Raw genomic sequence first — 57,671 nt, forward strand, 5'->3', positions numbered from 1 at the left:
GCGATAACAGTCCGTTATCACGTGTAACTGATGCCAGTCATGTGTATAGTGCGGCTGGTTCATATGCTGTGCAATTGCGGGCTACTTCTGCCTTTGGTTGTATTAATAGCGTAACCAAAACATTGCAATCGTTTTATAATAAACCCATCGCTGCCTTTACGGTTGCGCCCGATACTTTATGCCAGGGCAGTATTACGGAGTTTAGCGATGCAAGCACTACCAGCAACAGTCCTATACAGCAATGGAGCTGGGACTTTGGTGATGGCAGTGCTTCCGGTAAAAAAGACCCGGTGATAACCTACCAACAACCGGGCAATTATACAGTACAATTAAAAGTGACCAATGGGGTTGGTTGTGTTTCAGAACCATTCTCTAAAAAAGTGGTCGTATACCTGCAACCGGTTATCGATGCGGGACCCTCGTTCATTGTGCCCCAGGGAACGGTGGTGCAGTTCAATCCTACTGCCAATGATTCCACCGTACTCACTTTCCGGTGGTCGCCCGGAACAGGCTTGAGTAATCCAAATGTGTTACGTCCCCTGTTACAGGCGATGGTTGATGAAACCTATACACTCACGGCCATGGGTGAAGGACAATGTATTGCTTCAGATGAGCTGAAAGTAAAAATATTGAAACCCGTGCTGGTGCCCAATGCCTTCTCGCCCAATGGTGATGGTGTTCATGATGTATGGAATATCAAAAACCTGAGCGATTATCCCGGTTGTACGGTGGAAGTGTTTAACCGCTATGGGCAACGGGTATTTTACTCGGCAGGTTATGGTACACCCTGGGATGGAACGGTAAGCGGTAAGTCTTTGCCCATGGCTACTTATTATTATGTCATTCATTTAAAGAATGGTTTTGCACCTAGGACAGGGTCTGTGACGGTTATTAAGTAGTAGGAAGAAGGTTGAAAGGAAGACCTGTAAGGTGTATCATTCGAGGCTGAATAAGCAGTGGGCTTAATTGCACCTGACAGGTCTGGTTTAAAAATAAGACCTGTCAGGTCTGGTTCAAGCATAAGACCTGTCAGGTCTGTTCATCACGCTGACCTGGCAAGTTCAAAAGGCAGACCTTACAGGTCTATACAATTCAAAATCAAAAACTACACGCAATGAGAAAGAGCATATTATTACTGGCAATCTCCTTGGTAGCGCTGTCAATAAAAGCACAGGTCGATCCGCATTTTTCACAATACTACGTATACCCGGCCTGGCTGAACCCGGCGTTAACCGGCGCTTTTGATGGGGATTATCGCATCTCGGGGATCTACCGGTCGCAGTGGGGAAATATCAGCAGTCCGTTTACGACGCCGGGGGTAGCGGTTGATTTCACTACCAATAAAAATTCCAGTTTCGGCGCCAGTGTCCTGAATCAATCGGCTGGCGATGGCGGGTATAATTATCTCACTGCCTATGGGAGTTACGCGTACAATGGCGTGCGGTTTGGCCCGCAGGAATATCACCGTATTGTGATGGGGATGCAGATCGGGTTTGTGCAACGCCGCTTCAATCGCTCGAAGCTTTCCTTTGGTGATCAATGGAACCCGATAACAGGATACAACCCAGGCGCTCCGTCTGCAGAAGCGTTCAGTAGAACGTCCGCTACTTCTTTTGATGCGGCGGCTGGTATTTTGTACTACGACGCACAACCTGGTAAAAAGTTAAATGCATTCGGTGGCTTCTCGGTATCGCACCTTACCCGGCCTGATGATCAGTTCAGTGAATCGGGTGATGCCCGTTTGCCGATGCGGTTTACGGTCCATGGCGGGGTGCGTATTGCATTGTCAGATATACTCAGTTTAACACCTAATATATTATACCTGAAACAGGGAAAGGCGCAGGAGAAAATGCTGGGCGCGTATGTCCGCCTGATAGCAGCACCGGGGACGGATGTGATGCTGGGCGCTAATTACCGCTTTAAAGATGCGTTATCACCCTTTGTTGGCTTTGCACATAAAAATTTAGTGCTTGGAGTGAGCTATGATGTGAATACATCTGATCTGGGGAAAATGGCACATGGCTCCAACAGTTTTGAGATCTCTTTATCCTTTATTGGAAAGCGATCGGTTAAAACACCAGAAATAGAGTTTGTCTGTCCGCGCTTATAGTCATAGGTACACCAATGTCCTGGAAACCTGGCGGTTGGTTTCTACCAACTGCCTTATTTAAAACAATACCCTGTCAATATAAAAGAAGAAGTATGAAAAAGATCTTTATCACCGGGCTCATCAGTTGTTGCTTTTTTGCAGCCAGGGCCCAGTATACATACGATTATTTGCGTGCAGCAGATAATTACTATAAAAAAGCCGATTATTATTCTGCGGCCCAGTATTATGAAAAATACCTGGGCACAGCTGCGCAGAAATTAAAAAAAGAAGAATACAGTCCGTATACTGTTCCTTCTTCTGCCGTGAAAAAAAACAGTACACCGGTAAGCAGCCGCCAGCTGGCGCTGTATCGGGTGGCCGAAAGTTATCGCCTGTTGCATGATCATGCCAAAGCAGCTGCGTATTACAATCAAACCCTGGAAGCCAATGCTACCGAATTTCCACTGGCCCGCTACTATTACGCCGTGGAGTTGCGTGCACAGGCCAGTTATGATCAGTCAGAAAAAGAGTTTACCCGTTTCCTGGATGAACATACGGCAGATGACCCTTATACGGAATCAGCGAAAAAAGAATTGATGAGCCTGCGCTTTATTCAGACCCAGTTAAAAAAGAAAGACCTGAAACTGTACAACGTACAAAAGGCGGCCACTCCCCTTAATGTGGAAGGCGCCAATTATGCACCGATATGGTTGAACGATAATACCTTGTTATTTACTTCTACCCGTATTGACAGCACAAGTAAGGATCTGTCACATATTAACCGCGTATACACCACCCCGGTAACAGACGGCGTAACAGGTGCGATAAAGCCCCTGCCATTACCGCAAACCGGTAATGTGCACCAGGGTGTGGTGACCCTTACTCCGGAGGGGAATACACTCTTTCTCACCCGTTGGACAGTTACAGGCGGTAAAAAGATCTCGGGTATTTATAGCAGTCACAAAAATGGCAACGACTGGAGCGAACCGGTGTTGCTCGACAGTCTGATCAATGCTGCCGGTTCCAGCACGCAGCAACCTTTTGTTATGCCAGGTGGAAAATACCTGCTGTATGCCAGTGACAAACCCGGCGGATTTGGTGGGTTCGATCTTTGGTATGCCGAACTGGATGAAACTGGTAAACCGGTAAGTACAGCCAATATGGGACCGGTGATCAATACGGCTTTTGATGAACAGGCGCCCTATTATCATGCACCTTCTTCCACACTTGTTTTTTCTGGCAATGGCCGCGTAGGTATGGGTGGTTATGATTTCTATTACAGCAAAGGAAATATCGATGCCTGGGCGCAACCGGTAAACTTTGGTTATCCGGTAAACTCTGTAAAAGATGATATCTATTTTGTGAGTAAAGGCGGCGTGCGAAATGTGCTGGAAGATGTTTGGCTCAGTAGTGACCGGGAAGCAACCTGTTGCCTTGAACTGTTCTATTTGAGAAAAATCCTACCTCGTAAGCAGGTGAGCGGACAGGTTGTTGCCTGTGAAGATAAGCAACCGTTGCCTGGCGTAACTATCAATATTCTGGATACCATTCAAAATAAAGTGGTGTATACCCAAACCACTACAGGGGATGGTAACTACGCTTTTACCCTCGACGAATTTCAACCGTTAAAGGCCGTTGCTACCATAAGCGGGTATGGCAATGGGGCGTTGCCTTTTTATACCCCGGTTGATGAGGAATCAGATCAATTGATCAATCCGGCTATTTGTTTAATAAAGGATGTGCCACCGGTTAATGAGGCCATTGTAATAGATAACGTGTATTATGATTTTGATAAAGCCACGCTTAGAAAAGAATCTTATGAAGCATTGGATAAGTTATTAGGGTTGTTGACCACACATCCCGAGATCACCATTGAGCTCAGTGCGCATACGGATAACAAAGGCAGTGAGGAATACAATCAACGCCTGTCTGAAGCCCGCGCCCGCGCCTGCGTAGCCTATCTTATCAGCAAAGGAATTGATAAAAACCGCCTCCAGGCAAAGGGGTATGGTTCGTTACAACCTATTGCGCCTAATGTGAATGAAGATGGATCTGATAATCCGGAAGGTAGACAGAGGAACAGGAGGACAGAGTTTAAGGTGGTGGGTAAGAATTGACCAGTTACTTTAAGTTTTTAGGTTCGTAGGTTATTAAGTTATTAGGTTATTAAGCTATTAGGTTATTTGAGTAAGGATGGCCATTAATTTAAAATGCGTTCCAAATAAAGCGTCTGGGTGCCTGCAGTCAGAGACTTGAAACTAGTAACACAGAACTTAATAACCCAATAACCCAATAACCAGCATGTTATTTCAACTGCGATTTCTTACTTACTTATTGACTACTACTTACTGCCGTCTGCCGTTTCACGATAAAAACGTAAGCACATGAAAAAGATAATCGCACTTATTAGTGTAGTGGCCTGTATACAAACATACGGTCAGCAAAAGCCTCACTACACGCAGTATATCCTGAATCAATATATTATAAATCCTGCGCTCACGGGAATCGAGAATTATACTGATATAAAAGCAAGTCACCGCCATCAGTGGGCCGGTATACAGGATGCTCCGGTGACCTCGTATATAACCATTCATACACCTATCAATAAAAAAGATTACCGCACCACGGCCACTTCTTTTGATGTGGCTGGTGAGAACCCGCGGGGTAAACGCTATTGGGAAGAATACACCGCAGCCGAACCGCATCATGGGGTAGGCTTGCAGGTGATCAATGATCGGACTGGCCCATTGAATTACTTTTCTGCGTATGCTACCTATGCTTATCATATAGGTATAAGTGTACGAACAAGTCTGGCCGCTGGTTTTGGCGCGGGGTTTACCAATATTGGGTTAAATACCAGCAAGCTTGATTTTGGGAATCTGCAGGTTGACCCTGCTGTTTATAATAATGGACTGATCAATACAATCAAGCCCGATTTTATGGCGGGTCTGTATTTGTATTCTGGTGATTACTTTATTGGATTGGCGGCTCAACAGATCATTCCGCAAAAAGTAAGTTTTTCAGACAATACGGTAAAAACAACCAATGGAAAAATTGTACCGCATTTGTTTGCTACGGCCGGTTATCGCTTTTTGTTAGGAGAAGATTTCAATCTGATCCCTTCTATAATGGTGAAATATGTACAGCCAATGCCAACACAGATTGATCTGAACGCCAAACTGCAATTTAGAGATGTAGCCTGGTTTGGAGCAGGGTACCGGTACAACGATGGGTTTGCCGCTATGGTAGGTATGAATATCAGTCACAAGTTCAATATCGGTTACTCATATGATTATACTACTTCCGGATTAAACATTGTAAGCAAAGGATCGCATGAGATCATGGTGGGCTTTCTGCTCGGTAATAAATACGACGATGGTTGTCCGAGAAATGTCTGGTAAAGAGATGGACACTTAGATTTTATCACAATTACAACAATAAAAATCAAAATCAAAAACATGAAACGCACACATCAATGGGGCAAGCACCATTTTTTGTATTACCTGTTGGCTGCTACGTTACTGGTAGGCGCCTGTAAAAAAGGCGATCCCGGACCGCAGGGCGCAAAAGGCGACAAAGGTGATACCGGCGCAACAGGAGAAAAAGGAGCTGCCGGTAATAAGGGTGATGCCGGCACTGCCAATGTAATATACTCCGACTGGCTCGATGTTAGTTTTGTAAGCCAATCCGGCGGTGGTTTCTTTGCGCAGATCCAGGAAGCCAAAGTAACCGATGACCTGCTGTCGAAAGGGGAAATAAAAGTGTATCTAAACCTGGGAACAGCAGCCGAGAAATTTGTGATTGCGCTGCCATTCCTCTCCGGCACTACTCAGATCACCCCTTTTTATGAACCGGGTCTTATTGAGATGGCGTCCAATGCAAATGTTGGCACCATTACCGATCAGGCGTCGGGCAGTAAAGTTCAGCAATACCGGTATGTGCTGATCCCCGGTGGAACGCATGCACGTATGGATAAACAAATAAACTGGAATAACTATGAAGAAGTAAAAAACTATCTGGGATTAAAAGACTGATCCCTGTTTTGTAAACTGCAATTTTTGATTAAGCTGACTTCATCACATATAATGTAACCACAGAACTGCATTAAAATTGGTATGGGCAGTGCTTTTTCTCGTGCGTTACGTTTGGCCCCGGCAGATTCGTCGGGGCTTTTGTTTGAACGGTAACTAAAGGATATACCATCAATGTTTACAGTTTAAGCATTAATGCTTATTGTAAAAGTGGTTAACCAGTAAAATGTACAGGAGCCCGAACGGTCTCGAAATAGCAGTTAATGTATGCCGTTTATGGGTAGAAGATATTGTTGAATAGGGCATTAGACACAATAACCTTAGTATATAGGATCTGGGACAAGTCCATCAGGAACGCCATTCCGCCTCTGCGGGATGGCTTTTTACTTTGTCTACCAGGCCTTGGTCCACCGAATCTGCGGCCTGGCAGAAAAGGCGGTTATTCGCGTAGGCGAGTGAAGGGCATGACAATGCCAGGTATTGCTGTCCATAATAATGGATATGCAAAACGAATGCATGTATTGACAGTCTAATAGGGTTGTGCTTAAAAACGTAAGGGCAAAGGGCGGGGGAAGTTAAGAGAACCAGGGGCTAATCAATGACAATCGGCTGTACATAGTGATTGTCGCCATAACGCACAGCTACTTTGTATATGCCGCGGGGTAAATGATTCGGGAGCAAAATAGTGTGGTTTGAATAGAGATCGGCATGGTACAGGAAGTGTTTAAATACCTGTTGTCCTGCAAGGGAGTACAGCTGTACCGTAAAAACACATTGTTCTACGCTATACAATTGTAACCAAAATTTCTTCTGTGTTACCAGATTGGGATACACAGTGATGCGTTGAACGCGTTTTTTCGAACGGTCGTCAGTTAGTGTTGAGGTGTCCATAGAAGGTACTAGGATAATAGTAATTGTTGTGCGCGATGAAGTTAGTGCTTATCCTGATAGGTCACAATAGAAAACCTACGTGTTTTTTAACATTTACCTGACATTTCCTTCCACAGATAAGAGAAACATTAGAACGGGATTAGATATTCGCTTAATGGAGCATGGTATTTATCACATAAGGCAATGGGTTAATTGCGTTTTACGTTAATAATTGATAATGCGAATTTGTTCGCTGGTTACTTGCTTTTGTAACAGGTATTGTTTGAACCGGGAAATCAATGTTGCACCACCTGATAAATAGAAGGTGGCATTTTTCCAGGCCATCCAGCAATTAGGGTGCATGTCATCCATCCAGTGAATGGCATTGAGTGCAGGTTGCGCTGGCATTTCAGGTACACTGTCAACCAACAGTTTCAACATTGACAATACCGCTTCATATTCAGGATGTAATTCCAGTATGCCAAAGTATTCATGATCGTTTCGCAAAGCGATCTCTTTAAGTGCATTGAATATTTCAACGGTTGATTCATCGCCCACAAAGAAATGATGGGTAGCATGGTCGTTGTATAACTTTTTTGCCTGGATCACATGTAACAGCTCATGTTCAGTGGCAGCAGGTATTTCGATGTTCAGCTCATCGTCGGAGTGTTCATTGGCCTGGTGGTTAAATAGGTGAAACATTGTATATGTTTTGTTTACGAAACAGTTAATTTACCTTTACAAAATTAAAAAGGGATTAACTGCGCGTTTTTATACTATACGGATAAATATTTACATCAAACGGATTTTATGAGTGTCAAAGTGTATGACGAAAATGGTCACCAATATAAAGTTGGCGACGTGTTTTCGACTAAAATAGTGGAACAGCCCTTGGTTACGGAACGAAGAGAGATCTATAGCTTTCCTTTCGGTGATGCAGAAATGGTACAAATAGCCTTTGCGGGCATTTATATCGTGTATGGAGATATGGTGTTGAATAAAACCAAAAGGCTGAACTATGAAATAACAGGTGACGTAGACCTTGTTGAAATGCATTTTACCTTACAGGGCGGCAGTATAATGAAGAACCTGCTTTCAGGAAAAGAACATCATTTCAAAGCCAATCAGCATAACATGCATTACACGCCCTTGTTTGCAGGTACGGGGCAATACGGCGGTGAGCTTGAACGGTATAAATTTATTGAAGTACATTTTACTACCCGTTTTTTCCTGGAGCTGGCAAAAGACAGTAATCCATCGCATGGAGTTTGCGGATAAAGTTGCAAAAGGGAACGAAGACGACCTGAGCCGTGAGAACATGCCTATTTCGTTTGCCATGCACCAGTGTCTCCAGGATATTATGAATGTGAAAGTTACCGGTGGTTTGAAATTATTATTCCTGCAATCAAAATGTATTGAGCTGTTAACCTTACAGGCACAGATGTATGAAGACGCGGCCCGTTCTACTCAAACACCTTCGCTGATAGTTAAGCCGGGCCACGATACCGAGAGTATTTACTTTGCCAAAGAATACCTGGTACAGCATGCTGCCCAACCGCCTTCCTTAAGTGAACTGGCCCGTGTTGCAGGGATCAATGAATTTAAATTGAAACAGGGTTTCAAAGCCCTTTTTAATAATACCGTATTTGGTTACCTGACAGATTATAAATTAACCCAGGCGCGTGATCTGTTAGTTGCTAATGTGCCTATCAAAGATGTGGCCGACAGACTGGGCTATTCTTCGGTACAACATTTCAATAGTGCCTTCCGTAAAAAGTTTGGTGTGCCGCCAGGGAAAGTTAAGTAGTGAGTTGTGAGTTGTCAGTTGTGAGTGGGTTCGCGAATTTCCTTATCAACTCCATCAACCTTATTAACCCTATCAATTTCCCATTGCCCATTGCCCTTCGATCCAGTATAAATCAGTATATTCAGTATTGCAATTAAACTTAATTACAATGCCGATAGTTGTAAAAAGAATATACGAACCGGTAGCGGACAAAGATGGCTATCGCATTCTGGTTGACCGGCTGTGGCCCCGGGGCATAAAGAAAGAAAAAGCTGACATAGATACCTGGCTTAAAGAAGTAGCTCCCTCTACCGAATTGCGTAAATGGTACCATGCAGGGGAAGGAACCTTTGCTGAATTTAAAAAGAAATACCTCGCTGAATTAAAAGAGAATCCCGCATTGAAAGATTTGAGATCATTAGTAAAAGAACACAAGAAAATAACCCTGTTATATGCGGCTAAAGATGAAGCCCAAAATCATGCGCATATTCTGGCTGATCTTTTAAGTTGATAAGACCTGTAAGGTTCGCCATTTGAGTTAGCCTTTACAGAGAGAGCAAGCGATCCTGACAGGTCGGTTTAAATAAAGGGGGCTGACCTGTCAGGTCTGCCTCGTCATCTGACCCGGCGAGTTAATGAGGCAGACCTTACAGGTCAGCGACAAACTAATAAACTCAATAACTAACAAACTTTTGTATTCTCCAGATCTGGATAAACGGAAAGCAGTTGCCTGAACAGCAGTCATCCGGTTTTTGATTGGGGCGTCCGCAATCACACCAGAATTGTCGATTGGCTAACAGCATGTATTCATCCAACCCCCGGGCCATCCCAACCGCATGTGTGGCGGGTCCATTGGCCTGCATTACTTCCCAGCCATATTTACCAGGTACTTCTTCCAGTTTATTATTTACAAAATAACGTAGTGGATGTCGATGGGTTTGATCGGCCCAGTAGGCCTTTATTTCTGCGGGGTTGCGGTGATCGAGGGTCAGCAGCGCTGCATGATACCCATCGCAAACCGAAAGCAGGAAAATGCTAAAGCCACGTTCTTTGCCAACCCGCCGTAGTAAGGTGTTCCATAAACTTTTTTCCAGGGCCATGGGCGGTAAGCCGCGGGAAACAGGATCCGCTTTTGTAATAGGTACCCATTCGTCTTTGCGCAACGATAAAAAACGGACTGTATCATAGCTGCGTACATAATGATTATCGCGCAACCGTTTGGCAAGGGCAGTAATATCATTATCCTGCAACCCATTTAAAACGGAGTTACGGCTGTATAAACTATCGGGGATGGAAGATTCGCCGAAGATGAGGTAGTCGAGCCCAGCCCGCACCGTGTTGATGCATTTATGCCGGAACCCCGGGTGCCAGTTGGAGTCTTTAGGCTGCTCAGGCAGGGCGGTATTGGCGAGAAAGAATTGTTTTATCCTTTCCACATCATCCGTAGAGAATAAGGCTGTTCGTTGGACGGAATCTTTATATAAAATAGCGGGTGCGCTGACCGCCCGTTGGGGTACAATGATGGAACCAGACAATACAGCTACAATAACAAAACACAGGACCAGAACGTGTACTTTCATCAGGTATTGATGTTTTAGGAGCTCTTAATGGGCTGTAAAATTAAGAACAGCCAGGGGAAATTGTGCCATTATTTTTTCCCCGAAACCTTATTGATCTGTTCCTGGATCCCTAGTTTTTCCCGTTGCGTTTTAGCCAGGGCCTGTGCCTTTTCATAATTAGACAAAGCCAATTGATCATTGAGTCCATTGTACAGTTCAGCCATCAGCAAAAAATAAAAATGGCTGTTGTTGGTGGGCAGGCTGGCTGCTTCCTGTATGGCGGCTTCCCTTCCTTTTGCTTTGTACAAAGCAAAGATCCTGTTAAGGGCAACGCCTGGCGAATAATTGACCAGCAGCAATTGGTCATACAGTAACAGGATGTTCGCCCATTTTTCGGCAGTGTCTTCTTTAATGCAATGCCAGTAAGCAATGCCTGCTTCCAGGTGATAGGAGCTTACGTTGTTACCCGTGGCGGCATTGTTCAAAAATTGAATGCCCTGGTTGATCAGGGCAGTATCCCATAAAGCCGTGTCCTGCTGTTCGTACAGTATTTGCGCATCGTTATGGTTTACCCGGGCGTTGAAGCGGGAGGCATGAAAACACATCAGGGCCAGCAGGGCATTGGTGTTGGGCCGGTTGGTGCGTTCGTATTCAGTAAGCATTGCACCCAGGCGCATGGCCTCAATACAGAAATCCCGACGCAGCAGGGTGTTTTCCGTTTGGGAGTAATAGCCTTCGTTGAACAACAGATAAATGATGTGTAGTACATTGTCGAGCCGGTTATCCAGTTCGGCAGCCGGGAGGGTATTGTCGATAGGGATGAGTTGGATGTTTTCGTTCCGTAGTTTTTCTTTTGCGCGGAACAGGCGTTTGTTGATGGTTTCTTTATTCGTTAAAAATGCTTCGGCAATTTCATCGATGCCAAAACCGCAAAGGATGCGCAGGGCCAGACCGATCTGCGCTTCACTGGCAATGGCCGGGTTGCAAATGGCAAACAGCATTTGCAGCTGGCTGTCTTTAATATTTTGTTGGGAGAAATTGATGGCTTCCCATTCTTCGATACCGCTTTGTTGCGCTTTTACTTCAGGAATTACTTTTTGTTCGTAGATCTTATGCCGTCTGAAATGGTACAGCGTTTTTTGTTTGGCCACGGTATATAACCAGGCGGCGGGGTTGGGCGGTAGGCCTTTAAGGCCCCAGGTCTCAGAGGCGGTCAGAAAGGTATCACTTACTATGTCTTCGGCCATTTCAATATGGTCCAAACCAAACTGCTTACTGATAACCGCTACCATTTTAGCGAACTCCTGCTGAAATAGCTGTTTTAATGATTCGTGTTCTTTCATAAGATAATATAAAAGGGTGGCTCACCCTTTCAGGGTGGGTCACCCTATATCAAATAAGGTGAGCCGCCCTTGGAGGGCGACCCACCTTTACATTATTATTGAAACACCGCTCTTACCTCCACACTGCCGTCAAAATCAAGTGCAGGGCAGCCATGGGCCAGGGTTATAGCCTCATCAATATTTGCTGCTTTTATAATACAAAAGCTACCCAGGCGTTCTCTGATCTCTACAAAGGGACCATCAGTAACAACACCGCCTTTCCGCAATACTTTACCATCTGTTTCAAGGCGAACACCAGTGGTGCCTAATTTGCCCTGTGCGGCAATGCCGCCTACCCAGTCCTGCCATTTTTTGGCCAGTGCCTGCATTTCGGTGGGCGATACATTACTGAAATCATAACTGGGTTGACGAAATAGTAACATGAATTCTTTCATACGTTTTGTTTTTAGTCCCGCTGAATGCGGGAAGTTAGTATTTAAAATTTAAGAATGAGAATTGTGAATGATAGTGTTGCTTTTGTCAGTTGTGAGTTGTCAGTTGTGAGTGGTGAACCGACAATCAGCAATCGTGAATCGGCAATAGGTTCGCGAGCTTTAAGATTAATGTACGATTTTGTCAAACCTGTCAAGGGTGTTATCGATTACCGACTGCCGATTGCCGATTCAATGTCGTTTAGTTAAGCGAAACGGAGAGCTAAATCCTCCCGATGCATCGGGAGGCCGCAGCGTGTTGCACATAAAGACTGATGATAGGGGTGGGTATTAATTTGATTCACCTGGAATAAACCCACCCCTACCTCCCGCAAAGCGGGACAGGCTCTCCCAGGAGGGGATTCCTTAAAACATGCATTAACTAAACGACATTGATTGCCGATTAAGCATTCTGGAACATGCCAGGTGTATAAGTTCCTACAACCTCCGGTTGCATGAAAGCAATATTCACCCGGTTATAACCATTGATGGCTATCACTGCAAACGAAAGATCAATCATTTCTTCTTCTGTGAAATGTTGTAACGTTTCATTATGAATGGCTTCATCGATAGGGCCATTGAGTTTGGTAAGCGCTTCAGCAAAAGCCAGTGCAGCCCGTTCGCGATCACTGTAAAAATTCGTTTCTTTCCAGGCATCCAGTACCAGTAGCCGTTGTACATTTTCGCCATTCGCCAGCAGGTCTTTAGCGTGCATGTCGAGACAGAATGCACAACCATTGAGCTGCGATACGCGGTAATAAATTAAATTCAGAAGCGACTGTTCAACCGGTGATTTGTATAAATAAGCACCCAGGGTGTTTAAAGCTTTTAACCCGCGTTGTCCTTTTTCGTAAATGTTAACTACCTGTTTCATTTGATTCGATTTTGTTATAATTAATTGTTGTGTTATACAGTAATAATGACCGGGACAAAACCGATTGGACAGGTTGGACAAAATATTTTCTGACTGCCACCCAGTATAACCCCACCGTTGATATTCCGGCCAACCGGGGCGCTGGTATATATATAATACGTATCGCTGATAACAAAGAAAGCCGGTCAGATCCCGTACTGGTCAAATAGACCCCATTTATAGTCTTTCCCAAAAGCCCTTCCCGACAAGTCGGGAGGGGCTTTTTTGTGGGCGTGTTTTCGCGTTTTTGCTTACAGGCAGGGGGAAATGAGAATTGATTCGGTATTTATGTTGCAGTAACCTGCAAGCAGAACCATTTTGCGGATTAAAAACCGCATTAATTGCGTTATTTGCTTGTTATTTTGCTTATTTGTGCGTTAAATAAACTTATATTGCAATACAACCATTCTAACTGTCTATGCTTAAAAAAGAGCGTCAGGCGTATATATTGCATCAGGTAAACCTGCACAATAAGGTTTTATCATCATTGCTTAGCCAGGAGATCCGGGTATCGGAGGACACAATCCGCAGAGACCTGCAGGAACTGGCGGATGAGGGCAAGATCATAAAAGTTCATGGCGGCGCCCTCAGCCATTCATTCAACGAGGTAAATTATCCCACCGACAACGTTTATTCCCAGGACCATAAAAAGATCATTGCCCACAAAGCGGCAGCCCTTATCCAAAACGACATGTTTGTGCTTACCAGTGGTGGCACTACTATTATAGAGCTGGCCCGCGCCCTGCCACCCCATTTAAAAGCCACGTTCATGTCGGGCAGTATTCCCGCCATTCTGGAATACATGCAACACCCCAGCATCGATGTAATTATGATCGGTGACCGCATTTCAAAAAATTCCAAAATAACCATAGGCGCCGAAGCCATTGCCAAGATCAAACAGATCAATGCCGACCTGTGCTTTTTAGGCATCAATGCCATTGATCTGAAACATGGCACTACCGACAATGATTGGGAAGTAGTGCAATTGAAAAAGGCAATGATCCAGTCGGCCCGTAAAACGGTTTGTTTAACTATTTCGGAAAAGATCAACACGCTACAACCTATCCATATCTGTGACATTCAACAAATAGATGTACTGATCACAGAACTTCCACCCGACGACCCGAGGTTGAGACCGTATATCGATTTGGGTATTCAGGTAATATAAGCGCGCCTGCCGGCAACATTAGGCGTTGCATATCATGGCCTTTGAAAACAATGCTAACTGACCAGGTTAAATTGACCATTGAGCTGAACAAGCCTTTACCTATTCACAATTCATTGACCCAAAAAAACTGTTATGAGAAAATTCACGAGGCTATTACTCGCAGTAGTTCTTATGTTAGGGGGCATGTATGCAACCGCGCAGGATAAAACGATATCCGGTGTGGTAACTGATGCCGATGACAACGCACCTGTTCCCGGTGTATCGGTCACTATCAAGGGTACCAACAGGGGTACTACCACCGATACCAAGGGTGCATTTACCATTAGAGTACAAAAAGGCGAGGTCCTGCTCATTTCCTCCGTAGGATATGAAGGCAGAGAGATGAAGGTTGGCGATGGCGCTACCATTTCGGTTAAAATTAAAAACTCCCAGAAGCAAATGGGGGAGGTAATTGTAACTGCAATGGATATTAAGAGAAACCCACGCGAACTGGGTTATTCAACACAAACAGTAAAGGGCTCCGACATTCAGCAAACACAGCGCGAAAACTTTATTAACAGTTTGCAGGGTCGCGTAGCCGGTTTAACAGTTACACCTACCGGTGGTACTGCCGGTGCATCGGCCAGCATTGTGTTACGCGGTTTCAACACCCTTTCTGGTACTAACCAGCCGCTGTTTATTGTAGATGGTATTCTTATAGATAACCAAACCCTGAACCAGAACTCTTATGGTGGTTCAGGCGTTGGTCTGGCATCGGACCTGCCTAACCGCAATAGCGACTATACCAATCGTATTGCGGACATAAACCCCAACGACATTGAATCGGTTACGGTTTTAAAAGGACCAGAAGCAACGGCGTTGTATGGTAGCCAGGCAAGTTCAGGCGCCATTGTGATCACTACCAAAAAGGCAAATGCTGCCGGAAAGCTGATCGTTAATTACGATAACAACTTTCGTTTTCAGAAAGTGACCCGTTTTGTAGAACTCGACAACCGGTGGGGACCTGGCGCGAATGGGGTGCCAACAGCGCCGCCATTGTCTGGTCAGTTCACCAGCTTCGGCCCGGCATGGCCTTCTGATACCAAATTATACGATAATATTCACCATTTCTTTCGTACGGGGTTTACGCAAACGCATAATATCGGGGTTGATTTTGGAACTAAGAAATCTGGGTTCCGTTTTTCTGGTACCTACCTGGATAATGATGGAACGGTGCCGTTCAATACCTATAAAAAATACAATTTAAAGCTGTCGAACAATACGAAGATCGGTAAGTTCATTACCATCAATCCTACGATCGCTTATGTCAATTCCGACAACGTAAAACCAATAAAAGGCGCCAATGGATACCTGATGGACCTGTACTCCTGGCCCGCCAATAACGACATTACCAACTACCAGGATAAACAGGGTAATAAACTGTTGCTTTTTAACAGCAATTACAATGTGGATTATGATAACCCGATCTGGAGCGCAAAGAATAATAAAAGCGGTGATAAGAACAGCCGCTGGATAGCTACCATGGGCATCGATATCACTCCTTTTGAGTGGTTGACACTATCGGGCCGGTTTGGGTACGATACCTATAAGCAGGATGGTTATTTGTTTACCCATCCCATGTCGTACCTGCTAAGCGCCTCTACCGGCGGTTCACTGGATAATTATTACAGAACCTATGAAGGGTACAACCACACTATTACTGCTTCGGCCAAGAAAAAGTTTGGCGATTTCAGCACCCGGTTAATGGTAGGGACCATGTGGGAGGATTTTGAGACCCGTGCGTATGGAGTTACCGGCTCGCGGCTTAAAGATTCAACCAGCACTGATAGCAGTAATACAACAGAAAGTACCCGTACGCGGTTACTCCAGAATTATTTTGGTAAGCCCAATAGGAATATATTAAGAGAGCTGGCTTATTTCACCGAAGCGTCCATTGGCTGGAAAGACCTGATCTACTTAACCGCATCTTATCGTTTTGAGAATGCCTCTCCGCTTCCCAATAAAAACAATAAATACAGTTATCCAGGCGCCAGCATGAGTATGATCCTGTCGGATATCTTCCCCAAGATCAAAGGAAAGGTGCTGGATTTCGCCAAATTGAGAGCGTCACTGGCCAGCACGGCCCGGTTGAATGATCCTTATTCCAACCAGAGTTATTTTGTGAATAACTATAGTAGTACAGTATTAAATCCAACTTATACGTACGGATATATAAAGGCCAACCCTGATCTGGAGCCTGAAAGACAAAAGACCTATGAGATCGGTACTGAACTCAGGTTCCTGAACAACGCCATTACCCTGGAAGCGGCATATTATAATACCCTTTGTACCAATCAGATCGTACAGCAATTCAGGGCCAGCTATGCCACCGGGGCCGTGTTGAATACAGGCAATGCGGGTTCACTGCGTAACCAGGGGGTAGAATTATCACTGAACATTACACCGATCCGGAAAAGCGATTTTAACTGGAATGTAAGTTTCAACTTCAACCACATGTGGAGCAAGGTGCTGACGCTGCCTGACGCTATTGGTAAAGACAACGATTTTTATCAGTCAGACAACCTGTTCAGTGCAAGAGGTGGTTTGGTGCGCGGTCATCAAACTGGTACCATTACGGGTTCTACCTATGTAAGAAACAACAAGGGGCAAATTGTGGTGAGTCCGAACAACGGAGTGCCTGAAATTGATGCCAACTTTAAGATCATCGGCGACCGTACGCCCGACTTCACGCTGGGAACGTTAAATTCTTTCAGGTATAAGAACTGGAACTTCAGCTTCCTGTGGGACCTGAAAGTGGGCGGCGATATTTACAACCTGGCCGACCAGGTACAGACCGTTTTGGGTAAAACAAAAAGAACTTCTGACAGAACAACGCCACGTGTTGTAAACGGCGTACTGGATGATGGTTTACAAAATACCGATAACCCAACACCGAATAACATTGTAGTGGTTCCTTATTATTTGAATACTTATTACACCATGCCTAATGAAGAATACATTTCGCATAATGTAAACTGGCTGAAGTTGAGAGATGTAACACTGAGCTATCTCTTGCCAGAGAAAGTTTCACATGTAATAAAAGGTATGAAATCATTAAGTGTGTTTGTAACTGGTAACGATCTGGTGCTGTTCACCAACTATGAAGGCGCCGATCCGTCGGTAATTGCCAATAACCCTGGTTCTGTGGGTGTAGGTTCTTATGGTTTCGATTATGGCAGCCCGGCCACACCGGTTAGTGTAAGCTTTGGATTACGTGCCCGTTTTTAATCTGTGACATTACCAATGCAAAATTCAAATTCTTTTTATGCGACATAAATTTTTAACTACCATATTTACCCTCACAATTGGTGCGATTTGTATGCAGGGATGCAGCAAGAAAATTGATGAGGCCTATCTGAATCCCAATGCACCGATAAGGGTGCCTGTTGAAACGATACTACCCGGGGTGATCGGCGGGTTTACCTTTTTCTATTCAGCCAATGGGACCGGGTATGGCGTGCAGCAGGATGCAACGTTAATAGGGCGTTACGTGCAATACTTCGGCATCCAGACCGATCTGGATAACTATGGTGAAATGGGCGGCGTGACCGGCGCCAGCGACGTTACCGGTTCTATTTGGGCCGCTGTATACTACGGACATGGAAAAAATGTAAACAAGATCATTGAGTGGGGTACTGAAGAGGAGAAATGGGATTATGTTGGGGCTGCCTGGGCCATCAGGGCCTGGGGCTGGCTGGAACTGACCAATGAGTACAACGATGGAATTTTAAGTGAAGCCTGGGATGAAAGACTAACGCAATTCCATTACGACCAACCAGCTGATTTTTATGATAGCTGCCGGGCCGTTTGTTACAGATCACTTAGTTTCTTAAGCAGGACCGATGGTAAATCAAACAAGGAAAATTTTGCGCAGGGAGATGCCTATTTTCTGGGCGGCGATGTTACCAAGTGGAAAAAATTCGTGTATGGTTTGCTGGCCCGTTCTTACATTAACCTCAGCGCCAAAAATATGTTTGCGGCCAATAATTATGCCTTTGCCGATTCAGCCGCTAAATATGCTGACCTGGCCATGACTACCAATGACGACAATGCGTATGTAAAAGTATCAGGTGGTTTACAAAGCCAGACGCTTAACTATTTTGGTCCGTTCCGTGCCAATTTGGGGGCGTACAGACAGTGTGCTTATATAGCCGATCTGATGAGCGGCCGTAACACCACTGCGTTCAATGGGGTAAGTGATCCCAGGGCCTGGTATATGCTGCGCGAGAACAACTCAGGTACCTTTCAGGGCTTTTTGCCCTGGAGAGGCAGCAATACGCCCGGGTTGAATTCAAGCCAGTATCCTTTAAATTTCTGGGGACATGCTACCTATAATTCAACCGCATCGCCAACCGCAGATACCAGCCGATACATCTGGCAGAATACCAGCCCCTGGCCCATGATGACGGCCTCGGAAATGCAGTTTGTAAAAGCAGAAGCGTTGTATAGAAAAGGTGATAAGTCTGGCGCGCTGGCAGCTTATAAAAACGCCATCAGCCTTGATTTCGACATGCTGACTACCGTTTATCCGCAACATATTCCGTCAGCCAATGTAATTACGCAAACAGTTAAGGATGCTTATATGAATAACCCGGCCGTTGTGCCCGTGTCAGCAAATGACCTTACACTCACGCATATTATGTTGCAGAAATACATTGCCCTGTATGTTTGGGGAATACATCAGACCTGGGTGGATATGCGTAAATTCCATTACACGGATCTTGACCCGGTAACCGGCAAACAGGTGTATGCTGATTTTACGCCACCTTCCGGACAATACCTGGTAGCTACCAACAAAGGTAAATTCGTGTATCGTTGTAAACCAAGGTACAATTCAGAGTACCTGTATAATGTGCCTGAATTGACCAGGATCGGAGCCTTTGACCAGGATTATGTTACCAAAGAATGCTGGTTCTCACAAAAATAATTTTAAACTGAACGTATCACAATGGATGCTTCCAGTAACAATAAAAAAATCGAGATGAGAAAAAATATAATGGCTGTTACGGCTACGGCGCTGGTGATGACTTTTATTGCACTTGTTTCGTGCAATCGTGATTATGAAGCCGCGGCCCCTTATCAAACACCTGCCGGAACAGCGTATCTGCGTGTTGTTCATGCAGCACCCAATTTTAGCACTTTATTTGGCAGTGTAAGAGTGAGAGATTCAATTAATATATTGGTGGGTGGCACTAAAATATCTGGCTTTTTGTCCGGTGGCAATCCCTATATGAGTTATGGGTCCATTTATCCATTAGGTTCAACCCTGTATGGATATGTTTCGGTGCCCGCAGGTGAACAGGAAATTAAATTAACGACTGGGGTAACCAATCCTGATTCTATAACTCTTAAAACGTTCTCTAAGGTACTGGCACCCGATACCTATTATTCTTTTTTGATAACCGATTCAATTAATAGTCAAAGGGACGCTGCCCAGATCTTTGTGAAGGATTCTTTAACCACGCCAACGATCGGCTACTTTAATTTGCGTTTCATACATGCTGTATTAGAAGATGCAACCGTAAAAACGGTTGATACCATCGATGTGTTCTCAACCCGTAACAACCGGAACATTTATTCCAAAATTACTCCGGGTACTGTTACTACTTTTTCACAGTTCGCTTATAACTCGCAGTTAAACGATACCTTATATGTGCGCCGAGTAAGAAGCACTACTAATCTGGCTACACTTAATAATGTGGCTTTTGGTAATCAGCGAACCTATACCCTGTACTTTCAGGGCGATGGCACGCTAACCACCGGAAAAGTGAAAAGTTTGGCAACCTACGTACACAAGTAGTAAGAACGAATACAGTTTTTTGAGTCCTCCCGATGCATCGGGAGGACTTTTTTATTATAATATCTTTTCCATAAAAAGAGCACCAGGTATGGGGTTGAACCGATAAGGCTCAATAGGGTAGAACCCGGCAGCTGTATATAATTTGATGGCCGCCTGCATTTCAGGGACCGTGTCGAGGCGGATGGAATGATAACCTAAGCGCCGCGCTTCCTCCAACGATTGTTGTAGTAATCGCTGACCCAGCTGATGGCCGCGATAGTTGGGGTCGACAAACATTCTTTTCAGTTCGGAGATCTGACTGTCGATCTTTCGAACACCCGCGCAGGCAATGGCTTTATCGCCGTCATATGCCAGCAACAATACACCCGATGGTTCATTGTATTCAAGGTGAATTTCTTCCAGCTCCCTGTCCACATCCTGAAAGTTCAGTTCAAAATGGAGGGATTTAATGTATTGAAGAAAAAGTTGCTTTCCATTTTCAAAGTCTGTAGTGGTAGTTGCTTTTTTTATTATAAGACCGCTGCTCATGGCGCAAAGGTAGCATCCTGCGCCCTGTAAAAATTGGTGCAGATGGGAGAGAATGGGGTAGATCAGTTCGTTTTTCTTTGAGGAAAGGCCCAGCAAATAACAAAATAGAGTGCAGTAAACCCCAGGGAAGAATACTTGTTTAAATTGCTATAGTAAAATGTCGACCAACTGGATGGTAGGTAGTCTTTATAAAATGAGGTAATAAAAACAAATACTGTTTCTATATTGGTAAGTATAAGAAGTAACAATACCGAAACAATAGTAGCAGCTATTTTTATTCTGAATTTTTTTATAATAAAACATAACTGGAAAAGGAAGCCCAATAATACGGTGCAAAGGATAAAGAAAAGGGTATCGGTAAAAAAGGAATATACCAGATTTCCCAATAATACAGCCAGTATTAGTGTGTTTGATATGTTCAGAAAACCCGTTCTATGGTTACGGGCTTTTTGACTTACCAGTAACAATAAAAGAAAGATGATCGTTGAATACACATAGCCAGTTATGATTTTGTCGAGGAACCAGTTAAGCATAGGGGTAGAATATCTGGGACAATGATAGTAAATCAATGTACAAATACAAAGAAATCGGGGCTTTGAGCGCTATAAGAAAGTATTAATGGTTCTTACCCGGTGGCTACCGCCTTGCTATTTGCCACTGTAACTATTGCATTGTTCCTTTTTTTCTTCGGCAGTAAGGCAATCCCTAAGGCAATGCCGCTAAAAGCCAGCGCTTCAAATACACTGGTTATTTCATTGCCTTTTGCCCCATAAGGGTCAGCGATAGCACGGGGGATGTGAAGTATAAGCAGCCAAAGAAAAAGCATAGCACTAGCCAGTAGGGAAATCTTTCTTCTTTTGATCTTTAAAAAAATAGCTATGCCTGTGCCAATCAGGGCTACACCGGCAAGGTACGTCCAAAAGGTATGGTCAGGTACCCAGGCTGGTATCAGTGCTGCGGCAAACTCTGTATAGAAGAAGTGAGTGATCCCAAACAAAAAGAGGGTAGTGGCAAAGAAGAATTTTCCAAGCGGGATCAGTTTTTCCAGAACCTTATATAGTACATGTTTAGATGTGTCGATAGCCGCACCTGCAACTACCAGGGCGCCGCCAGCAAGTGCTAGTTCTTTAAGCGGGTCTATCCATAAGAACAGATGCGATGATGGGGTAGGTTGAATAAATAAAACATAAGGACATTGTATGAATACCAGGCAGAACAACAGAAAACCCGCCAGGAGCAAGGAAATGGTTTTGGTGTTTCTTCCCGCCAGGATCAAAGCGCCAGCTACGGTAATAGCAGCTCCAATTATATAAGCAAGAACAGGCGTTTGCAACCATTGGGGCCAGGCCGGCAGCATTACCGGACGAAATTCAGCATAAATGAAATGTTGTGTGCTTATACCGATCATGCCAATGCCAAAGAAAATGCGTGCCATTTTGGTACATGCAGGGTGTAAATGTGAAGGGATCATGTTGGTTGGTTAAGTATGTTGAATAATACTTATATCATACCCGATACCTGAAAACAGCTGAGATAAATTTATTAAATAATTGACAGAAAATAGCTATCCTTTAATTTTTGCTACTTTGCATTACAATTTATTCCGCTCATGCAAATACGGCCACATCCCGGTTTAGCGCATCTTATCAGACATTACCTGGTGCTGGATGGATCGTCCGCGGTGAACAGTATGCACCGGTTGTTTGCAGATGGCAATACCGGAGTTGTTTTTAACCTGGACAGTGCGGCCTTGTGTACAGCGGGGAATAGGCCTGCTCAACATTCCTGCTGGGTATATGGACAGGTAAAAGCCTACCACGACCTTTTACTTACCGGAAGTATTAACTGGGTGGTAGCTGTGTTGCAGCCCTATGCTGCGTATCACTTTTGGAAAGTGCCTGCAACGGAATGGTTTAATGGTTTATTTCCGGCGAATGAAGTGTTAGGCCGGGGAATGGATAGGATCTCAATTGAGTTGGCCAAAGCTAAGGATCTTCTGGCCCGGGTCAAGCTGATAGATACCTTCTTTCTACAGGAGATCGATCAAAACCCTTACCCTGATCCCCTGATCATTCAGGCCGTGCAATATATTAATGAGCACGAAGGGAGCTTATCGCTGGAAGGGCTGACCAAAAACCTTGCAGTGAGTGAGCGAACGCTGGAAAGAAAATTTAACCTGCAGGTAGGCGTTACGCCCAAGCGGTTGGCTGACATTGTAAGGCTTACCCGCAGTGCAAAAAGAATGCAGCGGTTAGGTGCCCGCCAGTTAACCGGTGTGGCCTATGAAAGCGGCTTTTTTGATCAGGCGCATTTTATAAAGGAGTTTAAAAAGTATACCGGGATAACCCCGCAGCAATATCATACCCAGGCGCATCCACTTGCCCTGAACTTTCTGCAATTGTAAGAATGTCGGAATTATACAATCTGCCACCAGGGTGTCCTGCTATTTTTGTAGTATGGAACCAATAAAGATCGCTACCGCACAGTTTGAGAATCGCAGTAATGATAAAGCGTATAACCTCGGCATGATCCGCCAGCTGGCTGCTGAGGCAAAAGCGCAGGGCGCCCAGGTGATCGCCTTCCATGAGTGCTCCATTACTGGTTATACATTCGCCCGGCATCTTGATAAGGATGCACTTACTGCTGTTGCCGAGTTGATCCCGGAAGGGGAGAGTGTGCAGGAGTTAATAGCCATAGCCGCAGCGCTGGACATTGTTATTCTGGCGGGGTTGTTTGAAAGAACAGCAGCGGGCACCTTGCACAAGGCCTATGTGTGTGTAGATAAAAACGGGCTGGTGGCTAAATACCGAAAGTTACATCCATTTATCAATCCGCATCTTACACCCGGCAATGAATATGTAGTTTTTGATCTGTTGGGTTGGAAGTGCGGGATCCTGATCTGTTATGATAATAACATTATTGAAAATGTAAGGGCTACTACGTTATTAGGCGCCGAGATTATTTTTATGCCGCATGTTACCATGTGTACACCCTCCCCACGGCCAGGCGCCGGTTTTGTAGATCCGCAATTATGGTATAACCGGGAAGAAGATCCTACCTCGCTGCGGGCAGAGTTTGATGGCTTGAAGGGCCGCAGCTGGCTGATGAAATGGTTGCCGGCCCGCGCCTATGACAATGGGGTATATGTGGTGTTTTCAAACCCAATAGGAATGGATGATGACCAGTTAAAGAATGGGTGTTCCATGATCATCGATCCGTTTGGGGATGTGATGGCTGAATGCCGGGCGTTGGGAAATGATGTAGCTATTGCAATGGTCACTCCACAAAAATTAACACAGGCCGGCGGAACCAGGTATAAGCAGGCAAGACGTCCTGAGTTGTATGGGCACATCATAGCGGCACCGCATACCGGTGTACAAAAAGTAGCCTGGTTAAAAGAGGAGTAACTAACTGTAGCCTTACTTTTGGGTACTCTCAGGCGATTCGTCTTTTTCCCAGTGCTGCGTTTTAGCTATCGCGAACAATTGATTATACAGGTTCTCAAGGCCGAATGTGCCTATGGCGCCATAATCATCAATTTTCTTTACCTGTCCGTTGTTGTATTTTATTTCCAGTTTTACCGATTGGTCGTCTGTCCAGTCAACATCATAATCATTTTTAAGTGCGGTGAGTTTAATAGAATTGATCGTTTTTATAAGCTGTTTATATGTTGACTTGTCGATGGTTGATTTGAATTTTCCTGTTACTGTGTTATATCGAATGCCATTGAACGCGGCGCTTTTGTCGGGACTGATCGTTAGTTGAAAGACCGGACAGGTGCCATAACAGGAGGTGGTGGTGAAATTTATTTGTTCAATTTTTAAATGGTCAGGATGTGGGTTGTAATTTATTAAGCCGCTGGGCTGCCAGATAAGCGTGTCTGTTCGGGTGACGATCTTATTCTTACCATAGGGAAGGTCAGAGGTGGTAACAACCAGTAAAGGCTTTTTCCTGAGATAAAAAATGGTATCTACCTTATGTCTGTCTTCATTCAATGCACCCCGGTCAACTAATTGTGGGGAATAATCGCCTTTGCCTTTATCCAGTACGATCAGAAAGCTTTTCCCACTTACAATAAGGTCTGTAAGGCCGTTTTCGTCCAGGTCTATTTTGAAGAAGGTGTCTTTCTTATAGGCAGCGGAGTCATTTGCATAATGGAAGAAATAAATGGATTTCCAATTTTTTTTAACCGGGTGCGAAGGAATTGCTGCACGGCTTCTTTGGTTTGTAAGCTATCTATTCCATTGGCAATGGCGCCCATTGCAATTAGCAGGAAGGTGAATATGGTTAAGATTTTCTTCATAAGGCAAGTGCAGCTGATTTGTAAACTATAGAGTGCAAAATCAGGAAAAAGCATAAGAAAAGGGCGATTATTTTTTATTCATGGTTGTTTATATTAATGTTTAAATTGGCCGGGTAAATAATCGGTCATGATCAGCAGAACAATCCCTTCCTCAGGTGAAACCATTCCGGTAATTGGGATGGGTACGTACAATACCTTCGATACAAGTGAAAATGCAGCAAAGGATTATTTAACATCAGTGTTGAACACTTTTTATCAGGGTGGTGGCCGGCTGCTCGACAGTTCGCCCATGTATGGCAATGCAGAACGGGTGGTAGGGGTGCTTACCAGTAAAGCGCCCTATGCGAATGAGTTGTTCTATGCCACAAAAGTATGGACAACAGGGAGAGAGAATGGCATCAGGCAAATGGAGGATTCCATTTCTTTAATGAAGCGAAAAACGATCGATCTGATGCAGGTGCATAACCTCTCTGATTGGAAAACTTATTTGCCTCTGTTGCGGGAATGGAAAGAGGCTGGAAAGATCAGGTATATCGGGATTACCCATTATACCGATTCCAGCCATGCCGAACTGGAAAAGGTGATGCGTGCAACGCCAGTCGATTTTGTTCAGTTTAATTATTCCATCCAGGAGCGCCGTGCGGAGGACCACTTACTAACCGTTGCTGCCGAATTGGGGGTGGCCACCCTGATCAACAGACCCTTTGGCCAGGGACGTTTATTTTCGCAATTAAGCAGCCAGCCGTTGCCCGACTGGGCGGGCGATCTGAATATTAAAAGCTGGGGTGCCTTCCTGTTAAAATATATAATAGCGCACCCGGCAGTAACCTGCGTTATTCCCGCCAGTTCCAATGCCAAACATGTGGCTGAGAACATGCAGGCAGGGGAGGGGCCATTGCCTGATGAAAAAATGAGAGCTAAGATGGTCGCATGTTTGCGCGGGTTATAACACAAACCCGGCTCCATACCGAAGGAGCTGCCCGGAAGAATGATCCAGGCATTAGGACAGGGGGCTAAATATTGAAAATCACCTTACATTTGTAAAAATTGATACGCCGTACCTTAAACCCCTGCCATAATGAAAACGTTCAAAAAGGTAATTCTGATAATTGTGATCCTTGCTTTATCATCTTTTATGTTATTTTCCGCTGGAAAAAAGTATTTTATTGAAGCAAGTGTTGATCTTAAAAAAGTTCATAAAGTAACCGCACATATAACATCGTCCTACCAGACAAAAAGAAGCATCGGTGGAAGAGGCCGCAAAGTTGGTGCGTTTGTTTTTACCATAAGTAAATACAATTATAGATTTGGAGCTTCCCCGTCACCCCGGTATCTTGAAAAGGTGGTTAATAACTTACAAACTGGCGACACCGTTACTGTTTATTATGACCCCGAATATGAAGGTCAAATCAACTATAACATATATCAAATTGAAAAATCCGGACGGGTGATTTTTGCTTACAACACTTATAAGAGTAATAACATATTGACGGCGATCTTACTTGTCCTGGGTGCATGTTTTCTTTTAGCGTTAATTGTAGGGGTTGTTAAGTCATGATAATTCCCTGATCATATACCGGACAGTACAGGCTGGTTTGTCAATGGAGTGAAGTAATTTCACTTCAATATTTGCCATATGAACGTTTCTTTCAGAATGTTCCTGTATTGTCTTCTTTTGTTGCCCGGAATTGCCCAGGCACAGCAATTTTCATTTACCGATAAGGATAAAGGATTACAGATCGTGTACAGTTTGGCCGGGCCGAAGCTGGACTCAATAGCCGCTCATTTGCTGGCCAATGATGTCAAATTGGTAACTGGCAACCTGCCCCCGGTGATCACAGACCTGGCCAATGCAAAAGGGAATGTGATTGTAATTGGGAATATTTCCTCTCCGCTAATACAGCGATTTGTTGGCAGCCATACTGTCCTGGATGATCTGCATGGAAAGTGGGAGTGTTACGGAAAAATGGTAATTGATCATCCCGGTGGCAATATCTCAAAAGTACTGGTAGTTGCCGGCAGTGATACCCGCGGTACTGCCTTTGGTGTTTTTTCCCTTTCTGAATTATTAGGCGTATCACCCTGGTACTGGTGGGCCGATGTGCCCGTGACGCAGAAAAAGAAAGTAGCGCTTGAATTATCTCCTGAGATCTCCAGGCCGCCCACTGTAAAATACCGCGGCATCTTTATAAATGATGAAGACTGGGGCCTGCAACCCTGGGCCGCCAAAACATTTGAACCCGAAACCGGCGACATAGGCCCAAAGACCTATGCCAAAGTATTTGAATTGTTGCTTCGGTTAAAAGCCAACCTTATCTGGCCGGCGATGCACCCCAGCACCAAGGCCTTCTTCAGTTATCCGGGAAATAAAACAGTAGCGGAGGATTATGGTATTGTAATTGGTTCCTCCCATGCCGAACCTATGCTGCGTAACAATGTAGGCGAATGGGATGAAAAAACAATGGGCCCCTTTAATTATCTCACCAATAAAGAAAAGGTCTACCAGTATTGGGAGAGCCGGGTAAAAGAATCAACAAACATTGATGCCATATACACCATGGGTATGCGTGGCGTGCACGACAGCGGGATGGAAGGCGTTAAGAATTCCAAAGAAGCCGTACCACTACTGGAGCAGATCATAAAAGACCAGCGTGATCTGCTGGAGAAATACCGGGGAAAACCAGCTGACTCTATACCCCAGGTATTTACTGCCTATAAAGAAGTGCTGGATATTTATGACAGCGGTTTGAAAATTCCTGATGATATAACCCTGGTATGGCCCGATGATAATTATGGGTACATTCAGCGCCTGAGTAATAAGGAAGAACAAAAGCGCTCCGGCGGTTCTGGTGTTTATTACCATGCTTCTTATTGGGGCCGGCCGCATGATTATCTCTGGCTGCCTTCTACTCATCCGGGTTTGATGTATGAAGAAATGGATAAGGCCAGGCAGGAAGGTGCTACCCAATTGTGGGTGTTGAATGTAGGTGATATAAAACCACTTGAATATAATATAGAGATTTTTTTTAAAATGGCTTATGATCCGGAGCCAGTGATCTCTTTGATGTTGGACGACTGGCACAAATACTGGCAGGTAAGGAATTCGTTCGGTGCTGAAAAGATCTTACAGCAATATTATCAACTGGCATTTGAACGAAGACCAGAATTCATGGGCTGGAGTCGTACGGAACCAACTACACAAACCACTACCACGCAGTACAATCATTTCTTTTATGGTGATGAAGCGCAACAGCGGCTTGACAAATATGACTCTTTGGTAAAACAGGTGAAAGCTGGTTGGTTGAAAGCGGGTGCCAATGAAAATGCGGCTTATTATCAAATGGTATATTACCCGGTGGTGTGCGCTGCCTGGATGAATAAGAAATTCCTTTACCGCGATAAAGCCCTTTATTACGCCAAACAGAACCGGTTAAGTGCTTTTGATTATGCTGCACAATCAAAAGCTGCCTATGACAGCATTATAAAGGAAACGGAATATTATAACCACGTGTTGTCAGGTGGCAAATGGAAAAATATGATGTCCATGAAACCGCGTAACCTGCCCGTTTACCAGGAACTGGAAATACCCACGTTGTCAATTGACAGATCAGCCGGCTGGAGTATTGTCCCCGAGGGATTCGTTACTAAAGATTCCTCCCTGATACCAGGTAATGAGACCCTATTGCCTGCTTTTGATAATATAAACAGACAGCGGTATTTTATTGATGTTTTTTTGAACGACAACAAACCTGTTGATTGGAAAGCCACTGTCTCTGATAACTGGATCAGGCTTTCCAAAAAAAGCGGATCGCTGAGCGGGGAATGGGGAAAGAACCAGGTGCGTATTTGGGTAGACGTTGACTGGAATAAAGTGGGGATGAAAAAGGAATTGACCGGCAAGGTCCTATTTACTGGAGGAGGTAAACAGATGGAGGTGAATATACGGTGCCATCAACCGTTTAACAGGGACCATTTTACCTGGGGGCAGTATGCCGAGAATAACGGTTTTGTGTGTATCCATCCGATGAATCTACAAACCTTTCATAAAGGGGCTGCTTATCAGTGGGCGCCAAGGTTTGACCTTGGCTATACAGGTGGCGTCCTGGAAGTAGTTCACTCACCTGAGCGGGACCCCTATTATTCATTAAATACGGATAGCATAAAAAAGAATAGCGGATGGCTTGCCTATAGTTTTGATACCTATACGGCCGCAACGCCAACAATCACAGTTTATACAATACCCACCCAGCCGCTCAATAATAAGTTCAGTATGCGGTATGGCGTATCCGTCGATGATGGACCGGTTAAGGTCGTTGATTTTAAAACAGTGGGGAGAAGTGAAGAATGGAAGGAGAATGTTTTGCGAAACCGGGCTGAACGTACCATTCAGTTGCCGCATTTGAATAAAGGCCGACATTCGCTTAAAATATATGCGATTGATCCGGGTGTTATCCTGGATGAAATACGCATCGATCTGGGCGGTTTGAAAAAGGCATACAGTACCATTCCTCCAACTACAGACCCGAGGCTGGATTGGCGCCATCGAAAATGAAAAAATATATAGCATGAAGAGATTACGATTTGCCAGTTTGTTACTTATTTGTTCCGCTTTCCTTTCCTTCGATAAAGGGAATGGGGGAGTGCCGGTGAATGAAATAAAAGTAAAAGCCCCCTTTGGCACCGTGAGCATTAAAGTGCCGGATTTCAGTAAATGTATCCGCATCGATATCAAAGAAATGGGTGCGGTCCCCGGCGATAAAGAAAGAACGTCGCAGGCTATTGCTGCTGCTATTGACAAAGCCAGTGCAGCCGGTGGGGGCGTAGTGGTGATCCCCGAAGGCGAATGGTTGACTAAAACGATCCATTTTAAGAGCAATGTTAATCTGCATCTCAATAAAGGGGCGGTGTTGTTGTTCTCGGAAGATCCGGCAGATTACCTGCCGGCAGTGTATTCCTCCTGGGAAGGGATGGAATGTTATAATTATTCACCCCTCATTTATGCCTGGCAATGTAAGAACATCGCCATTACCGGCGAAGGAGAACTGAAAGCAAAGATGGAGGTGTGGGAGAAATGGTTTGCCCGCCCTCAGCCTCATATGGAAAGTCTCAAACGCCTGTATAACCTGGCCTGGAACCGTACGCCGGTTGAACAAAGACAAATGGTGAACGATACGGCGCACCTGCGGCCACAGTTTATCCAGTTCAACAGAAGTGAGAACATTTTGTTGGAAGGGGTTACCATTACCAACAGTCCTTTCTGGACCATTCATTTGTATTTAGCTAAAAACGTTGTTATCAGAAAGGTGAATGTATACGCCCATGGGCACAACAATGATGGGGTAGACCCGGAGATGAGCCAGAATGTGCTGATCGAAAACTGTACATTCGATCAGGGGGATGATGCCATCGCTATAAAATCGGGCCGTAACCCCGAAGGCTGGGTGCTGAAAACGCCTTCCAAAAATATTGTGATCCGCAACCTCACGGTAAAGAACGGACATCAGCTGGTGGCCGTTGGCAGTGAGCTCTCGGGCGGTATTGAAAATGTGTTTATCGATAGCTGCAAGGTTGTAGAAGGCGCCAAACTAAACCACCTGTTGTTTATTAAGACCAATGAGCGCATGGGCGGTTTCGTGAATAATATCTATGCCACCAATATTACCTCTGGTAAAATTGATCTGGGGGTGTTAGGCATTGAAACAGATGTGTTATACCAATGGCGTACGCTGGTACCTACTTACGAAAAAAGACTGACCCCCATAAAGAACATCTTCCTGGAAAACATCCATTCCGGCGACGTGAAATTTGAAACAAGGATCCTGGGACAAAAAGAGTTGCCCATTCAAAATATTTCATTGAAGAAGATCACTACCGGAACGATACAGGAGAAAAAGCATATCCATGAAAATGTGAAGGGGTTTTCGGAGCAGTAGCATGCACTCCGATGCATCGGAACGCCATTGGGGGCAATAGGGAATGCGCACATCAATGTGCCTGGTTAAAGATCTTGTTTAAGACACCCGCAAGCCGAATGCCAGCCTGTTCAATCCGTTTCTGCACAACGGGAATATGCGATTGGTAATAGCTGTCGTTTAGCTGGAGGGTTTTCATGGTATCAATTTCCGCATAGATCCCTGAGCTGATTGAATAGCTTTCCCAGATCCATTTCAAGGTTACAAAAGTTTACAATAGTACGTGTAGGTGTTTTCCCCGTATTTTCCTGATCTATTTGCGTAGTGAGTACATCTGTGCTTGCTGGTAACATGTATCTGATAAGGCAATAAAAAAGGGCCTCTTGCGAAGCCCTTTTTTTAATGCCTACTTGCAATTTTTATTGCTTGACGATCTTTACGGTTTTAATGCTGTTATCAGTACGCGTTAGTTTAATAAGATATACTCCTGTATTCAATGACTGGATATTGATGGTATTACCAGGCTTTGTTACTTTTTTTACTTCCTTGCCATTCAGGTCAAATATTGTCAGCGTTTGCACTTTTTCAGATCCTTTCAGGTACAACAGGTTGCTTACCGGATTGGGCGATATGGTCAATGCACTGTTTTCCGCTACTGTCAGTTGTTGCTGCATGGACTGGGTAGCCATTCTTGCCGATAAATTATCAGTGATGGTCAGGTAATTTATATTGAACCCGCCGGTTGCGGTAGCAATACCGATAGCGTAGGTGCCTGCCGGTAAAGTAACGTTATGTGCCACGTTCGTCCAGTTTTGCCAGCCACCAGTATTAGGGATGGTCACAGAGCCTAATTGTGTAGCGCCGGCATCTTTTTCCAGTCGAAGGGTGGTGCCGGTGTTGGGACTGGCCACGCGATAAATAACGCGATAAGTGCCTGCAACAGGGATGGTCACATTATACGACATCCAGTCACCAGCTTCTATATAACCAACATTCAATCCGCCCCCGGCATCTGTGGTGGCTTCTGTTTGTATGCCGGCCATATAAGTATAATCTTCCGCCTGTATCACTGTTGAGAAAGAAGAAGAGTTAGATTCCACTTTCAATGATGATGTGAGGTCATTAAAGCTGTCGTCAACCAGACAGGCATCGTCACTGGTTTTAACAATGGCAGTGCCACCAAAATTGTCGTTCTGGTATAAAGTGACTTTATAACCGCTGTTCACTTTGATCGAAGATATATCATCATTCAAGATACCCAGTGCATTCAGCTGGCTCAGGGTGTACGTGCCTGTATTGAGGCCAACGGCACTGCCACCATAGTTACAGTCTTTATAAACGGTTGCCACGCCACTGGTTGTTAAACCGGCATAACCGCCAACGGTAATGGTAGCCCGGGCAGGCGAAGGTGCATTGATAGTGGATGATTTTTCAAACACATCATCGTAACAAAATGAATAGGTAAGGCTGTTTAAGCTGATGTCGGGCTGATGCCAGAACTTACAATACCAGTTATACGGTGAGGTTACATAGTATTTCGACTCGGTGGAAAAATCCTGCGTGGCTCCAGTAGCCAGTGTAAGGTCTATGGCATGTCGGTTGATCGCTGCGCAAACCTGGGCCTGAACCACCTTATCCCATTGTCCGCCGCTGGCCATTACACCGCTGCCTTCCATAACTTCTGTATTGGTTGGTTTGTTTGAAATTACACCAACCGCCCCATCGGAGGTCCGGGTGAAAGTAAATACATTGCCCGATACGCGACCGCTCCACGTACCTGCATCACCGGCATTAAAGATCAGGTTCCCGCTGGTATATTTTGACCAAATGGCATCTATGTAAGCGCCAAAGTAGTTGGCCTGTGCGCCACCGCTTTGGAAGGCGCTTGTTTTAGAAGGGAATTTAATAATGCCATTGGTAGCATCATAGCAGCCGGCAAAAGCGGCGGGCGCCTGTGATTGCCATTGCGACAATATTTGCGCATGTGTTTTAAGTTCGCCCACTTTTTTATAAAAATTATTATTGCCCCACACTTCAAGACCCATTGGGTATTGGTACGAGTCAACCCGGGTGGTGTTGGCCCATAAACCATTGGCCGCATTGGTAAGCTCAATCATTTCATATCGGATGCCCTGGTTGGGGTCGGTAGGATTGGCCAGGTTGGGCGCGGCATAACCGCTTGGCGCACCTGAAGCACCGAAGAAATACAGGTATAACTGTGAATTAAAAGAGATCAATATTCTGCAGCCGGCAATGCCGGGGATATTGATGGTCTTATTAGGTATTTCGCTCAATTTGGCAAAACAGTTGGCATAACGACCGTTGTTGCCTGGTCCCTGGTTGCCGCCGATCACCGGGCCGGCTACTGTATTGTCAGATACGCTCATCAGTCGTACGGTGCCAGTTTTGGTATCGAGCCATACATGATTGTCGTTAATGATGCCTACAACAGCCACATATACATTGGCGTCGGTAAAGGAACTGTTGTTGTAGAGGGTAAATGGTACGGTGGACTGGCTCCGGGTGTTGTTTACAAACAAAAAGGAAAGTAGTAGTAGTAATGCAGTCCGGCGGCTATTGGTAATAGCACGCAAGGAAAAAGGCCTTCTAGTTTTCATTAGATTTAAAATGGTTTGTTAACGGATATTTGGTGCTAATTTACCGTTATTAACCGCTGCAAGTTTTCTTGTGGAAAAGTAAGCGTGGCTGAATAGCTAACGCAGGCATATAGATGACATTGGATATGTAGGTAACGGTAATATGTATTGCTAAAGGTGTTTTGGCGAGGGGCCGGGGAAATTGAATTGAAATTAAAAATGGAAATGCGAAGCTGTCCTCGTTGCAGTACATAATTGCTCTCTGGTGGTGGATAAATTCAATGTGATCAATTTAAATTATATTTATTTAATTCGTAATTTAGAGTGGTAATACATACGTCTCAAAAGCTTCTGGTCCAACATTCATTTCTGTTTTTAGTAGCAATCTGTTAGATACTTAAATTTTGTTTTTTTGATTGTGCAAACAATCATGAATTGTCTTAAAATATAACATATGTTAACTACGATTACAAATAAATATCCAGTAGGTTATATAGCTCCTGATTGTGTACCTCCCGTTTCAAATAATGAAAAGGAATTCTTTGAAGATTTAAGGGTGATCCTTAGGGCTGCCAAAGCCATCAAAAACCCAACCATTAATAAGAAGATTCTCGAGTTTTATTTGTCAGCATTAATATTTAAATATGCTGAATATAAAATTTCATGGTTGATAGAAACTAATTTAACTAATACCTTAAATCGGTTGTTGCATTATGTCCGAGAATCAGAATGCTCAAAGCTGTGACAAGCAAAATGAAGATGGTGGTTCAAATGGCCATGAAAATAAAGACAATGAACCTGTAATACCTGAGGCATTTTTGAATGAGCTTCCTCCAAAGGATAGGAAAGAAGCATTTTAAAAAGGAATGAGTGAGCCTGAGCGTTGAATTCGTTGATTACAAATCAACATCACTATCATCTGCTATTTCATAAGGTTGTTCCGGGGCCCGAAAATCATATTGGGTAATGTCGTAAATAATAGTTGCCAGTTCATCAAATTCCCAACTGTAGATGTTTTCACCAATTTCTATAGTACGGCCCTTGTAATCAAATGCAACCTTGCTTTCGGTACGGAGATCGTTGCTTGTTAATTTTCGCGTTTGGACCAGGTGGTCGATTGGCTGCCCCTCCATTTCGGGTGGAATATTGGGCTGTTTGATATGGTGCCTGAAGTTTTCGACCAGGCGCATTTCATACCGATGATCTCGTTTTTTTATAAGATCACCATTTACAACGGTAATATTAGTTCTGCTTACAATAAGGTTTTCTGATTTGGCTGCTTTGTTGATGTACCTGAAAGAGGCCATGATCAGTGCTAAAGAAAGCAGGAAAAACAAAATCCCTTTTATTAAATTATCGCTGGTGAGATCTCTACCTGTTACATAAAAAAGTAATGTGCCCGAAATGAAAAGTACAGCAAAGTAAATGGTGTCAAAGAGCTTTGACTGGTTGCCAAATGGTTGTGATAACAGGATGATTTTTCCGTCGGGGTGATCTTTAATAGTCATAGACAAGGTGTAGACATAAAGATACGGCCTAAAATTCTACCTGTTATTTTTTAGTGCCCGAAGCTTTTGATGGACTTACTCCATAGAATTGTTTGAACGCGGTGGTAAAGTGGGTGAGGGTATCAAAACCTACATCCTGATATACTTCTGACGGGCGTTTTTTCATTTCCCTGATAAGGAAATATGCTTCCTGTAACCGCCGCTCCTGTAACCAACGATTAGGGTTAGTATGAAAGGCCTTTTCAAAATCCCGTTTAAATGTGGCCAGGCTTCTACCTGAGAGATAGGCCAATGTTTTCATTTCTACATTATAGCCGAAATGCTGCTGCATAAAAGTTTCGAGGTCTGTTTTTGGGGGCTGGTCAAGATCGAACAGAATATTCTTGAATGCGGGATTTATTTGTAAAAGTAACAACAGTGCCTCCTGTTGTTTATAGTTCACAAGACCTTCAGTGACCGGCGTATTAAAATAGGGGAGTAACGTTTGGAAATAATTCTCCAGCAGCAGGCTGTTATTCAGGTTTATAACCGCGTCTTTTTCTGGAAAGGGTTCTTCATAACCAAGGTTGAACCGCCGGCCAAAGGTGGCAAGGGCTTCCCGGTTAAATTCAACCGTGATTGATCTGAATGGAAAAAGGCCATCGTTTTGGCGGGTAAACCTGGCGAGGAAGTTCTTTCGGCAGAACAGCAGGTCGCCCGGGACAAATACCTTTTTTTGTCCGGCATCGGTTACCAGTAATTTCCCTGAAATGACCTGGCACAATCCGTGTTCGGCAATTAAGGGATCTCCTATTACTTTTTTAGTTTCAAGGTGGGTATATAAAATGCCGGGAATACGGGGTGTAGATTGTTGCTTAATACTTTTGTTATCGATCATTCCAAGTGTAAAGATCAGAAAAAATAAATACAATTACCTGTATAATTTGTCCCTGATCTCGCGCCAGGTCACCAACTGAATATTATTTTCTTTCAGCAACTTTCCGCATTCGGCGCTTGAGAAAAAATCGAATTCTGTTTGTCGCCACGCCGAGCCCCAATCGATGAATCCCTTTGTAACAGACCTCATTTCCTCGTTATCGTATGCCGTGTGGATGATGAAATAGGTGAGGCCCACTGGTAAACTGCGCAAGGTTTGGGCATAATAGTCTGCCGGGTTGGAATGCATCATTTCCGGCGTGATGCTGACAATGGAATCTACGATGAGCTCATTTTTTGAGGTCAGGGTGTCCAGTTTGATATTTAACTCTCTTTCCATTTCCCGCGCAAGAAAAACGGGTATTTTAAATTCACGACCCACTTTGATATAAGCTTTTAAAAAATCAAGCTTCCTGACTACGGCAAACATGTGGGCGTCGAGATGGGTGGGGTTGATGCCAAACTGTATGGCCCTTCGGACCTGGCTGCGTATTTCTTCTTCTACCTGCGGAGTACTGGCAAATTGTTTAACACTGTCAACAGTTGAATACAGGAATCCCTGTTTGTTTATAAGTGTAGGCGTCTGTGGTGATGGAGTTACCGGTCCCCATTTGTAATTGTTCCATTCACTGGTAAGGGTAATATGTAAGCCAAAATCTACCTGGGCATGCTCACGTGCATAAGTGGCAATTTCGTTAAACCAGGGACATGGCACCATGATGCTGGCAGAGTTGACGCAGCCTTTTTCTATAGCGGTAATAGTAGCCGCATTTACCGAGTGCGAAACGCCAACATCATCAGCATGCAGGATCAATAATTTTGTGTTCTTCGGATAACCCAGTCGTTCAGCAATTGTTTTTTGTTGGGCCTGCAGAGATACCAGGCAAAAAAGGAAGCTAATCAGCATCAATGCTTTTTTCATATGGATGAGGTTTTGAACTAAACAAATATACCCAATTGTTCGGATTTTGTATCTTGGTAAAGCATCCCGGAAATTATGATTGAAATCTTCGATAATATCAGGAAACTGTACCGGTTCAATACACCTTGTAATGCACTGGCTGATCATATTGAGTTTTTTTCGGAATCTTCGCTCGAGGCGATGGATCGCTATATTGGTACAGACCAATTTACCGTAACCCTTTTCCCCAGTTATACGCCCACCATCTGGTTGAATCTGGGTTCTTCTTACCTGTTAAAGAATGGCAACGCCTGGCAGGCAGTGGATGAACGTACAGATATCTTACTGCTGCGGAGTGAAATTGTGGAACGCAGGAATCTGCCTACCGATAATATTTTTACCGTCAAGTTCAATCCCGGTGGTTTTGAAACCATCTTTGGAATAAGCCAAACCTCCATTGGTAGCGAAATTGTTCTGGTTGAAAATATCATTCCTGCCGCCTTTATTAAAAAACTAAAAGGTCTGGGTTGTTTTGAAGATAGGAAAGCGCTCTTTGAAAATTTCTTTCTGCAAAAACTGGAAAAGAACAACAAGCGTGATGGCTTTTACCTGCAATGTATAAAGGAAACGGTGCATGCCTTCGCTGGCGTTGGACTGGAATCGGCGATCAGTGAGCTGGCCAAAAAATTATACATCTCTGAAAAAACGCTGTACCGGTGTTTTACAAAAGTAGTGGGTACCCCGCCAAAGAATTTTCAGGCCATTACCCGGGCAAGAACAGCGCTAACGAACTATGTAGCCAACCCGGCCCATTTTTACCCCTGCGATCATGGCTACTATGATATGAGCCACTTCTACAAAAGCGTAGTAAAATTCACCGGTCAAAAACTTTCACAATATTATACTGCGATCCAGCAGCGGTAAGATTGTCCGATTTTTACTTGCCGCCCGCTCAACGGACTTCTATTTTTGTTCAAAACAGGAAGTATGAAATATGTCATGGTTGGCTTTATGTTATTGATCGGCTTTGCGACCGTAGCCCAGGGTGATGTACCCAGAATTGAGCCTTGCCCCTGTATGATAAAAGTAGATTCTGCCCTGATCTCAAAATGCGGCTATTTAATAGTGCCGGAGAACAGGCAGCAGCCTGCTGGCAGGACCATAAAATTGCCATTTGTTTATGTAAAAAAATCAGTGACCGATTCTGCGGTTACCCTTTTTACTACTGGCGGTCCCGGCTATAGCACCCTTGCTAATTTTACCGAAATACCGGCCAGGTCCGATTTCTTTCAATTCGGCAGTTTGATCGTGTTTGATCAGCGGGGGTCAAAAAAAGCAGTGCCCTGTCTTGATTGTCCCGAGATAACTGCTGCGAAGATCAAAGGGTATAGAGAAAATCTTTCCATAGATAGCTTACAACTGGAAGCGGAGAAGCAATGCCGAAAGCGGTTGGTATCGAAAGGCATTGATCTTTCCAGTTACACCACCATAGAAAGTGCTGCCGATATCAATGACCTGCGCCAGGCCTTACAGTTAGGTCCCTTGAATTTAATGGGTATTTCATACAGTGGCGGATTGATGCTTACTGTTGCCAAAAACCATCCGGAGTGCGTGAAGTCGCTAATTTTAAGATCGCCATTGCCTGCCTATACAAACTATGAAGAGGAGGGACTGTTCAATATTAATGAAGCGTTTGATCAGGTCTTTGTTGATTGCGAAGCCGATTCAACCGATAAAAGCACCTATGGCACGCTGAGAGAAAGGTTCCATCAGTACTTTGCAGCCATCACCGGAAAAACATTTGCCATTGGGTATACGATAAAAGGGGATTCATTAAGCCGGCAAATTCATTACACAAAGAAGGAATTGCTGGATGCGCTGTTGAACCGGTTAAACAGATGGCGGATAAGAGAGGTGCCATTTGTAATGAACGAAATGATCAATGGCCGACATGAGCCCTACATAAAAGAAGAGCTCGACGAAATTTTTAAAGGCGATGAAGGTCTTTCTCATGGCATGCGGTATTCAATTTATTGTTCAGAACAGATTGCGTATTCACGAAAAGAGCTGGTAAAAAAGCAGGAATTAGTACTGCCCTGGCTGGCTGGGTATGCGTTTAATAATGTTGACCATGCGATCTGTGACTGCTGGAAAGTAAAACCCGAACCGGCAACAGCTAAAGAGCCTGTATATTCAACCGTCCCGGCTTTTATTACTGCCGGGGATGTGGACCCCTGGTGCCGGCCACATTACAACAGACTAATAAAAAGATATATGCCCAATAGCCAGATCCTGATAGTGCACGACCAGGGACATTTGCCTTCCTTTTTTGTGAATGGAATCGATTATCTGAAAATGTTTATGCAGGATCCGTATAAGAAACTGGTGGCCGGCAAAGGCGTGGTGGTGGAGTAGTGAAAACGGGCCAGATCTGTTGGGTGGTCAATTGCAATCTGGTGTATGCCGGCGATCTGCGGGCGGGCGGCTACACCTATTTGTTATCTGAACTGGCCAACCGGTATGCGCAGCCAAACAGGTATTAAAATGAAGGGACTCTTTCCATAACCGGTCCCTGGCTAGAATGCTTAATTCCTGATGGTTTTGATCAAAAATTGCACCCGTTCCTCCACAGTAGTAAGTGGAAGCAGGTTGATAGTATATCCCAATTTCGAATATACAGTAACCATCATGTTATAGGTGGCTGTTGCTTCCAGTTCGGATTGTTTACGCTCATTATCTGTTGTATATATATCGGGCCATGGCGGCGCCAGGAAAACCTGTAAGTTATATTGGAAGCTTTGTGCGGCTTTTTCAATATGAGCCGGCACGGGTAGATTGTTCAACAGCAAATAGCCCATTACATCAGGAATGCCTCTGTCGAACAGAACAGGGCCCTGCCATTGCTGCGCTTGCCGGTAAGAACGCATTTCCCAACACAGCATTAGTTCCGCAAAGGCGGATTTGTCGGCCCAGGGTAGGGCAGGACCGCCAATGGCTATTTGGTCCTGGATGATGGCCCGGCCAGCCTCGGGCATACAGGGGATGCCCTGTTTGGCCAGTCCGTTGATAATCGAAGTTTTACCCGAACCCGGTCCGCCGGAGATGATATAAAAATTCTGCATAGGCCCTGAAGGTAGTGGATTAATTTTCTCTGCTATTATTAAAACGGTTATAAGCGAGCAACTACATCGGGGAACGCAATAAATTGTTGAGAACGATTGCTCGCGCATGCTAACCTTTGTGTTATCCTTGTTTGGTTATGGGGTATTTGGAGATATGACGGCAACGCTGGCTGCTTTCATTATTGGCCGGGATGCAGCCGAAGGGGATGCTCCGGTAGTCGGTTCTAAAGACATAGAAGGGTTAAAACAGCTGATCAGGACGTTAAGTGAACAGGTAAATGGCCATAAAATGGGGTAGAAGTGGACGCAAAGAGCGCGCGGATATTACTACAAAATATTGAAATAGTAATCGTTACGCTGAAAAAAAAGTCTAACTAAATTTTTCTAATTTTTTTGTCAGTTTAAAAGCTACACCTACATTTGCCCCGGAGAGATGGCAGAGCGGTCGAATGCGGCGGTCTTGAAAACCGTTGACTGTCACAGGTCCGGGGGTTCGAATCCCTCTCTCTCCGCAGTAAAAATCTTAACATGTAAAGCGCTGATAATCAGCGCTTTTTTTATGTTTTTAGCCTCTTGCGCAAAAATAGAGACCCCCGGACTTGTTACCGGAAGCAAAACGGAACTATTTAGGAACTTACAAAATTGGCAGAACTGGTGTGTTAGGAAAAAAGGGATATGAATTGTAAAAAAGGAAATGTTTTGAATATTAACTCTTAAACTCCAAACATGGAATGGCCTTTATTTATCTTTCAACTGTGTATACTGATTATTTTATATGTGGTTGGACTGATTTTGAAAAATTTTTTCCCTGCCTATTTTTCTGAAAAAGGAAAAAATATTGCTACGAAGGAAGATATTAGTGAGATTACAAAAAATGTTGAAGAGGCTAAAAAAGTTTTCACAGATAAAACTGAGGAATTAAAAGCGCAATTACTTTTTCAAAATCAACATAATCTAAGTTGGAAAGCAGCAGAGCGAGAAGCGTTAATTGATTATAATAAAAAAGTCTCTGCCTGGTTATATTTTATCATTCGCTTTCCTCTGTCAGATTATAATCTCGAAAATTATAAAGAGTTAAAAAAACAAGGGATTGAATTGGATAAGCGTCAATATGAATGTGACATCGCTGAAGCACATGTCAATTTATTTGACAATACAAAAGAATTGACTGAACACATTTTGAAAATTAATTTAGCAATAATTAAATTAGAAGGTTTGTTAGAACAGGCAATGATGAAAGCCTATCATCTTTGCGTAATGTATGAAATAAATATTGTTAATAAGCAACAGCAGGAAGTGATTGAATTGCATCAGAAATTATTATCAGACCTCCATGCTATATATGGGGAATTTGGTGAAAATCGTACGAAGCAATTTGAGGAAGCGGCGGAATATCATGCTAAAATTGGAAGAAACATTAGAGAGAAATTACGTGAAATTAATAAATAGAACTTCGATCAATAATCAACTAGTTTTTTTAATGGAACGTTTAATGCTTCAGCAATAGAAATTAACGTATCCAGCGTAACACTATACTTTGCATTCTCAATCCGCTGAACCGTAATCTTCGATATTTCTGCTGTATCGGCAAGCTCCTGTTGGGACATACCGGCTTTTTCCCTAAGTACCCTTAGGTGTGTTGCAAACGCTTTTATAGATGCCGGATTTTTCACCGGCTCAAAAGTCGGCTTCGGTTAAAATTTTATGGATACATATATGTATCCAAATGCGTATATTTGGATATAGGGGGAAAAGGAATGGCTTCTTTTAGGAAGAAGTGTTATACAAAACCAGTCATTTGCCAACATAATAGAGACTTATCAAAGGATTGGTATGTATTCTTTCGTTTCAAAAACGAAGGAAAGGTTCATTTCTATAAACGACGGGAAGGTGTTAATAGAATTGAGAAACTAAATGCCCGGCTCTCCGCCATAAAGGAACTTCGAGACGAAATTGAGTACGATTTAGAAAACGGCTGGAACCCCATAACAGACCCGAAACGAGAATTAGAATATAGCCCCTTTTTGCAAAATATAACTTCAACGAATAATGGAAGTAAAAGAGGAAGAACAAAAAAGCAAACTAAGGTAGAGATATACCAATACTTTTTAAACAAATAGGGTAAAAATTAACAAAAAAAATGTTGTCCAATGGATACAAAAAAACGCATGAAACCCTTGCCTGGCAAGGCTTTCGTTGAATTGGCAATTACGGAAGTAAAAACGGAAGTAAATAGCCATATTAATTAAATTTAACTTCGAAAAGCATTGATAATTAATTAGTTGAAGGTGATAAATGAGGCGATCGCGAATCCCTCTCTCTCCGCAAAACAAAATAAGTGCCCCCAATAGGGGGCATTTTTCATTTGGGAGGGTGGCGAGCTTGCTCGCCAAACCGGACAAAGGAAAAAGGCCAGGCGCGATAGCGCCGCACTTGTTTAGTTTTGACGATCCCCACCTTAGGGATCGCCGGAGGCAATCCCTCTCTCTCCGCAAGAAAGAAATATAATTTGTAAAGCCCTGTATTTCAAAAGAATACCGGGCTTTTTCTTTTTCTTATAATCTCCGGTAACTTAGTCTTGTTTTTTGGTTAAATGATTTAAAATGAATGCTTTATGAATTTTGATACAGCTGATAAATTCAAAAGTTAGTGAGTGATTGGGACACCTTAAATGAGTGATATAGTGAGTGATTCAGTGAGTGGTAAAAGAGGCAAAAAAAATCACTCACTGACCACATTATAACTTTCTTATAATCAGGTTGTACTACTGTTTGATCTATTGTACCATTTTGGAGGAAAGTGGAGCTTACAGGTAGGAGCGATGTGAATGATAGGCATATTGCAAATAAGATCAGCAACAACTGTAGATCGGGTCTATGGTATCCACCCAATACGTTTCAACCGGTAAATACAACCCAGCTAAAGTGTAATTTTAAACGATAACGGTGCTATCCTTAAGTTATCACATCTGTTAAGCATTTCCCCAATGCTGACATATACGCTCCGTTAAGGTATTTCTGATACAAGGCACTGATGGTGTTGTAAGTACATCTCTGCAATGCCGTGTCCTCCGATCCCTACTCTGCAATTTTCTATTACCCGATTTTGTTGACTTAAGTCAAATAAAGTAATACGTTATTATGAATTGGTCATATTATTTTAATATTGCTGTAGAATTCATAATATCAGTCTAGCACTTAGGCTACGTTTTCAGTTTCCCAACCAACTCACTTTTGATTCACATAATGCGTGGTTAAACATTCGTGACGACCACTTAATCTATTGTTTGATCAGTTAAACCTGAACGGTTAAGCCGCACTGTATAGAAATCAAGTATGCAATGAAAGTTTATGTTACCGATGATGGTCATTATATGGAAAGAGATGATTTAATGCAATATTTAAGACTATTGAAAGATACTACCATGGTAGACCTATCTAAAGAGCAGTTTGTGAAAAGGATTTGGGATAATAACTATTTTGGAGACAGTATAATAAATCAGGAATGCTTTTTAAAAATGAAACAGGAATTTTAAAGACAATTATAAATGCACCTTTATTTAAACTTTGCCAGGAATAGTGAGCCTATTCCATGGCTGAACCAGCTATTTACTCTGATTCCAAAGTCGCCGAAATTCAGATCAACGGAACACCTTGGTTCTCTTCCACAGAAAGATCGTTTACTGGTAGTCCCGTTTTATTATAAGATGTGGCAATAAAGGGAGGCATATTACCATGTGTGTATTGCCGGTGAAATCGAACCATTGAGAAATTGAAACAACATGATTATATTTAGTGCAGGGGCTTCTGATCCATGGTATAATCGCACCATTAAGGAATTGAAACTATTAATTTAAAATTGCTTCATTTGAATGGGCCTTTTTTTAATCGCACCATGAGGAATCAAAACCTCAATATCGTCATACCAGCTTATGCCGAGGTTATGGGTATAATTGCACCATTGAGGAATTGAAACAACCCTTTTCCGCAGTGGCCATTGGAGCTTGCGGTATAGTCGCACCATCGAAGAAATGAAACTTGTATGTGGAAATAGTATTCAATAAATTGTAACAGAATTGATTATGATGCGAATGCCGTTTTTCAGACGATTATGAATGGTTGGATGAAACTCATTTTTCAACACACAGTTAATGACATGGATAAGTGCTTTCACATTTTACCCTGAAAGGAATGGTTTATCAGGGTTAGTCGGATTCGTGATTGATATCTCGATCAATGATTCTTGACTTTCGTCAAGAATTAAGCTTGAAAAAACTGAGCTTAATCACATTTTCTTCACAGTACTAAAAGGTCTTGCTGATTCATTTTATTTTTCATTTACCTTAGGTTAAACGATACCCCTTTGCCATATGCGAATTGCATTAACCTTAACACCATGTGCCAGCCATGGTTTATTGCCTATCAATTATCAGTATCCGCTGTCTGCAGCGATATACAGGATCATTCAGCGGGCCGATGAAAAGTATTCAGCCTTCCTTCATAAGGAAGGATATAAACTCAATTGGAAGAGTTTTAAGCTGTTCAGTTTTTCTGATCTACGTATGCCATTTCGCATTCAGGGAGACCGGCTTTACATCCATAGCTCACCGGCTTCGCTTATTGTCTGTTTTCATATAGAAGAAGCAGCGGCTAATTTCATAAAAGGGTTATTTATCAACCAGCAGCTAAATATTTCTGATAAAATAAGTCGCGCACAATTTTCTATTAACAATGTTCAATTGTTACCAGATCTCTTCAATTCGGTTCATCACACTGAACCGGAGGTAGTATTACAGCCCATATCTCCGTTAGTGGTAGGAAGGAAAAATAGTAAGGGGAATTATGATTTTCTGAACCCGGGAGATCCGGATTTTAATGAGTGGTTTATTCACAACTGGATAGAGAAGTATAAGGCAATTAATTGTAATGATTCCATAGACGTGGAAACAATAAGGAGCTGTATCGCCGTACGACTATTAACCTCAGGACAGGAAATTAAAAGCAGGCTGATCACCATAAAAGCATTTACTCCACAGCAGACTCAGATACGAGGGTTTACCAAATTCCGTATAAAAGTGAAAGCTCCGAAACCGTTGTTACAGCTGGCTATGAATTCTGGTTTCGGGTTATATAATGCACAGGGGATGGGCTGTATGGAGGTGAGTGAAATGATTGGTTAACACTAAATTATTATTAGAAGAATGACAAAAGAACTTACCAATTTCATCAAGTCTTTAGATCCGGATATGAAGATGCTGGGAATGAGACCTAAAGAAGGCCTTCATATCCTGCTTCGTATACAGGAAGAAGAGGGGCGGGTATCTATCGACGAACATTCCATTGTACAGACTGCTTTTACCCGAAAGAAAGATCAAACACCGGAGGAGGTGCAATTTTTAAAGCGATGCGCTAACCTTATCCAGTTAACTTGGTGTGTGAATACCAATAAGTGCTTTGATTTGCCTATTAAAGCTATCCATTCCTGTTCGCCTTACTGTTTGGCAGTGAAAAAGGAAAACCTGACTGGTGGCGAGAAGTATAAGGAAAATAGTAAATCGAAAGTGTATGAGCGCATTAGCAGCTATTATGCTAAAGCCAGTGAACTGTTAGAAACGGATGAAGAAAAGCAAATGGTCAGGGTATTTGAGCAGGCACTTAATTCAGAAGAAAAATTTAATGCCTGGCTTACAATGTATCCGGAGTATGAGCAGTTGAAAGATAATGAATACGTCATCTTTTATCTTGATGTACCATTGAGCCGGTACGAGACAACGAATGCGCGTTATCTTGCCGACAAGCTTTTCAACACAAACGAATACAACAAAAGGGTAGCGGGAGAGATATTTGGTACATCTGACTTCTTCAATGGTTATCCCACCAAGAAGCCATTTCTATCACATCAATCTGCAAGTTTCGATATTGCCGCCCGTATTTCCGCAGAGCAAGCCAAACACCTTTTCGAGTTTCAGGATATCATGAACCGGAATATCCTTCCCAAACCCTTGCCTATTTTCATTCATCAGGAAGAGATCACGCAAAAGGCAGGTCGCAGCCTGGAGGATTCTGCTATGGCTATTTTTAAAAGAGAGGCAGAGAAGGAGGAGCGGGACAGCCGGATAGGCTATCGCGAGATCATAGAAGAACTATATGAAAAGCACGGTGACGAATTAGGCAACTACTATTTACTTTTTTACGATCGCGGCGAAATCAAGGACTTTGACTTTGTTCCCAAATTCGACTATCTATTATGCGATGAAAAGGGAGGGAGGTGGGCAATCGAAGACCTATTTAATGGAGGTAACGATCAATCCATCAAAAATGTATTCCATTTTCAGCAGGCAGTTCTGCTACTGATATTCAATAATGGGCTGGTTGTTAAAACCAGGGCCGGTGGCTTCCAATACAAATACTTCGATGAGATCGACAGTAAGTACACAAAATCAGCCGCCACTTACCTGCATATTTTGCAATATCGTAAAGCATTTTATGATTTCATTTACAAATCAAAACGACAGTCTGTTACTGCAGCGATGTTCGATAATATTTTACGAACATCGGTATTAGAAGATATCAGGCTGGATGAAATAAAAAGCAGCTATCATACTGAAGACCGTAATATTCGAAAGAAACTCAATATTTGGTTTAGTTTAAAGGAAAAATTTAATCAATCATCACATAAAAAAGAAGAAACGATGGCTAATAAGCTAAAAGAGCATCGTGAGTTTATTAAGAAACTCGTAGCGCGCGAGGCGGATATTGAAACCGATGAGCAATACGCATTCGCTGCCGGACAGGTGATTTTCTATCTAATGTCAAAAAGTAAAACTGCAGACCGTAGCTATAAGCGACTGGAGCCGTTTCTGCAGCAAGTACAGGCAAAGCAATTGAATATGGCCATTTCGAGAATGTTCAATGCCTATAAGCACGAGCGGTTTTCCGGCAATTTTGAAAATCCATTTGCGCAGGTGGTGGCTTACGATACATCGGGAAATATCCGTGATCTTATTCCGACCTTGCTTTCCGGTATCTTTTCAAAAAATTCACTCTTTAGCGATAAAGAATATGAAGATGTAATTACTGTCGATTCAGAAGTAGAAACCAATAACTAAACTTAACCCCAAAAATGTTACAAATGAGCACTCCATTCAATAACCGGGTATTTGGTTGCGCTATAATCAAAGCCATTAATTCCAATTACAATGCCGACTTTAGTCATCAGCCGAGAACCCTGCCAGATGGTACCGTGTATGCAACTGATAAGGTGTTGAAATATTCTGTTCGCAACTATATCTCTAAAAACTATCCCGGAGAAAAGCTTTTCTATTTCAAGAGTTATAGTGAGGAAATGCAACCGCGCAATCTGAAGGAAACATACGTTAAGAACTTTGGTGACTTCCCAAAGGCGGATAAGAAAGATAGTTCAAAAGCCCGCAAAGCGGTATTGAGTAATTTGCTGCAATGCGTAGATGTTCGTCTGTTCGGAGGTACCTTTGCTGAAGAAGGCGCTAATCTTTCTATTCACGGTACTACACAGTTTACTCATGGCGTAAACCGCTTTCCTGAAGGAGTGATCTATTCAGAGCAGATCTCTGCTCCCTTTCGAAACTCCAACAAAGATAGTGCTGATTTAATGCAAACCACATTGGGCAACCAATTCAAATTAAAAGAAGGTCATTATGTACATCATTTGTCGATAAATCCACGTAACCTGGAAGATATGAACAAGGCCGTGGACAGCACTGGCGTAACTGCGGACGATATTGAAAAACTAAAGGAGGCGTTAAGAAATGGTGTTACATTCTACGATTCTTCGGCCAAGGCCGGAGTGGAAAATGAGCTGTTGTTTTGGGTGCAGTTGAAAGAAGAATCGAAAATGGTAATGCCCTCTTTTGTAGAACTGGTAACGGTCGGTCTGGACGAAGGGCGGAGCATTGATTTTGCAAAGGTTACGGCCCTGTTGCAAAAAGAGGCTGTAAAAGCACAGGTGGAGAAGATCGAAGTGTATTATAATACTGCTATCACAACCGTTGTCAATCTCCCTGCCAATGTACAGGTACATGAACTAAATTAAGGGGCTATGGTAAATGAAAAATTGATTTCGTTTGACCTGTATGCGGATTTTGCTTTTTTCAAAAAGCCTGATTTTAACGATGGACTGCAGCTTTCGTATAATATGCTTCACAAGCCTGCATTGCTGGGTATTTTGGGAGCCATTACCGGACTGGAAGGCTATAAGCTAAAGGGTGAATTACCGCAGTATTATCAACTACTTAAAGACATGCCAGTAGGCATTGAACCTTTGCGGCACGAGTGCGGCAACTTCCAAAAAACATCGGTAAAGTATACCAATGGAGTTGGTTATGCCAATGCAGATGGCAACCTGCTGGTAGAGGAAACAATGTTAATAAAGCCAGCCTACCGTTGCTATCTGCAATTAGATTTAACGAACAAAACGCAGGCAAAGATTCATGAGTATATCTGCACGGAACAATGTGAGTATATCCCGTATTTAGGAAAAAATGAATTCCAGGCCTGGGTAACCCATATGCAGGAGTGGAATACCCTGCCACTGAAACCATCTGCTTCATTCAGGATAGATAGCCTTTTTGTAAAAGAAGGTTCAGTACGCAACCAACGGGCGGAAACAGAGATAGCATTTGCCTTCGATAATCTGGAATCTATTGGAACTTTCAGTTATTTCGAAAGACTACCTACCGGGTTTAATGAAGAACTAATGCAGTACCAGCTAAGTGATTTTGCATTCACAGACTGGAAATTAAAGCCTGAATCTAAGATCTCTTCGCTTTATCAACTGACATCCTTACGGGAAGAAAAAATAATCCAACTCTTCTGATGTTGCCATCTTTTGCAGACATATTGACCAATATGCCTGATATCGCAAGCAGTCTTGACGGACATGACCGGTATTGGGCGCATATTCATCCTTCAAAGAAAGAAGAGCTGCTGGCAGCGCATACAGTACTAGTCAATAGGTATGCAGAAAAATTAGTAAGAGCGCATCATTTGGATGCCGTCATCGATTCACTGATAACAGCGCATGTAGCCGGCTGGGAAGATGCAGCACAATGTGCAGTAATTATTAAACAATGCTTTGTAGGCGCAATCGTTTTTCATGATTTTGGGAAAATCAATGAAAACTTTCAACTCCTGCGAATGCAGAATTTCAATGGCTTTACTGAAAATAAGAACATCTTATTAAAGCCCTCTTATGGGCATTCTAAGCTGGGTGCCTTTCTCTATTCTTGTTATTACATTGATTCCATCTTTAAACTATCTGTTTCAGATAGTTCAAAGTATCTCCTTGCAGCACACTGTTTTTTGCTCTCCTACAGCATTAATCAGCATCACAGTCCGGCACTTTTTTCAATAACTGAAAGTAATGGCTATCTGTCGGATTTTAAGGGTATGTTTGAATCTCTTCGATGTTATATTCAGCAGTACAACTGGTCCCTCGATGAGAAAAACGTCATCAAAGTCCTTGATGACATGGAGAAGGTTTGGCTAGGCAATAGGTGGAGCAGGGCGTACAAACCTTTTCCTTTTTACACACTCATCAAACTAAATTTTTCACTGCTCACCGCGGCTGATTATTTAGCAACGCATCATTATACAGCTAGTAATGAAAATGGGAATGAAGGTGAAACATTTGATTTTGGTGTGTTCGATAAAAGGGAAAGGGTGGAGCAAATTGCGGCACACCTACATTCATTCAAACATAACCAGGCTGCCTTTAGTAAGGCTAATAGCTATTGTTTTGAACACCCTGCTATCCGTTCAAGGGATAACCTGAACAAGCTACGCGAAGAGATGGCAGTTGAGGTTATTCAGACGATAAGAGCGCATGCAGGAAAACGGCTGTTTTACCTGGAGGCTCCTACAGGCGGTGGAAAGACAAACCTTTCAGCCATTATAGCGACAGAACTGCTGCTTGCCAATCCGGAACTTAACAAGATCTTTTATGTTTTTCCTTTTACTACACTCATTACTCAAACTTTCGGATCATTAAAAGAAAGTACCGGACTAAAGGATAATGAGATCGCTGAATGGCATAGTAAGGCTGGGTTAGCATCAAAAACCGATATAAAAGAGGAGGCGAGAAAGGATGGACTATATGCTGACAGTAAAAAAGATTATATCGACCATCTCTTTGGGCTTTATCCTGTTACGCTACTTTCACATGTAAAGTTCTTTGATATCCTGAAGACCAACAGCAAGGAAGTCAATTACCTTTTGCACAGGATGGCAAATAGTGTAGTGATTATTGATGAGTTGCAGTCCTACAATCCGAATGTATGGGATAAGATGCTTTTTTTCATTAGCGAGTATGCAAAGCACTTCAATATCCGGTTTGTGTTGATGTCAGCTACTTTGCCCAAGATCAGTGGTTTAAAAAAGGGAATGAATAATGTTCCAGACTTTGTGGATCTTTTACCGAATGCGAGAAAATACATTACTAATCCCAATTTTTCGCAACGTGTTACATTTAATTTTGAGTTGTTTGATTTGGGTAAAATAGAGATTGACCGATTGGCAGATTTCGTACTTGAAAAGTCGATTGCTTATGCGGCAAAACACAACGGTGTAAAGACCATTGTAGAATTTATTTACAAGAAATCGGCTGCTAAGTTTTTTCAACAAATACAAAATACTGGTATCTTTCATCAAATATTCCTGCTTTCGGGTACTGTGCTGGAATCAAGGCGCAAGGAAATAATCAACTATATCAAACGGGGCAATAGTAAAGAGAACATCTTGCTGATAACCACACAGGTAGTAGAGGCCGGTGTGGATATCGATATGGATTTAGGATTTAAGAACGTCTCGTTGATAGATTCGGACGAACAGCTTGCAGGTCGTGTTAACCGTAATGCCAGCAAGACTGCTTGCGAAGTATACCTTTTCAAAATGGATGACGCCCATATACTTTATGGAAAAGATTATCGATATAAAAAGACCCGTGAGGAGATAGATAGCGAAATCTATCAGGCCATTCTAACAGGAAAAGATTTTTCGCAACTCTATGAAAAGGTAATTGGATTTATTGATGAATCCAATAAACCGTTATTCAAAGGCTCTATTATGGATTACACTGATGGCCTGTTTCATTTTAATTACCCGGAAGTTGATCGTGGATTTCGCATTATAGAGCAGGAAAGTGCTTGTGTATTTGTACCGCTTGATTTGCATTTAACAATTGATGGGGCAAAGCAGAGTGAACGGGATACCATTTTCAGCCAATCGGAGTTGGATTTTCTTTCTCAATTTGACATTTATCCTAACCTGGAGAACCAGATTTCCGGAGTAGCAGTTTGGAGTCTCTATGAACGACTAATCGAACGACATATGGAACATAAAAAACAGGTTCGGGGCTTTGATATTCAGCAAAAGATAGACTTTAAGCGATTGCATTCAATCATGTCAAAATTCACTTTTTCCCTAATGCAGTTTGCAAATGACTATAAGGAGCTACAATTATTTGGTGAAGAGAAATATGGCTATCTCTATCTGCATGGCTGGAACGAAAAGAGGATAGAAGGTAAGCCATATAGTTATGAAAACGGCTTGAATAACGAAGTATTCATGACCTCAAATTTCATTTAACCATGAACATCAATGCTACCCTCATTAACCTTTATCACATCTGCAAACGGGAAATGTGGCTTCATGCCAACGGCATTCGCATGGAACAAACTTCCGACACCGTAGCCGAAGGCAAACTCATTGGGGAAACAACTTATCCCCAACGGGCGAAAAAATATACCGAATTAAAAATAGGCGGCAGTAAAATAGACTTTTATGATGCAAAAAACAAGGTGATACATGAGGTAAAAAAATCCGACAGTATGGAAGAAGCGCATGAATGGCAGGTAAAATACTATATCTGGTTGCTGGAGCAAAACGGGATTGAAGGAGTAAAAGGCGTCCTCGAATATCCGAAGCTGCGGCAAACCAAAAATATTGAATTTACAGATGAAGACCAGAACTATCTGAGGCAAATTGTGCAGCAAATTGAAGCCATCATTGGTGGTGAAAGCTGTCCCCCGGTAATCAAAGCCAGATTATGCAAGCAATGTTCGTACTACGACTTTTGTTATATCACAGAAACCTGAATTGGCCAATACGAATCCGGGCATCATCGAATTTATAGGCCTTTAATAAATTTCATTATCACAGTGAAAAAGTCTTACTACCTTTTCAACCCTGGCCGAATGAGTCGAAAAGATAATACCCTCAAATTCACTCCTGTGGATGAAGATGGTAATGCAGGCACTCCCAAATATATACCCGTTGAAACGGTGGATAATCTTTATGTGTTTGGCAGTTTGGATGCCAACAGTGCTTTATATAATTTTTTAGGTAAAGAACATGTAAGCGTACATTTTTTTGACTATTATGAACATTACACCGGTTCCTTTACGCCTAAAGATTATTTGCTGGCAGGAAAAATGCTGGTCGCCCAGGCAGACGCTTATATGAAACCTAAAAAAAGACTGGCAATTGCTCAAAAATTGACCGATGGTGCAGCCTTCAATATGATTAAAAATCTGAAATATTACAATAACCGGGAAAAGGATACTTCGACTCAAATTGCTTCTATAGAAACGCTAATGCAATCTATTTCCTGCGCTACCGATATCGAATCCCTTATGGGAATAGAAGGTAATATCCGTATGAGTTATTATGACGCATTTGCTGCAATTATTAATAATTTTGAAATGGGACAGCGCACTAAACGGCCGCCATCGAATGAAGTAAATGCCATGATATCATTCGTAAACAGTATGTGTTATACTCTATGTCTCGACATGATTTATCATACCCAGTTAAATCCTACTATCAGCTTTTTGCATCAACCGGGAGAACGCCGGTATTCACTGGCGTTGGATCTGGCTGAAATATTTAAACCGATACTTGCAGACCGGCTGATATTTTCTTTGTTAAATAAAAAGCAGGTGCGGGAATGTGATTTCGACACAAGGCTTAATAAGTGCCTGTTGAAAGACAGTGGCCGCAAAACTGTGGTAAAGGCATGGGATGAAAAGTTGAATGAAACCATTAAACACAGGTCGCTTGGCCGGAACGTAAGTTATAAGCACCTGGTAAAGCTGGAATGTTATAAGCTGGCTAAGCATATTTTGGGTATGGAGGAGTATAAGCCATTTAAAGCCTGGTGGTAATATGTACATAATTCTAGTGTATGATATCGGAGAAAAGCGGGTAGCTAAAATGCTCAAACTATGCCGCCGCTACCTGAACTGGATACAGAACAGCGTATTTGAAGGAGAAATTACCAGTGTTAAACTGAAGGAACTCATTCATGAAGCGAAGTGCATAATGGAAGAGGAAAAGGACAGCCTGATCATCTTCAAAAGCCGCGAGGAGAAATGGCTGGAAAAGCAGATAGTTGGACAAGAAAAAAATGATCTGGATAATATACTTTAGTCGTCGTTGTCATGTTATTGCGGAAGGGAAATATAGTTTTTATACCCTTGTTTTTGGGAATTGCCACACCGAAAGAAACTAGACGTGGTTGTCGATGCCCGCTAAGAATCATAGAAATGGGGAACGACAATTTTTTAAGTTCCAATAAAGATGATTATTTAACTAAAAAGGCTGAAAAACAATGTTTTATACGGCTGCAATAAACGGGTTATAATCGCACCATGGAGGAATTGAAACTTTTATAAGTCCTTTCATTAAACCAGCCAACCCAAACAGTTATAATCGCACCATGGAGGAATTGAAACTCATAAGACAACACCTCGAACGAACCCGCCTTGAAGTTATAATCGCACCATGGAGGAATTGAAACTGGTTTGCTATCCGGGAGAGTTTTCTGGTTTCCGGTAGTTATAATCGCACCATGGAGGAATTGAAACTTGTCTACTCCGTTTGTCGTTAGTCCATCTGCGCAGTTATAATCGCACCATGGAGGAATTGAAACTCGTAAGATAACACCTCGAATGAACCTGCTTTGAGTTATAATCGCACCATGGAGGAATTGAAACAGGGTTGGCGCCTGCACACGGGACGGCGGGTTTTCGTTATAATCGCACCATGGAGGAATTGAAACAGTTGAGCAATACGCTCCGTAAGCTTTACGGCCTCGTTATAATCGCACCATGGAGGAATTGAAACATTGTTCCGCGGAAGAAACCGATTGTTCCGCGGAACAGTTATAATCGCACCATGGAGGAATTGAAACGCGGATGATGACTACCTGAAAGAAAATAAACTGAGGTTATAATCGCACCATGGAGGAATTGAAACAAATCAGTACGGCATGAGATTGCCGCGCAGTTGGTGGGTTATAATCGCACCATGGAGGAATTGAAACAGGATTACCTGCGCTTTAAAGTGCAGTTCAAGTATGGTTATAATCGCACCATGGAGGAATTGAAACAAAATAACGTTCGGCCAGTACATAGAGTTGTCATTGTTATAATCGCACCATGGAGGAATTGAAACACGCAGAAGCGCTATCATTAAGGTCAGATTGAGTTAGTTATAATCGCACCATGGAGGAATTGAAACAAGTTGAGATTAATTTAACCGAAGGAGTATTGAAGCGTTATAATCGCACCATGGAGGAATTGAAACTAGTTTTAATGAAAGAGAGTCGCAGACGTGGCCTGCATGTTATAATCGCACCATGGAGGAATTGAAACTTGATTACTATCAGGCGTACTGCCGGCCATGGATGGTTATAATCGCACCATGGAGGAATTGAAACATAACTGATAAAACTGTGCGCAATTGGGAGGTAAAGTTATAATCGCACCATGGAGGAATTGAAACGTGAGTGAAAGGTTTGGAATAAATACATCGAAATTGGTTATAATCGCACCATGGAGGAATTGAAACAGTGTATACTGTAATTTAAATCGTTTGTTTTCGGGTTATAATCGCACCATGGAGGAATTGAAACGGACCAATCCAGCAGCTGCATAACTTAGTGCAATTATGTTATAATCGCACCATGGAGGAATTGAAACATGAACAACAGATAGGCAGGCGCTGGCGTGAAAGGGTTATAATCGCACCATGGAGGAATTGAAACGGAGCACAACCCACCACTCACCTCTATAAGGCCACAGGTTATAATCGCACCATGGAGGAATTGAAACCTAGCTATCGATCCACTATCATTGATCACTTTAAGGTTATAATCGCACCATGGAGGAATTGAAACTTATTAATATTTAATCCGTGCCTTACAAATGTAAAGTTATAATCGCACCATGGAGGAATTGAAACATGAAGTCTTTAAACCATTGCGGATCGTTGTCAGCCAGTTATAATCGCACCATGGAGGAATTGAAACCGTAAAGATTTTTACTTGAAAAAATATGAAATGATGTTATAATCGCACCATGGAGGAATTGAAACGCGATCATCCTGTTTACATTAATAGCAAACCACCAGTTATAATCGCACCATGGAGGAATTGAAACTTCTGTGTGGCATTGTGAACCGATTTTAAGTCGGGCCGGGTTATAATCGCACCATGGAGGAATTGAAACATGTAAAAAAAGATGTCTTTTTAGGTGGGAGTAAAAGGTTATAATCGCACCATGGAGGAATTGAAACCTAATAAGTAAGTTACAGGCATTGGAAGCCAGATTGTTATAATCGCACCATGGAGGAATTGAAACGTGTATACGGAATTACAGGAAGACCAAAAAGAGAAAGTTATAATCGCACCATGGAGGAATTGAAACAAGCTAGGCACTCACGACCTGGGCGTTGACTTCATTGTTATAATCGCACCATGGAGGAATTGAAACTTGAATGCACGGTCGACGATAATCTGTATGCCCTGGTGGTTATAATCGCACCATGGAGGAATTGAAACATTATATAACAAACATCGATACTTATATAAACTAGTTATAATCGCACCATGGAGGAATTGAAACCAATTAAGATTAAACAATGAAACTATATTTCATTGTTATAATCGCACCATGGAGGAATTGAAACATAAAACCGGATTGGGTTTAAATGTGCACCTCTTGTTATAATCGCACCATGGAGGAATTGAAACAGTGATAGCTTGAATGTGATAGCCCCTACAAAAATGTTATAATCGCACCATGGAGGAATTGAAACATGTCCGTGAAAGGCTATAAAGCTATCCTACGTAGTTATAATCGCACCATGGAGGAATTGAAACAAGTCTGTAGAGGTTAGCGACCTATCAGCCTCCGGTTATAATCGCACCATGGAGGAATTGAAACTCAGCAACAATAGCACTACCGTTCACACTCAACTGTTATAATCGCACCATGGAGGAATTGAAACGCAGATATATTCTCGTTACGCAATCAAAAGCGCAAAGGTTATAATCGCACCATGGAGGAATTGAAACTCGTTAGCGCCCGCCTGAGCGTTTTCGCTGGCGTGGGTTATAATCGCACCATGGAGGAATTGAAACAGCAAATACCAGAAAGCCCTTTAAAAGAACATTAGTTATAATCGCACCATGGAGGAATTGAAACAGTATGCTAATGACTTCTTGCAATTCTGGTTGCTTGTTATAATCGCACCATGGAGGAATTGAAACATGAAGAAGCGCCGCCAATCTGAGATTTACGATAAGTTATAATCGCACCATGGAGGAATTGAAACGAATATACCAATGCGGTAAAAAATGTTGAAGAGCTGTTATAATCGCACCATGGAGGAATTGAAACAAGAAGTAAACAATTCTTACTTTGTGCGGGTCTTTGGTTATAATCGCACCATGGAGGAATTGAAACAAGAAGTAAACAATTCTTACTTTGTGCGGGTCTTTGGTTATAATCGCACCATGGAGGAATTGAAACTTGATTAAAGCCTTTCTATATTCTGGTATAGGATGGTTATAATCGCACCATGGAGGAATTGAAACATATTACATCTCTCTAAATGGCTTACGGTTACTTGCAAAGTTATAATCGCACCATGGAGGAATTGAAACTTGGATTCAGCTACTGCGATCTGTAAGGCAAATCTGGTTATAATCGCACCATGGAGGAATTGAAACCTGGCAGTTTTCGCTTTACCATCCTTTTGATTCAGTTATAATCGCACCATGGAGGAATTGAAACCCAGCTTTGTAGCGAACACCGAGCACAGATTCACCGGTTATAATCGCACCATGGAGGAATTGAAACAAATCTGCCTTATCAATAGCAATCCCAAGATCAAAGGGTTATAATCGCACCATGGAGGAATTGAAGCCAGGTTGATTAGTTAACAGTACAATCCGATGTAGGGTTATAATCGCCCCATGGAGGAATTGAAACGTGGATCCGCGAAGTGGCCTATATAATGCTGAAAAGTTATAATCGCATCATGGAGGAATTTTCCTTTGAAGGCGCCATTTCTATAGGTCCTTTACCAATTATGGGATACCTGTAATGAAATAATATATCCAACACCATTTCAGCCAAAAGATCTTCTTTATTAAGAACAATCCCTAAATGCGAAATATGGCCTTCAAAGCGTCCTTTTTGATCTTCGCGAGCAAAAGGTAAGACTGGCCTGAATCAAATAAATTGCCTGGAACAATAATCGGCCTAAAAACGACCACCAAAGCTGACGAAGAACCAACATCACCGGATTTTACAGCTCGTCCTTTGAATTCAATTATTCATTACATTTAGGTACGATTTGCAATGAAGGAAATAAATGGTAGTGAGTGATCTTGTGAGTGATTTGAAAGTGTCTTTGTAATTGATTAGATAACAGTATTATATAAGCGGGGAAGGTGATCCTCTCTCTCCGCAAAACAAAATAAGTGCCCCCAATA

Annotated in this window: 51 protein-coding genes, 1 tRNA gene and 1 CRISPR repeat array (1 of these 53 only partly in view); of the genes, 34 read left to right on the forward strand and 18 right to left on the reverse strand. The window is 42.9% G+C overall.

Annotation, left to right across the window (positions count from 1 at the left end; translation table 11 throughout):
- The 5 genes from J7I42_RS22965 to J7I42_RS22985 form a co-directional block, all read left to right on the forward strand.
- Positions 1-899, forward strand: the 3' end of a protein-coding gene (locus tag J7I42_RS22965) for a PKD domain-containing protein (RefSeq protein WP_209141218.1). The gene continues 3,370 nt to the left of window position 1, outside the view; only the last 899 of its 4,269 coding nucleotides appear in the window; its start codon lies off the left edge, out of view; the stop codon is at positions 897-899.
- Positions 900-1,114: 215 nt separating this feature from the next.
- Positions 1,115-2,110, forward strand: a complete 996-nt coding sequence (locus J7I42_RS22970; RefSeq protein ID WP_209141219.1) for a PorP/SprF family type IX secretion system membrane protein — start codon at positions 1,115-1,117, stop codon at positions 2,108-2,110.
- A 92-nt stretch (positions 2,111-2,202) separates the two neighbouring features.
- Complete coding sequence (locus J7I42_RS22975; RefSeq protein WP_209141220.1) at positions 2,203-4,206, forward strand: OmpA family protein; 2,004 nt, start codon at positions 2,203-2,205, stop codon at positions 4,204-4,206.
- Between the two features lie 267 nt (positions 4,207-4,473).
- Positions 4,474-5,490: a PorP/SprF family type IX secretion system membrane protein gene (locus J7I42_RS22980; RefSeq protein WP_209141221.1), complete on the forward strand. Its 1,017-nt coding sequence runs from the start codon at positions 4,474-4,476 to the stop codon at positions 5,488-5,490.
- 57 nt (positions 5,491-5,547) lie between these two features.
- Entirely contained in the window at positions 5,548-6,123 is a 576-nt protein-coding gene (locus tag J7I42_RS22985; protein WP_209141222.1) for a collagen-like triple helix repeat-containing protein, read from the forward strand.
- Positions 6,124-6,711: 588 nt separating this feature from the next.
- On the opposite strand, the gene J7I42_RS22990 is transcribed toward J7I42_RS22985, so the two are convergent.
- Positions 6,712-7,011 (reverse strand): T9SS type A sorting domain-containing protein, encoded by a 300-nt coding sequence (locus J7I42_RS22990; RefSeq protein ID WP_209141223.1) that lies wholly within the window; start codon positions 7,009-7,011, stop codon positions 6,712-6,714.
- A gap of 204 nt (positions 7,012-7,215) precedes the next feature.
- Complete coding sequence (locus tag J7I42_RS22995) at positions 7,216-7,692, reverse strand: hypothetical protein (RefSeq protein WP_209141224.1); 477 nt, start codon at positions 7,690-7,692, stop codon at positions 7,216-7,218.
- 108 nt (positions 7,693-7,800) lie between these two features.
- Here J7I42_RS22995 and J7I42_RS23000 point away from each other — a divergent pair, with 108 nt between their 5' ends.
- The 3 genes from J7I42_RS23000 to J7I42_RS23010 all read left to right on the forward strand — a co-directional run bounded on the left by J7I42_RS23000 (position 7,801) and on the right by J7I42_RS23010 (position 9,287).
- Entirely contained in the window at positions 7,801-8,268 is a 468-nt protein-coding gene (locus J7I42_RS23000; RefSeq protein ID WP_209141225.1) for a hypothetical protein, read from the forward strand.
- Complete coding sequence (locus J7I42_RS23005) at positions 8,252-8,797, forward strand: helix-turn-helix transcriptional regulator (protein ID WP_209141226.1); 546 nt, start codon at positions 8,252-8,254, stop codon at positions 8,795-8,797. The genes J7I42_RS23000 and J7I42_RS23005 overlap by 17 nt, the downstream gene beginning before the upstream one ends.
- 148 nt (positions 8,798-8,945) lie before the next feature.
- Positions 8,946-9,287, forward strand: a complete 342-nt coding sequence (locus J7I42_RS23010) for a DUF488 domain-containing protein (RefSeq protein ID WP_209141227.1) — start codon at positions 8,946-8,948, stop codon at positions 9,285-9,287.
- Between the two features lie 163 nt (positions 9,288-9,450).
- On the opposite strand, the gene J7I42_RS23015 is transcribed toward J7I42_RS23010, so the two are convergent.
- The 4 genes from J7I42_RS23015 to J7I42_RS23030 all read right to left on the reverse strand — a co-directional run bounded on the left by J7I42_RS23015 (position 9,451) and on the right by J7I42_RS23030 (position 13,022).
- Positions 9,451-10,356, reverse strand: a complete 906-nt coding sequence (locus tag J7I42_RS23015) for a hypothetical protein (RefSeq protein WP_209141228.1) — start codon at positions 10,354-10,356, stop codon at positions 9,451-9,453.
- A gap of 68 nt (positions 10,357-10,424) precedes the next feature.
- Complete coding sequence (locus tag J7I42_RS23020) at positions 10,425-11,678, reverse strand: RNA polymerase sigma factor (RefSeq protein WP_209141229.1); 1,254 nt, start codon at positions 11,676-11,678, stop codon at positions 10,425-10,427.
- A gap of 95 nt (positions 11,679-11,773) precedes the next feature.
- Positions 11,774-12,112 (reverse strand): YciI family protein, encoded by a 339-nt coding sequence (locus J7I42_RS23025; protein WP_209141230.1) that lies wholly within the window; start codon positions 12,110-12,112, stop codon positions 11,774-11,776.
- A gap of 439 nt (positions 12,113-12,551) precedes the next feature.
- Positions 12,552-13,022 carry a carboxymuconolactone decarboxylase family protein gene (locus tag J7I42_RS23030; RefSeq protein WP_209141231.1) on the reverse strand — a complete coding sequence of 157 codons (471 nt, stop codon included), beginning with the start codon at positions 13,020-13,022 and terminating at the stop codon, positions 12,552-12,554.
- Between the two features lie 29 nt (positions 13,023-13,051).
- On the opposite strand from J7I42_RS23030, the gene J7I42_RS23035 reads away from it, so the two are divergent.
- The 5 genes from J7I42_RS23035 (at position 13,052) to J7I42_RS23055 (ending at position 20,068) form a co-directional block, all read left to right on the forward strand.
- Positions 13,052-13,231, forward strand: coding sequence for a hypothetical protein (locus J7I42_RS23035; RefSeq protein WP_209141232.1), 180 nt, complete (start codon positions 13,052-13,054; stop codon positions 13,229-13,231).
- Positions 13,232-13,479: 248 nt separating this feature from the next.
- Entirely contained in the window at positions 13,480-14,229 is a 750-nt protein-coding gene (locus J7I42_RS23040) for a DeoR/GlpR family DNA-binding transcription regulator (RefSeq protein WP_209141233.1), read from the forward strand.
- A gap of 132 nt (positions 14,230-14,361) precedes the next feature.
- A complete protein-coding gene (locus J7I42_RS23045) occupies positions 14,362-17,496 on the forward strand; it encodes a SusC/RagA family TonB-linked outer membrane protein (RefSeq protein ID WP_209141234.1) in 3,135 nt (1,044 codons plus the stop codon).
- Positions 17,497-17,533: 37 nt separating this feature from the next.
- Positions 17,534-19,195 (forward strand): SusD/RagB family nutrient-binding outer membrane lipoprotein, encoded by a 1,662-nt coding sequence (locus J7I42_RS23050; RefSeq protein ID WP_209141235.1) that lies wholly within the window; start codon positions 17,534-17,536, stop codon positions 19,193-19,195.
- Between the two features lie 54 nt (positions 19,196-19,249).
- The gene (locus J7I42_RS23055) at positions 19,250-20,068 is read left to right on the forward strand and encodes a DUF4397 domain-containing protein (protein ID WP_209141236.1); all 819 of its coding nucleotides are present in this window, start codon (positions 19,250-19,252) and stop codon (positions 20,066-20,068) included.
- 54 nt (positions 20,069-20,122) lie between these two features.
- On the opposite strand, the gene J7I42_RS23060 is transcribed toward J7I42_RS23055, so the two are convergent.
- The 3 genes from J7I42_RS23060 to J7I42_RS23070 form a co-directional block, all read right to left on the reverse strand.
- The gene (locus J7I42_RS23060; RefSeq protein ID WP_209141237.1) at positions 20,123-20,596 is read right to left on the reverse strand and encodes a GNAT family N-acetyltransferase; all 474 of its coding nucleotides are present in this window, start codon (positions 20,594-20,596) and stop codon (positions 20,123-20,125) included.
- A 62-nt stretch (positions 20,597-20,658) separates the two neighbouring features.
- A complete protein-coding gene (locus J7I42_RS23065) occupies positions 20,659-21,129 on the reverse strand; it encodes a hypothetical protein (protein ID WP_209141238.1) in 471 nt (156 codons plus the stop codon).
- Between the two features lie 92 nt (positions 21,130-21,221).
- Positions 21,222-22,067, reverse strand: coding sequence for a DoxX family protein (locus tag J7I42_RS23070; RefSeq protein WP_209141239.1), 846 nt, complete (start codon positions 22,065-22,067; stop codon positions 21,222-21,224).
- Positions 22,068-22,205: 138 nt separating this feature from the next.
- Between J7I42_RS23070 and J7I42_RS23075 the strand changes: the two genes are divergently transcribed.
- Positions 22,206-23,000, forward strand: a complete 795-nt coding sequence (locus J7I42_RS23075; RefSeq protein WP_209141240.1) for a helix-turn-helix domain-containing protein — start codon at positions 22,206-22,208, stop codon at positions 22,998-23,000.
- Between the two features lie 52 nt (positions 23,001-23,052).
- The gene (locus J7I42_RS23080) at positions 23,053-24,003 is read left to right on the forward strand and encodes a nitrilase family protein (RefSeq protein ID WP_209141241.1); all 951 of its coding nucleotides are present in this window, start codon (positions 23,053-23,055) and stop codon (positions 24,001-24,003) included.
- 12 nt (positions 24,004-24,015) lie between these two features.
- Here J7I42_RS23080 and J7I42_RS23085 read toward each other — a convergent pair whose 3' ends face one another.
- Positions 24,016-24,591: a DUF6438 domain-containing protein gene (locus tag J7I42_RS23085; protein ID WP_209141242.1), complete on the reverse strand. Its 576-nt coding sequence runs from the start codon at positions 24,589-24,591 to the stop codon at positions 24,016-24,018.
- Between the two features lie 110 nt (positions 24,592-24,701).
- Entirely contained in the window at positions 24,702-24,899 is a 198-nt protein-coding gene (locus J7I42_RS23090; RefSeq protein WP_209141243.1) for a hypothetical protein, read from the reverse strand.
- Between the two features lie 127 nt (positions 24,900-25,026).
- Here J7I42_RS23090 and J7I42_RS23095 point away from each other — a divergent pair, with 127 nt between their 5' ends.
- The 4 genes from J7I42_RS23095 to J7I42_RS23110 all read left to right on the forward strand — a co-directional run bounded on the left by J7I42_RS23095 (position 25,027) and on the right by J7I42_RS23110 (position 30,832).
- The gene (locus J7I42_RS23095; RefSeq protein WP_209141244.1) at positions 25,027-25,848 is read left to right on the forward strand and encodes an aldo/keto reductase; all 822 of its coding nucleotides are present in this window, start codon (positions 25,027-25,029) and stop codon (positions 25,846-25,848) included.
- 129 nt (positions 25,849-25,977) lie between these two features.
- Positions 25,978-26,457: a DUF3592 domain-containing protein gene (locus J7I42_RS23100; RefSeq protein ID WP_209141245.1), complete on the forward strand. Its 480-nt coding sequence runs from the start codon at positions 25,978-25,980 to the stop codon at positions 26,455-26,457.
- 78 nt (positions 26,458-26,535) lie between these two features.
- Complete coding sequence (locus tag J7I42_RS23105; protein ID WP_209141246.1) at positions 26,536-29,451, forward strand: glycosyl hydrolase 115 family protein; 2,916 nt, start codon at positions 26,536-26,538, stop codon at positions 29,449-29,451.
- Between the two features lie 13 nt (positions 29,452-29,464).
- The gene (locus tag J7I42_RS23110) at positions 29,465-30,832 is read left to right on the forward strand and encodes a glycoside hydrolase family 28 protein (RefSeq protein ID WP_209141247.1); all 1,368 of its coding nucleotides are present in this window, start codon (positions 29,465-29,467) and stop codon (positions 30,830-30,832) included.
- A 52-nt stretch (positions 30,833-30,884) separates the two neighbouring features.
- On the opposite strand, the gene J7I42_RS23115 is transcribed toward J7I42_RS23110, so the two are convergent.
- Positions 30,885-31,070 carry a S1/P1 nuclease gene (locus J7I42_RS23115; RefSeq protein ID WP_209141248.1) on the reverse strand — a complete coding sequence of 62 codons (186 nt, stop codon included), beginning with the start codon at positions 31,068-31,070 and terminating at the stop codon, positions 30,885-30,887.
- A gap of 160 nt (positions 31,071-31,230) precedes the next feature.
- Positions 31,231-33,429, reverse strand: coding sequence for a beta-1,3-glucanase family protein (locus tag J7I42_RS23120; RefSeq protein ID WP_209141249.1), 2,199 nt, complete (start codon positions 33,427-33,429; stop codon positions 31,231-31,233).
- Positions 33,430-33,862: 433 nt separating this feature from the next.
- Between J7I42_RS23120 and J7I42_RS23125 the strand changes: the two genes are divergently transcribed.
- The gene (locus J7I42_RS23125; RefSeq protein ID WP_209141250.1) at positions 33,863-34,153 is read left to right on the forward strand and encodes a hypothetical protein; all 291 of its coding nucleotides are present in this window, start codon (positions 33,863-33,865) and stop codon (positions 34,151-34,153) included.
- 151 nt (positions 34,154-34,304) lie between these two features.
- On the opposite strand, the gene J7I42_RS23130 is transcribed toward J7I42_RS23125, so the two are convergent.
- From J7I42_RS23130 to J7I42_RS23140, 3 genes are read right to left on the reverse strand one after another with little or no spacing between them, the layout of a single operon-like run.
- Positions 34,305-34,916 (reverse strand): hypothetical protein, encoded by a 612-nt coding sequence (locus J7I42_RS23130; RefSeq protein WP_209141251.1) that lies wholly within the window; start codon positions 34,914-34,916, stop codon positions 34,305-34,307.
- A gap of 43 nt (positions 34,917-34,959) precedes the next feature.
- Complete coding sequence (locus tag J7I42_RS23135; protein WP_209141252.1) at positions 34,960-35,793, reverse strand: AraC family transcriptional regulator; 834 nt, start codon at positions 35,791-35,793, stop codon at positions 34,960-34,962.
- Between the two features lie 33 nt (positions 35,794-35,826).
- Positions 35,827-36,753 (reverse strand): polysaccharide deacetylase family protein, encoded by a 927-nt coding sequence (locus tag J7I42_RS23140; RefSeq protein ID WP_209141253.1) that lies wholly within the window; start codon positions 36,751-36,753, stop codon positions 35,827-35,829.
- Positions 36,754-36,828: 75 nt separating this feature from the next.
- Here J7I42_RS23140 and J7I42_RS23145 point away from each other — a divergent pair, with 75 nt between their 5' ends.
- Together J7I42_RS23145 and J7I42_RS23150 are read left to right on the forward strand one after the other, a co-directional pair.
- The gene (locus tag J7I42_RS23145) at positions 36,829-37,656 is read left to right on the forward strand and encodes a helix-turn-helix domain-containing protein (RefSeq protein ID WP_209141254.1); all 828 of its coding nucleotides are present in this window, start codon (positions 36,829-36,831) and stop codon (positions 37,654-37,656) included.
- A gap of 63 nt (positions 37,657-37,719) precedes the next feature.
- Positions 37,720-39,147 carry an alpha/beta hydrolase gene (locus J7I42_RS23150; protein ID WP_209141255.1) on the forward strand — a complete coding sequence of 476 codons (1,428 nt, stop codon included), beginning with the start codon at positions 37,720-37,722 and terminating at the stop codon, positions 39,145-39,147.
- A 170-nt stretch (positions 39,148-39,317) separates the two neighbouring features.
- Here the strand turns inward: J7I42_RS23150 and J7I42_RS23155 are convergent, their stop codons facing one another.
- Positions 39,318-39,854 (reverse strand): AAA family ATPase, encoded by a 537-nt coding sequence (locus tag J7I42_RS23155; RefSeq protein WP_209141256.1) that lies wholly within the window; start codon positions 39,852-39,854, stop codon positions 39,318-39,320.
- 106 nt (positions 39,855-39,960) lie between these two features.
- Here J7I42_RS23155 and J7I42_RS23160 point away from each other — a divergent pair, with 106 nt between their 5' ends.
- The 3 genes from J7I42_RS23160 to J7I42_RS23170 all read left to right on the forward strand — a co-directional run bounded on the left by J7I42_RS23160 (position 39,961) and on the right by J7I42_RS23170 (position 41,303).
- Positions 39,961-40,152 carry a hypothetical protein gene (locus J7I42_RS23160; protein ID WP_209141257.1) on the forward strand — a complete coding sequence of 64 codons (192 nt, stop codon included), beginning with the start codon at positions 39,961-39,963 and terminating at the stop codon, positions 40,150-40,152.
- A gap of 129 nt (positions 40,153-40,281) precedes the next feature.
- Positions 40,282-40,366, forward strand: a tRNA-Ser gene (locus J7I42_RS23165).
- A 214-nt stretch (positions 40,367-40,580) separates the two neighbouring features.
- Positions 40,581-41,303 (forward strand): hypothetical protein, encoded by a 723-nt coding sequence (locus J7I42_RS23170; protein WP_209141258.1) that lies wholly within the window; start codon positions 40,581-40,583, stop codon positions 41,301-41,303.
- A gap of 8 nt (positions 41,304-41,311) precedes the next feature.
- On the opposite strand, the gene J7I42_RS35715 is transcribed toward J7I42_RS23170, so the two are convergent.
- Positions 41,312-41,527: a helix-turn-helix domain-containing protein gene (locus J7I42_RS35715; RefSeq protein WP_209141259.1), complete on the reverse strand. Its 216-nt coding sequence runs from the start codon at positions 41,525-41,527 to the stop codon at positions 41,312-41,314.
- 1,667 nt (positions 41,528-43,194) lie between these two features.
- Between J7I42_RS35715 and J7I42_RS23180 the strand changes: the two genes are divergently transcribed.
- From J7I42_RS23180 to cas2, 9 genes are all read left to right on the forward strand, one after another.
- Positions 43,195-43,389, forward strand: a complete 195-nt coding sequence (locus J7I42_RS23180; RefSeq protein WP_209141260.1) for a hypothetical protein — start codon at positions 43,195-43,197, stop codon at positions 43,387-43,389.
- Positions 43,390-44,223: 834 nt separating this feature from the next.
- Positions 44,224-45,033, forward strand: coding sequence for a CRISPR-associated endoribonuclease Cas6 (cas6, locus tag J7I42_RS23185; RefSeq protein WP_209141261.1), 810 nt, complete (start codon positions 44,224-44,226; stop codon positions 45,031-45,033).
- A 21-nt stretch (positions 45,034-45,054) separates the two neighbouring features.
- Positions 45,055-46,962, forward strand: coding sequence for a hypothetical protein (locus tag J7I42_RS23190; RefSeq protein ID WP_209141262.1), 1,908 nt, complete (start codon positions 45,055-45,057; stop codon positions 46,960-46,962).
- 23 nt (positions 46,963-46,985) lie between these two features.
- Complete coding sequence (locus tag J7I42_RS23195) at positions 46,986-47,924, forward strand: type I CRISPR-associated protein Cas7 (RefSeq protein WP_209141263.1); 939 nt, start codon at positions 46,986-46,988, stop codon at positions 47,922-47,924.
- A gap of 6 nt (positions 47,925-47,930) precedes the next feature.
- Entirely contained in the window at positions 47,931-48,707 is a 777-nt protein-coding gene (cas5, locus tag J7I42_RS23200) for a CRISPR-associated protein Cas5 (protein ID WP_209141264.1), read from the forward strand.
- Between the two features lie 32 nt (positions 48,708-48,739).
- Positions 48,740-51,475, forward strand: coding sequence for a CRISPR-associated helicase Cas3' (cas3, locus tag J7I42_RS23205; protein ID WP_209141265.1), 2,736 nt, complete (start codon positions 48,740-48,742; stop codon positions 51,473-51,475).
- 2 nt (positions 51,476-51,477) lie between these two features.
- Entirely contained in the window at positions 51,478-51,984 is a 507-nt protein-coding gene (cas4, locus tag J7I42_RS23210; protein WP_209141266.1) for a CRISPR-associated protein Cas4, read from the forward strand.
- A 63-nt stretch (positions 51,985-52,047) separates the two neighbouring features.
- Positions 52,048-53,052, forward strand: a complete 1,005-nt coding sequence (gene cas1b / locus J7I42_RS23215) for a type I-B CRISPR-associated endonuclease Cas1b (RefSeq protein ID WP_317196255.1) — start codon at positions 52,048-52,050, stop codon at positions 53,050-53,052.
- Between the two features lies 1 nt (position 53,053).
- Positions 53,054-53,317: a CRISPR-associated endonuclease Cas2 gene (cas2, locus tag J7I42_RS23220; protein WP_209141268.1), complete on the forward strand. Its 264-nt coding sequence runs from the start codon at positions 53,054-53,056 to the stop codon at positions 53,315-53,317.
- Positions 53,318-53,524: 207 nt separating this feature from the next.
- A CRISPR array of direct repeats spans positions 53,525-57,230; the repeat unit is 30 nt; unit sequence GTTATAATCGCACCATGGAGGAATTGAAAC.
- Positions 57,231-57,671: the final 441 nt, after the last annotated feature.

Origin of the sequence: Niastella soli (assembly GCF_017742245.1) — a bacterium.
Lineage (GTDB): Bacteria > Bacteroidota > Bacteroidia > Chitinophagales > Chitinophagaceae > Niastella > Niastella soli.

Coding starts and splice junctions, on each gene's coding strand:
- J7I42_RS22980 (WP_209141221.1), top strand. CDS start 4,474: ATGAAAAAGATAATCGCACTTATTAGTGTAGTGGCCTGTATACAAACA.
- J7I42_RS23065 (WP_209141238.1), bottom strand. CDS start 21,129: ATGCTTAACTGGTTCCTCGACAAAATCATAACTGGCTATGTGTATTCA.
- J7I42_RS23040 (WP_209141233.1), top strand. CDS start 13,480: ATGCTTAAAAAAGAGCGTCAGGCGTATATATTGCATCAGGTAAACCTG.
- cas6 (WP_209141261.1), top strand. CDS start 44,224: ATGCGAATTGCATTAACCTTAACACCATGTGCCAGCCATGGTTTATTG.
- J7I42_RS23130 (WP_209141251.1), bottom strand. CDS start 34,916: ATGACTATTAAAGATCACCCCGACGGAAAAATCATCCTGTTATCACAA.
- J7I42_RS23060 (WP_209141237.1), bottom strand. CDS start 20,596: ATGAGCAGCGGTCTTATAATAAAAAAAGCAACTACCACTACAGACTTT.
- J7I42_RS23155 (WP_209141256.1), bottom strand. CDS start 39,854: ATGCAGAATTTTTATATCATCTCCGGCGGACCGGGTTCGGGTAAAACT.
- J7I42_RS23105 (WP_209141246.1), top strand. CDS start 26,536: ATGAACGTTTCTTTCAGAATGTTCCTGTATTGTCTTCTTTTGTTGCCC.
- J7I42_RS23150 (WP_209141255.1), top strand. CDS start 37,720: ATGAAATATGTCATGGTTGGCTTTATGTTATTGATCGGCTTTGCGACC.
- J7I42_RS23120 (WP_209141249.1), bottom strand. CDS start 33,429: ATGAAAACTAGAAGGCCTTTTTCCTTGCGTGCTATTACCAATAGCCGC.
- cas3 (WP_209141265.1), top strand. CDS start 48,740: ATGCCTGATATCGCAAGCAGTCTTGACGGACATGACCGGTATTGGGCG.
- J7I42_RS23180 (WP_209141260.1), top strand. CDS start 43,195: ATGAAAGTTTATGTTACCGATGATGGTCATTATATGGAAAGAGATGAT.
- J7I42_RS23015 (WP_209141228.1), bottom strand. CDS start 10,356: ATGAAAGTACACGTTCTGGTCCTGTGTTTTGTTATTGTAGCTGTATTG.
- J7I42_RS23090 (WP_209141243.1), bottom strand. CDS start 24,899: ATGAAGAAAATCTTAACCATATTCACCTTCCTGCTAATTGCAATGGGC.
- J7I42_RS23145 (WP_209141254.1), top strand. CDS start 36,829: ATGATTGAAATCTTCGATAATATCAGGAAACTGTACCGGTTCAATACA.
- J7I42_RS23070 (WP_209141239.1), bottom strand. CDS start 22,067: ATGATCCCTTCACATTTACACCCTGCATGTACCAAAATGGCACGCATT.
- J7I42_RS23080 (WP_209141241.1), top strand. CDS start 23,053: ATGGAACCAATAAAGATCGCTACCGCACAGTTTGAGAATCGCAGTAAT.
- cas4 (WP_209141266.1), top strand. CDS start 51,478: ATGAACATCAATGCTACCCTCATTAACCTTTATCACATCTGCAAACGG.
- J7I42_RS22995 (WP_209141224.1), bottom strand. CDS start 7,692: ATGTTTCACCTATTTAACCACCAGGCCAATGAACACTCCGACGATGAG.
- J7I42_RS23045 (WP_209141234.1), top strand. CDS start 14,362: ATGAGAAAATTCACGAGGCTATTACTCGCAGTAGTTCTTATGTTAGGG.
- J7I42_RS23005 (WP_209141226.1), top strand. CDS start 8,252: ATGGAGTTTGCGGATAAAGTTGCAAAAGGGAACGAAGACGACCTGAGC.
- J7I42_RS23030 (WP_209141231.1), bottom strand. CDS start 13,022: ATGAAACAGGTAGTTAACATTTACGAAAAAGGACAACGCGGGTTAAAA.
- J7I42_RS23125 (WP_209141250.1), top strand. CDS start 33,863: ATGTTAACTACGATTACAAATAAATATCCAGTAGGTTATATAGCTCCT.
- J7I42_RS23110 (WP_209141247.1), top strand. CDS start 29,465: ATGAAGAGATTACGATTTGCCAGTTTGTTACTTATTTGTTCCGCTTTC.
- J7I42_RS22990 (WP_209141223.1), bottom strand. CDS start 7,011: ATGGACACCTCAACACTAACTGACGACCGTTCGAAAAAACGCGTTCAA.
- J7I42_RS23195 (WP_209141263.1), top strand. CDS start 46,986: ATGAGCACTCCATTCAATAACCGGGTATTTGGTTGCGCTATAATCAAA.
- J7I42_RS23170 (WP_209141258.1), top strand. CDS start 40,581: ATGGAATGGCCTTTATTTATCTTTCAACTGTGTATACTGATTATTTTA.
- cas2 (WP_209141268.1), top strand. CDS start 53,054: ATGTACATAATTCTAGTGTATGATATCGGAGAAAAGCGGGTAGCTAAA.
- J7I42_RS23160 (WP_209141257.1), top strand. CDS start 39,961: ATGCTAACCTTTGTGTTATCCTTGTTTGGTTATGGGGTATTTGGAGAT.
- J7I42_RS22985 (WP_209141222.1), top strand. CDS start 5,548: ATGAAACGCACACATCAATGGGGCAAGCACCATTTTTTGTATTACCTG.
- J7I42_RS22975 (WP_209141220.1), top strand. CDS start 2,203: ATGAAAAAGATCTTTATCACCGGGCTCATCAGTTGTTGCTTTTTTGCA.
- J7I42_RS23025 (WP_209141230.1), bottom strand. CDS start 12,112: ATGAAAGAATTCATGTTACTATTTCGTCAACCCAGTTATGATTTCAGT.
- J7I42_RS23100 (WP_209141245.1), top strand. CDS start 25,978: ATGAAAACGTTCAAAAAGGTAATTCTGATAATTGTGATCCTTGCTTTA.
- cas5 (WP_209141264.1), top strand. CDS start 47,931: ATGGTAAATGAAAAATTGATTTCGTTTGACCTGTATGCGGATTTTGCT.
- J7I42_RS23190 (WP_209141262.1), top strand. CDS start 45,055: ATGACAAAAGAACTTACCAATTTCATCAAGTCTTTAGATCCGGATATG.
- J7I42_RS23000 (WP_209141225.1), top strand. CDS start 7,801: ATGAGTGTCAAAGTGTATGACGAAAATGGTCACCAATATAAAGTTGGC.
- J7I42_RS22970 (WP_209141219.1), top strand. CDS start 1,115: ATGAGAAAGAGCATATTATTACTGGCAATCTCCTTGGTAGCGCTGTCA.
- J7I42_RS23140 (WP_209141253.1), bottom strand. CDS start 36,753: ATGAAAAAAGCATTGATGCTGATTAGCTTCCTTTTTTGCCTGGTATCT.
- J7I42_RS23010 (WP_209141227.1), top strand. CDS start 8,946: ATGCCGATAGTTGTAAAAAGAATATACGAACCGGTAGCGGACAAAGAT.
- J7I42_RS23050 (WP_209141235.1), top strand. CDS start 17,534: ATGCGACATAAATTTTTAACTACCATATTTACCCTCACAATTGGTGCG.
- J7I42_RS23020 (WP_209141229.1), bottom strand. CDS start 11,678: ATGAAAGAACACGAATCATTAAAACAGCTATTTCAGCAGGAGTTCGCT.
- J7I42_RS23075 (WP_209141240.1), top strand. CDS start 22,206: ATGCAAATACGGCCACATCCCGGTTTAGCGCATCTTATCAGACATTAC.
- J7I42_RS23135 (WP_209141252.1), bottom strand. CDS start 35,793: ATGATCGATAACAAAAGTATTAAGCAACAATCTACACCCCGTATTCCC.
- J7I42_RS23055 (WP_209141236.1), top strand. CDS start 19,250: ATGAGAAAAAATATAATGGCTGTTACGGCTACGGCGCTGGTGATGACT.
- J7I42_RS23095 (WP_209141244.1), top strand. CDS start 25,027: ATGATCAGCAGAACAATCCCTTCCTCAGGTGAAACCATTCCGGTAATT.